The sequence below is a fragment of the Streptomyces zingiberis genome, from assembly GCF_012034935.1.
Lineage (GTDB): Bacteria > Actinomycetota > Actinomycetes > Streptomycetales > Streptomycetaceae > Streptomyces > Streptomyces zingiberis.
The window spans coordinates 173,015-229,998 of sequence record NZ_JAATEN010000007.1 but is presented as its reverse complement, the minus strand read 5'-3'; the positions used below and the strand labels follow the sequence as shown (position 1 = coordinate 229,998).

51 protein-coding genes (1 of these 51 cut by a window edge) are annotated in these 56,984 nt (G+C 74.9%); 25 read left to right on the top strand and 26 right to left on the bottom strand.

All coding sequences use genetic code 11. The features are described 5' to 3' along the window. Positions 1-835: the 5' portion of an LLM class F420-dependent oxidoreductase gene (locus HCK00_RS11845; protein ID WP_168101802.1), read on the bottom strand. Its footprint begins 89 nt before the window's first position; only the first 835 of its 924 coding nucleotides appear in the window; the start codon lies at positions 833-835; the stop codon falls past the left edge of the window. A 182-nt stretch (positions 836-1,017) separates the two neighbouring features. On the opposite strand from HCK00_RS11845, the gene mmuM reads away from it, so the two are divergent. The 3 genes from mmuM (at position 1,018) to argF (ending at position 4,732) form a co-directional block, all read left to right on the top strand. Beyond that, on the top strand, positions 1,018-2,046 hold the full coding sequence (gene mmuM / locus HCK00_RS11840) for a homocysteine S-methyltransferase (protein ID WP_168101801.1): 1,029 nt from the start codon (positions 1,018-1,020) through the stop codon (positions 2,044-2,046). A gap of 278 nt (positions 2,047-2,324) precedes the next feature. Continuing rightward, positions 2,325-3,569 carry an arginine deiminase gene (locus HCK00_RS11835; protein WP_168101800.1) on the top strand — a complete coding sequence of 415 codons (1,245 nt, stop codon included), beginning with the start codon at positions 2,325-2,327 and terminating at the stop codon, positions 3,567-3,569. 155 nt (positions 3,570-3,724) lie between these two features. Beyond that, positions 3,725-4,732: an ornithine carbamoyltransferase gene (argF, locus tag HCK00_RS11830; protein WP_168101799.1), complete on the top strand. Its 1,008-nt coding sequence runs from the start codon at positions 3,725-3,727 to the stop codon at positions 4,730-4,732. Between the two features lie 315 nt (positions 4,733-5,047). On the opposite strand, the gene HCK00_RS27570 is transcribed toward argF, so the two are convergent. Both HCK00_RS27570 and HCK00_RS11820 read right to left on the bottom strand, forming a co-directional pair. Continuing rightward, a complete protein-coding gene (locus tag HCK00_RS27570) occupies positions 5,048-5,953 on the bottom strand; it encodes an endonuclease/exonuclease/phosphatase family protein (RefSeq protein ID WP_311765283.1) in 906 nt (301 codons plus the stop codon). 642 nt (positions 5,954-6,595) lie between these two features. Beyond that, positions 6,596-8,188, bottom strand: coding sequence for a CoA transferase (locus HCK00_RS11820; RefSeq protein WP_311765274.1), 1,593 nt, complete (start codon positions 8,186-8,188; stop codon positions 6,596-6,598). Positions 8,189-8,394: 206 nt separating this feature from the next. On the opposite strand from HCK00_RS11820, the gene HCK00_RS11815 reads away from it, so the two are divergent. Then, positions 8,395-8,967 (top strand): hypothetical protein, encoded by a 573-nt coding sequence (locus HCK00_RS11815; protein ID WP_168101797.1) that lies wholly within the window; start codon positions 8,395-8,397, stop codon positions 8,965-8,967. Positions 8,968-9,104: 137 nt separating this feature from the next. Here the strand turns inward: HCK00_RS11815 and tgmC are convergent, their stop codons facing one another. From tgmC to HCK00_RS11795, 4 genes are all read right to left on the bottom strand, one after another. Continuing rightward, entirely contained in the window at positions 9,105-10,229 is a 1,125-nt protein-coding gene (gene tgmC, locus HCK00_RS11810; protein WP_311765273.1) for an ATP-grasp peptide maturase system methyltransferase, read from the bottom strand. Continuing rightward, positions 10,211-11,176 (bottom strand): ATP-grasp ribosomal peptide maturase, encoded by a 966-nt coding sequence (gene tgmB, locus HCK00_RS11805; RefSeq protein ID WP_168101795.1) that lies wholly within the window; start codon positions 11,174-11,176, stop codon positions 10,211-10,213. Before tgmB ends, tgmC begins: the two co-directional genes overlap by 19 nt. Further along, positions 11,173-11,484 carry a putative ATP-grasp-modified RiPP gene (tgmA, locus tag HCK00_RS11800; protein WP_168101794.1) on the bottom strand — a complete coding sequence of 104 codons (312 nt, stop codon included), beginning with the start codon at positions 11,482-11,484 and terminating at the stop codon, positions 11,173-11,175. Before tgmA ends, tgmB begins: the two co-directional genes overlap by 4 nt. Before the next feature lie 497 nt (positions 11,485-11,981). Then, positions 11,982-12,389 carry a recombinase family protein gene (locus HCK00_RS11795; RefSeq protein ID WP_168101793.1) on the bottom strand — a complete coding sequence of 136 codons (408 nt, stop codon included), beginning with the start codon at positions 12,387-12,389 and terminating at the stop codon, positions 11,982-11,984. 198 nt (positions 12,390-12,587) lie between these two features. Here HCK00_RS11795 and HCK00_RS11790 point away from each other — a divergent pair, with 198 nt between their 5' ends. The 5 genes from HCK00_RS11790 to HCK00_RS11770 all read left to right on the top strand — a co-directional run bounded on the left by HCK00_RS11790 (position 12,588) and on the right by HCK00_RS11770 (position 19,871). After that, entirely contained in the window at positions 12,588-13,919 is a 1,332-nt protein-coding gene (locus tag HCK00_RS11790) for an NsdA family TPR-like regulatory protein (protein WP_168101792.1), read from the top strand. 406 nt (positions 13,920-14,325) lie between these two features. Then, positions 14,326-15,504, top strand: a complete 1,179-nt coding sequence (locus HCK00_RS11785; protein WP_168101791.1) for a Cmx/CmrA family chloramphenicol efflux MFS transporter — start codon at positions 14,326-14,328, stop codon at positions 15,502-15,504. A gap of 337 nt (positions 15,505-15,841) precedes the next feature. Further along, the gene (locus HCK00_RS11780) at positions 15,842-16,669 is read left to right on the top strand and encodes a glucose 1-dehydrogenase (RefSeq protein ID WP_206320221.1); all 828 of its coding nucleotides are present in this window, start codon (positions 15,842-15,844) and stop codon (positions 16,667-16,669) included. A gap of 2 nt (positions 16,670-16,671) precedes the next feature. Continuing rightward, the gene (locus HCK00_RS11775) at positions 16,672-18,696 is read left to right on the top strand and encodes a glycoside hydrolase family 15 protein (RefSeq protein ID WP_311765272.1); all 2,025 of its coding nucleotides are present in this window, start codon (positions 16,672-16,674) and stop codon (positions 18,694-18,696) included. A gap of 296 nt (positions 18,697-18,992) precedes the next feature. Continuing rightward, positions 18,993-19,871, top strand: a complete 879-nt coding sequence (locus HCK00_RS11770) for an isocitrate lyase/PEP mutase family protein (protein ID WP_311765271.1) — start codon at positions 18,993-18,995, stop codon at positions 19,869-19,871. On the opposite strand, the gene HCK00_RS11765 is transcribed toward HCK00_RS11770, so the two are convergent. Continuing rightward, positions 19,837-20,598 (bottom strand): MerR family transcriptional regulator, encoded by a 762-nt coding sequence (locus HCK00_RS11765; RefSeq protein ID WP_168101790.1) that lies wholly within the window; start codon positions 20,596-20,598, stop codon positions 19,837-19,839. The genes HCK00_RS11770 and HCK00_RS11765 overlap by 35 nt on opposite strands. A 66-nt stretch (positions 20,599-20,664) precedes the next feature. Between HCK00_RS11765 and HCK00_RS11760 the strand changes: the two genes are divergently transcribed. After that, positions 20,665-21,141 carry a DUF6194 family protein gene (locus HCK00_RS11760; RefSeq protein ID WP_168101914.1) on the top strand — a complete coding sequence of 159 codons (477 nt, stop codon included), beginning with the start codon at positions 20,665-20,667 and terminating at the stop codon, positions 21,139-21,141. Positions 21,142-21,174: 33 nt separating this feature from the next. On the opposite strand, the gene HCK00_RS11755 is transcribed toward HCK00_RS11760, so the two are convergent. Beyond that, on the bottom strand, positions 21,175-21,399 hold the full coding sequence (locus tag HCK00_RS11755; RefSeq protein ID WP_168101789.1) for a hypothetical protein: 225 nt from the start codon (positions 21,397-21,399) through the stop codon (positions 21,175-21,177). Between the two features lie 271 nt (positions 21,400-21,670). Here HCK00_RS11755 and HCK00_RS27560 point away from each other — a divergent pair, with 271 nt between their 5' ends. The 9 genes from HCK00_RS27560 to HCK00_RS11710 all read left to right on the top strand — a co-directional run bounded on the left by HCK00_RS27560 (position 21,671) and on the right by HCK00_RS11710 (position 29,817). Further along, entirely contained in the window at positions 21,671-22,144 is a 474-nt protein-coding gene (locus HCK00_RS27560) for a hypothetical protein (protein WP_240965481.1), read from the top strand. A gap of 299 nt (positions 22,145-22,443) precedes the next feature. Further along, positions 22,444-23,796 carry a TrkH family potassium uptake protein gene (locus tag HCK00_RS11745; protein ID WP_311765270.1) on the top strand — a complete coding sequence of 451 codons (1,353 nt, stop codon included), beginning with the start codon at positions 22,444-22,446 and terminating at the stop codon, positions 23,794-23,796. After that, the gene (locus tag HCK00_RS11740) at positions 23,789-24,517 is read left to right on the top strand and encodes a potassium channel family protein (protein WP_206320220.1); all 729 of its coding nucleotides are present in this window, start codon (positions 23,789-23,791) and stop codon (positions 24,515-24,517) included. Before HCK00_RS11745 ends, HCK00_RS11740 begins: the two co-directional genes overlap by 8 nt. A 273-nt stretch (positions 24,518-24,790) precedes the next feature. After that, the gene (locus tag HCK00_RS11735; RefSeq protein WP_168101788.1) at positions 24,791-24,997 is read left to right on the top strand and encodes a hypothetical protein; all 207 of its coding nucleotides are present in this window, start codon (positions 24,791-24,793) and stop codon (positions 24,995-24,997) included. Next, entirely contained in the window at positions 24,997-27,273 is a 2,277-nt protein-coding gene (locus HCK00_RS11730; RefSeq protein WP_168101787.1) for a heavy metal translocating P-type ATPase, read from the top strand. The genes HCK00_RS11735 and HCK00_RS11730 overlap by 1 nt, the downstream gene beginning before the upstream one ends. Further along, on the top strand, positions 27,270-27,452 hold the full coding sequence (locus tag HCK00_RS11725) for a hypothetical protein (RefSeq protein ID WP_168101786.1): 183 nt from the start codon (positions 27,270-27,272) through the stop codon (positions 27,450-27,452). The genes HCK00_RS11730 and HCK00_RS11725 overlap by 4 nt, the downstream gene beginning before the upstream one ends. A gap of 63 nt (positions 27,453-27,515) precedes the next feature. Continuing rightward, on the top strand, positions 27,516-28,151 hold the full coding sequence (locus tag HCK00_RS11720; protein ID WP_168101785.1) for an ATP-binding cassette domain-containing protein: 636 nt from the start codon (positions 27,516-27,518) through the stop codon (positions 28,149-28,151). Then, entirely contained in the window at positions 28,148-29,017 is an 870-nt protein-coding gene (locus HCK00_RS11715; protein WP_168101784.1) for a metal ABC transporter permease, read from the top strand. Before HCK00_RS11720 ends, HCK00_RS11715 begins: the two co-directional genes overlap by 4 nt. Then, entirely contained in the window at positions 28,975-29,817 is an 843-nt protein-coding gene (locus tag HCK00_RS11710; RefSeq protein WP_168101783.1) for a metal ABC transporter solute-binding protein, Zn/Mn family, read from the top strand. Before HCK00_RS11715 ends, HCK00_RS11710 begins: the two co-directional genes overlap by 43 nt. 135 nt (positions 29,818-29,952) lie before the next feature. Here HCK00_RS11710 and HCK00_RS11705 read toward each other — a convergent pair whose 3' ends face one another. Continuing rightward, positions 29,953-31,647 carry a class I adenylate-forming enzyme family protein gene (locus tag HCK00_RS11705; RefSeq protein WP_168101782.1) on the bottom strand — a complete coding sequence of 565 codons (1,695 nt, stop codon included), beginning with the start codon at positions 31,645-31,647 and terminating at the stop codon, positions 29,953-29,955. Continuing rightward, positions 31,644-33,440, bottom strand: coding sequence for a CoA transferase (locus HCK00_RS11700; protein WP_168101781.1), 1,797 nt, complete (start codon positions 33,438-33,440; stop codon positions 31,644-31,646). Before HCK00_RS11700 ends, HCK00_RS11705 begins: the two co-directional genes overlap by 4 nt. Positions 33,441-33,517: 77 nt before the next feature. Here HCK00_RS11700 and HCK00_RS11695 point away from each other — a divergent pair, with 77 nt between their 5' ends. Continuing rightward, on the top strand, positions 33,518-34,732 hold the full coding sequence (locus HCK00_RS11695) for an acyl-CoA dehydrogenase family protein (protein WP_168101780.1): 1,215 nt from the start codon (positions 33,518-33,520) through the stop codon (positions 34,730-34,732). 127 nt (positions 34,733-34,859) lie between these two features. Here the strand turns inward: HCK00_RS11695 and HCK00_RS11690 are convergent, their stop codons facing one another. Both HCK00_RS11690 and HCK00_RS11685 read right to left on the bottom strand, forming a co-directional pair. Continuing rightward, positions 34,860-35,909 (bottom strand): sugar ABC transporter permease, encoded by a 1,050-nt coding sequence (locus tag HCK00_RS11690; RefSeq protein ID WP_311765268.1) that lies wholly within the window; start codon positions 35,907-35,909, stop codon positions 34,860-34,862. After that, entirely contained in the window at positions 35,906-37,063 is a 1,158-nt protein-coding gene (locus HCK00_RS11685) for an MFS transporter (protein WP_240965479.1), read from the bottom strand. Before HCK00_RS11685 ends, HCK00_RS11690 begins: the two co-directional genes overlap by 4 nt. Positions 37,064-37,305: 242 nt before the next feature. On the opposite strand from HCK00_RS11685, the gene HCK00_RS11680 reads away from it, so the two are divergent. Together HCK00_RS11680 and HCK00_RS11675 are read left to right on the top strand one after the other, a co-directional pair. Beyond that, entirely contained in the window at positions 37,306-38,106 is an 801-nt protein-coding gene (locus HCK00_RS11680; RefSeq protein WP_168101779.1) for a hypothetical protein, read from the top strand. Positions 38,107-38,270: 164 nt separating this feature from the next. Then, a complete protein-coding gene (locus HCK00_RS11675; protein ID WP_375781949.1) occupies positions 38,271-38,927 on the top strand; it encodes a sigma-70 family RNA polymerase sigma factor in 657 nt (218 codons plus the stop codon). A gap of 181 nt (positions 38,928-39,108) precedes the next feature. On the opposite strand, the gene HCK00_RS11670 is transcribed toward HCK00_RS11675, so the two are convergent. The 4 genes from HCK00_RS11670 to HCK00_RS11655 all read right to left on the bottom strand — a co-directional run bounded on the left by HCK00_RS11670 (position 39,109) and on the right by HCK00_RS11655 (position 43,526). Beyond that, on the bottom strand, positions 39,109-40,536 hold the full coding sequence (locus HCK00_RS11670; protein WP_168101778.1) for an Nramp family divalent metal transporter: 1,428 nt from the start codon (positions 40,534-40,536) through the stop codon (positions 39,109-39,111). An 88-nt stretch (positions 40,537-40,624) separates the two neighbouring features. Continuing rightward, entirely contained in the window at positions 40,625-41,575 is a 951-nt protein-coding gene (locus tag HCK00_RS11665) for a phosphoglycerate dehydrogenase (protein WP_168101777.1), read from the bottom strand. A 5-nt stretch (positions 41,576-41,580) separates the two neighbouring features. Then, positions 41,581-42,378, bottom strand: coding sequence for an HpcH/HpaI aldolase family protein (locus HCK00_RS11660; RefSeq protein WP_168101776.1), 798 nt, complete (start codon positions 42,376-42,378; stop codon positions 41,581-41,583). 167 nt (positions 42,379-42,545) lie between these two features. Next, entirely contained in the window at positions 42,546-43,526 is a 981-nt protein-coding gene (locus HCK00_RS11655; protein ID WP_311765267.1) for an aldo/keto reductase, read from the bottom strand. A gap of 370 nt (positions 43,527-43,896) precedes the next feature. On the opposite strand from HCK00_RS11655, the gene HCK00_RS26920 reads away from it, so the two are divergent. The 3 genes from HCK00_RS26920 (at position 43,897) to HCK00_RS11635 (ending at position 47,758) form a co-directional block, all read left to right on the top strand. Then, positions 43,897-45,504, top strand: a complete 1,608-nt coding sequence (locus HCK00_RS26920) for a four-carbon acid sugar kinase family protein (protein ID WP_206320219.1) — start codon at positions 43,897-43,899, stop codon at positions 45,502-45,504. A gap of 347 nt (positions 45,505-45,851) precedes the next feature. After that, the gene (gene pdxA / locus HCK00_RS11640; protein ID WP_311765266.1) at positions 45,852-46,910 is read left to right on the top strand and encodes a 4-hydroxythreonine-4-phosphate dehydrogenase PdxA; all 1,059 of its coding nucleotides are present in this window, start codon (positions 45,852-45,854) and stop codon (positions 46,908-46,910) included. A gap of 56 nt (positions 46,911-46,966) precedes the next feature. Next, positions 46,967-47,758: a DeoR/GlpR family DNA-binding transcription regulator gene (locus HCK00_RS11635; RefSeq protein WP_168101775.1), complete on the top strand. Its 792-nt coding sequence runs from the start codon at positions 46,967-46,969 to the stop codon at positions 47,756-47,758. A gap of 160 nt (positions 47,759-47,918) precedes the next feature. On the opposite strand, the gene HCK00_RS11630 is transcribed toward HCK00_RS11635, so the two are convergent. From HCK00_RS11630 to HCK00_RS11590, 9 genes are all read right to left on the bottom strand, one after another. Further along, positions 47,919-48,107 (bottom strand): DUF397 domain-containing protein, encoded by a 189-nt coding sequence (locus tag HCK00_RS11630; protein ID WP_168101774.1) that lies wholly within the window; start codon positions 48,105-48,107, stop codon positions 47,919-47,921. Further along, positions 48,104-48,889: a helix-turn-helix domain-containing protein gene (locus HCK00_RS11625; RefSeq protein WP_168101905.1), complete on the bottom strand. Its 786-nt coding sequence runs from the start codon at positions 48,887-48,889 to the stop codon at positions 48,104-48,106. Before HCK00_RS11625 ends, HCK00_RS11630 begins: the two co-directional genes overlap by 4 nt. Positions 48,890-49,380: 491 nt before the next feature. Further along, complete coding sequence (locus HCK00_RS11620; RefSeq protein ID WP_168101773.1) at positions 49,381-50,322, bottom strand: phosphotransferase; 942 nt, start codon at positions 50,320-50,322, stop codon at positions 49,381-49,383. 14 nt (positions 50,323-50,336) lie between these two features. Next, entirely contained in the window at positions 50,337-52,985 is a 2,649-nt protein-coding gene (locus HCK00_RS11615) for an ATP/GTP-binding protein (RefSeq protein WP_168101772.1), read from the bottom strand. 257 nt (positions 52,986-53,242) lie between these two features. Further along, the gene (locus HCK00_RS11610; RefSeq protein ID WP_168101771.1) at positions 53,243-53,869 is read right to left on the bottom strand and encodes a 2'-5' RNA ligase family protein; all 627 of its coding nucleotides are present in this window, start codon (positions 53,867-53,869) and stop codon (positions 53,243-53,245) included. Then, a complete protein-coding gene (locus HCK00_RS27555; RefSeq protein WP_311765265.1) occupies positions 53,866-54,006 on the bottom strand; it encodes a PfkB family carbohydrate kinase in 141 nt (46 codons plus the stop codon). Before HCK00_RS27555 ends, HCK00_RS11610 begins: the two co-directional genes overlap by 4 nt. 274 nt (positions 54,007-54,280) lie before the next feature. Then, a complete protein-coding gene (locus HCK00_RS11600) occupies positions 54,281-55,330 on the bottom strand; it encodes a hypothetical protein (protein WP_168101770.1) in 1,050 nt (349 codons plus the stop codon). A 181-nt stretch (positions 55,331-55,511) separates the two neighbouring features. Then, positions 55,512-56,045: a hypothetical protein gene (locus HCK00_RS11595; protein ID WP_168101769.1), complete on the bottom strand. Its 534-nt coding sequence runs from the start codon at positions 56,043-56,045 to the stop codon at positions 55,512-55,514. 528 nt (positions 56,046-56,573) lie between these two features. After that, a complete protein-coding gene (locus HCK00_RS11590; protein ID WP_168101768.1) occupies positions 56,574-56,789 on the bottom strand; it encodes a hypothetical protein in 216 nt (71 codons plus the stop codon). Positions 56,790-56,984: the final 195 nt, after the last annotated feature.

The window sequence follows — 56,984 nt, the reverse complement described above, 5'->3', positions numbered from 1 at the left end:
AACCGGCCTCCCGGTACCGGCCGATCCGTTCGGTGATCTCGGCCGGGGAGCCGCAGAGCCCGTTCTCCCGCAGCTCCGCCGCGTCGCGCCCGATGGCCTCGGCCCGCCGCGTGACCTCCGCCTCGGACCGCCCGGCGCAGATCACCAGGGCGTTGGAGTAGACGAGCGAGGACGGGTCCCGGCCCTCGGCCTCGACGGCGGCGCGGACCCGGCCGAACTGCTCCGCGGTCTCGTCGGGCAGGACGAACGGCAGATTGAACTCGTCCGCGAAGCGCGCGGCGATCGCGGGGGTCCGCCGGGGGCCGCGTCCGCCGACGATCACCGGCACCTTCTCCTGGGCCGGCTTCGGCAGCGCGGGGGAGTCGGCGAGCTGGTAGAAGCGGCCGTCGAAGGAGAAGCGCTCACCGACCGGGGTGGACCACAGCCCGGTGATGACCTCCAGCTGCTCCTCCAGCCGCCCGAACTTCTCCTTCGGGAACGGGATGCCGTAGGCGGTGTGCTCGTCGGCGTACCAGCCGGCGCCCAGCCCGAAGTCGACCCGGCCGCCGGACATCTGGTCCACCTGCGCGACCTGGATGGCGAGCACACCGGGGTGGCGGAAGGTGCCCGCGGTCATCAGGGTGCCCAGCCGGATGCGGCTGGTCTCCCGGGCCAGGCCGGCGAGGGTGGTCCAGGCGTCGGTCGGCCCGGGGAGGCCGTCGACGTCCCCCATGTGCAGATAGTGGTCGGAGCGGAAGAAGGCGCCGTAGCCCAGGTCCTCGGCGGCCCGGGCCACGCGCAGCAGGGTGTCGTAGGAGGCGCCTTGCTGCGGCTCGGTGAAAACTCGGAGATCCATGGTGGCCATCTTGCCGGGACGGCGCGGCGGTACGCGTGCGGGGCCGCACGGGACACGCGTGGGACCGTACGGGGCGTGGCGTGCGTCCCGGGGCCCGGTCTGCCTGCTCCGTCCCGTTCCCTGTGCCGTCCCGTTCCCGTTCCCGTTCCCCGTCCCGTCCCCGAGAAGTGAGGTGCCCGCCCATGTCCCTTCCCTCCGGCCGGCCGGCCGGCGGGCCGTTCGCGGCGGCGCTCGCCGGCGGGCCGCCGCTCGTCCTCGACGGTGGCCTCTCCAACCAGCTCGCCGCCCAGGGCTGCGACCTCTCCGGCGCGCTGTGGTCGGCCCGGCTGCTGGCCGACGCGCCGGAGCAGATCGAGGCCGCGCACGCCGCGTACCTCCGGGCCGGCGCCCAGGTCCTCATCACCGCGAGCTACCAGGCCACGTTCGAGGGGTTCGCCCGGCGCGGCACCGGGCGGGCGGAGACCGCCGCGCTGCTGCGCCGCAGCGTCCGGCTGGCGCGCCGGGCCGCCGAACGGCACACGGAGGACGGGGCCGGCGGCACCGGCGGGCCGGACGGGCCGGGCGGGCCGGACGGGTCCGCCGGCGGGCCGGAGCGCCGTGCCGCCGGGCCCGCGACCACCCCGCGCCAGGCCTTCGTCGCCGCGTCCGTCGGCCCGTACGGGGCGATGCTCGCGGACGGCGCCGAGTACCGCGGCCGTTACGGGCTGAGCGTGCGGGAGCTGGAGCGCTTCCACCGGCCGCGGATCGAGGCGCTCGCGGAGGCCGGCCCGGACGTGCTGGCCCTGGAGACGGTCCCCGACACCGATGAGGCGGAGGCGCTGCTCGCCGCCGCCGGGGGCACGGGGCTGCCGGTCTGGCTCTCGTACACCGTCGCCGGCGGGACCACCCGGGCCGGGCAGCCGCTCGCGGACGCCTTCCGGCTCGCGGCGGAGAGCGGGCAGGCCGTGGCGGTGGGCGTCAACTGCTGCGACCCCGCCGACGCGGACGCCGCCGTGGCCCTCGCGGCGGAGGTCACCGGCCTGCCCGTCGTCGTCTACCCCAACAGCGGGGAGGGCTGGGACGCCGCGGCCCGCGCCTGGCGCGGCGCGGCCACCTTCGCCCCGGAGCGGGCCCGGGCCTGGCGGGACGCGGGCGCGCGGCTGATCGGGGGCTGCTGCCGGGTCGGCCCGGAGGGGATCGCTTCGCTGGCCCGCGGCCTGGCCACGGGATGACCGCGCCCGGCCGCCGGCGGGAGTCCTCCCGGGCGGCGGTCACCCGCCCGGGCTCCGGCCCGGTGGCCCGGACGTGTGTGCCATGCCGCGCGGTCCCCCGGGCGGCGCCGCGTCGCCCCCCGGGCCGCTCCGGGGCCCGGGGCGGGGTTCCGGCCATCCGGGGGGCCGCTTCCGGCCGGTGATCGTGTTCCGCGCGTTCCCGCGCATGGCACGCCGCCGTGCGGGGAAGCGGGGGAAGGGTGACGGCACCGACGGCCCGCCTCGGCGAGGATGGGAGCATGGCGTTCCACGTGGATTCCGAGGCGGGACGGCTCCGCCGGGTCATCCTGCACCGCCCGGGCACGGAGCTGACGCGGCTCACCCCGGGCAACAAGGACACCCTTCTCTTCGACGAACTGCTCTGGGGGCGCCGCGCCCGCGAGGAGCACGACGGCTTCGCCGAGGTGCTGCGCGGGCGCGGCGTCGAGGTGCACCTCTTCGAGGATCTGCTCGGCGAGAGCCTGGACCTGCCGCCCGCCCGGGAGATGGTGCTCGACCGCACCTTCGACGAACGCGAGTACGGCCCGCTGGCGACGGGCCCGCTGCGCGCGCTCTTCGACGAGCTGCCCGGCCGTGAGCTGGCGGCGGTGCTGATCGGCGGCATGACCAAGCGGGAGTTCCTGCGGCGGTACCCCGAGCCCACCTCGGTCGCCTTCCATGTGATGCACCCGGACGACTTCCTGATCGCCCCGCTCCCCAACCACCTCTTCACCCGGGACGCCTCGGCGTGGATCTACGACGGGGTGGCGATCAACGCCATGCGCTGGCCCGCACGGCAGCGCGAGGCCGTGCACTTCGCCGCCGTCTACCGGCACCATCCGCTCTTCCACGGGGAACGGGCGGGCGGCTTCCGCGTCTGGTCCGCGGGGGAGGGGGGCCACCCCTCCACCATCGAGGGCGGTGACGTGCTGGTCCTGGGGAACGGCGCGGTGCTCGTGGGGATGAGCGAGCGGACCACCCCGCAGGCCGTGGAATCCCTCGCCCGGGGGCTGTTCGCGGCCGGTTCGGCCCGCACCATCGTCGCCCTCGACATGCCGAAGCGCCGGGCGTTCATGCATCTGGACACCGTGATGACCATGGTCGACGGGGACACCTTCACCCAGTACGCCGGTCTGGGCATGCTCCGCTCGTACACCATCGAGCCGGGCGCCGAGGACCGCGACCTCAAGGTCACCGACCATCCGCCGGAGCACATGCACCGCGCCGTGGCCGCCGCGCTCGGCCTGGACTCCCTGCGCGTGCTCACCCCCGTGCAGGACGGGCACGCGGCGGAGCGCGAGCAGTGGGACGACGGCTGCAACGTCCTCGCCGTCGAGCCGGGCGTCGTCGTGGCCTACGAGCGGAACTCCACGACCAACGCCTATCTGCGGGACCACGGGGTCGAGGTCATCGAGATCCCCGGCAGCGAGCTGGGGCGGGGGAGGGGCGGCCCGCGCTGCATGAGCTGCCCGGTGGAGCGGGACCCGGTGGCGCCCCGGGCGTGACCGGTACGGGGCAGGGGGCCGGAACCGCGGCCCGCGCTCCGCGGCTGCCCGAGCGCGTCGTATAGTGATGCGGCTTGCCGTATAGATTTCCGGATGCGGCCGTCCGGCGCGCCTCCGCGCCCCCTCCGTGACCGTAGCGACCGAGGAGCCCTCCCATGGCGACAGACCTCACGGGCCGCCACTTCCTCAAGGAACTGGACCTCACCGCCGAGGAGTTCCGCCATCTGCTGGCGCTGGCCGCGGAGCTGAAGGCCGCCAAGCGGGACCGCACCGAGACCCCCGCGCTGCGCGGGCGGAACATCGCCCTGGTCTTCGAGAAGACCTCCACCCGCACCCGCTGCGCCTTCGAGGTCGCCGCCGCCGACCAGGGCGCCTCGACCACCTACCTCGACCCCTCCGGCTCGCAGATCGGCCACAAGGAGTCCGTCAAGGACACCGCGCGGGTGCTCGGCCGCATGTTCGACGCCATCCAGTACCGGGGCCACGGCCAGGCCACCGTCGAGGAACTGGCCGCCCACGCCGGGGTCCCCGTCTACAACGGGCTCACCGACGAGTGGCACCCCACCCAGATGCTCGCCGACGTCCTGACCATGACCGAGCACTGCGCCAAGCCGCTGCCGGAGATCGCCTACGCCTACCTGGGCGACGCCCGCTGCAACATGGGCAACTCCTACCTCGTCACCGGGGCGCTCCTCGGCATGGACGTCCGCGTCGTCGCCCCCCGCGCGCTGTGGCCGGCCGAGGAGGTCGTCGCCGAGGCGGAGCGGCTGGCGGCCGGGAGCGGCGCCCGGATCACGCTCACCGAGGAGATCGCCGAGGGTGTCCGCGGCGCGGACTTCGTCGCCACCGACGTCTGGGTGTCGATGGGCGAGCCGAAGGAGGTGTGGGACGAGCGGATCGCGCTGCTCCGCCCCTACGCCGTCACGGCGGACGTCCTCACCGCGACGGGCAACCCGGACGTCAAGTTCCTGCACTGCCTGCCCGCCTTCCACGACCTGGGCACGGCCGTGGCCCGCGAGATCCACGACAGCTACGGCCTGACCTCGCTCGAAGTCACCGACGAGGTCTTCGAGTCGGAGCACTCCGTGGTCTTCGACGAGGCGGAGAACCGGATGCACACCATCAAGGCGGTGCTGGTCGCCACCCTGGCGGGGGCAGCGTAGGGCTCTTCCGGCCCGGCCCGGCCCGGGCCGGGGCCGGGGCAGGACCTGGGGACCACGGCCCCGGGCAGCGGCACGGTGCCGCCCGGCGGTGGTTTCCTCACCCGCCGGGGCGGAGGCGCGCGGCGGGAGGCCGGGATCCGGGGGCCGTCCCGCACGCGCTCCGCACGCCGGCACACCGCACGCCGGCACACCGCACGCCGGCACACCGCACGCCGGCACACCGCACGGGCACGGCCCCCGGGACGCGGGCAGAGCACCGGGCCGGGGGCCGGGGGCCGGCTTCCCAGGGCCGACCCGTCCACGCGGGCACGCCCCTCACCTCAGCACCACCTTGGCCGCCACCGGCAGATGGTCGCTGCCGGTGGCGGGCAGGGTGCGGACGCGGGCGACGGCCGCCGACCGGGCCATGACCTGATCGATCCGGACGACGGGGAACGTGGCGGGGAAACTCAGGGCGAAGCCCCGCTCCGCCACCTCCAGCCGCGAGGTCAGCGGGGCCAGGCCGCGGTCCTCGGCCGTGCCGTTGAGGTCGCCCAGCAGGATCACGCGCTCCACCTCCTCGGCGGCGAGCGCCTCGCCGAGCAGCCCGGCGCTCTCGTCCCGCCGGGCGGAGGCCAGGCCGCCCGCGCCGAGACGGATCGACGGGAGGTGGGCGACATACGCGGCGACCTCGCCGTGCGGGGTGGCGACCACGGCCCGCAGCCCGCGGTTCCACCCCTCCGTGATGCTCCGGGGCTTGATGTCCAGCGCCCGGACGCCGGTCAGCGGGTGTTTCGACCAGAGCCCGACCGTTCCCCGGACGGTGTGGTGGGGATAGTCCGCGGCCAGGGTGCGTGCGTAGACCTCCCGGGCCGGGTCGACCACCTCCTGAAGCGCGATGAGGTCGGGCGCGGCGGCGGCGAGGGCGCGGGCGGTGCCGGCCGGATCGGGGTTCTCGTCGCTCACGTTGTGCTGCACCACCAGCAGCTCACGGGCGCCGCCCCGCTCCCCGGGCAGCAGCAGCCCGCCGAAGAGGGACGCCCACGCCGCCACGGGAAGCACCAGGGCGGCCGCGGCGAGCGCCGAGCGCCGCAGCAGGGCCAGGCCGAACAGCGCCAGGATCACCACACCCAGCCACGGCAGGAACGCCTCCAGCACGCTGGCCAGCCGGCCGGGGGAGTTGGGCACGGCGCGGTGGAAGAGGAGCAGCCCGGCGGTGACCACCGCGCATGCCGCGAGCACCCGGCCGCGCCGCCGGGCGCGACGCGGTCCGGCGGACGCCGGTACGGGCTCCCCCGCGCCGGTGCCGGAGGCGGGCGCCCCCGCGCCGGGTGCCGTGCCGCCCGGAGCCGGGGCGGGCTCCGTGCCGGGGGCCGGGATGGGCTCTGTGCCGGGGTCCGGGGCGAGCTCCGCGCGCGGGCGGTGGGCGGGCTCCGTGCCGGGGTGGTCGGCGGATTCCGTGCCGGGGCCGGGGCCCGGGCCGGCTCCGGTGGCGGGTCCGGTGCCGGGTCCGGGGTCGGCGGCGGCGGGTTCCGGTTCGCGGGGCGCGTCCCGCCGCGCGGGCTCCCCCTCCCGGCCCGGCTCGTCCCGGCGCCACTCGGGGGACCGCCGTCCCGGACGGCCCGGGGGCCGGCGGGTGGGCGCGGCCTCCCCTGCCGCCGCGGGGGCCCCGTCGTCCGTCCGCTCCGTCATGAATCGCCCGCTCCCCATCCGTAGGTCGTCACCTGCGGGGACCGCACCTGGGGGCCCAGCGGTTCCGTCTCCTGGGCCCCGTGAGCCCCATGTGTTCCGTGGCGGGAGAGGGCGGACCGCTCCGGGGATACCGCCGGCCGTGCGGATGCCCGGTCCCGGCCGGTCTGCCCGCCGCCCGCCGGGCCCTCCCTGCTACGGCCCGGTGCGTGGGGCCCAGCGCGGCGGGTCCGCCCCCAGGGGGCCCGGCGGGTGGGGCCAGTTCACCGGCGCGCCCGCGTACCCGACCGGGGGCAGGGCGTGGCGCTGCGTGCCGTGGGGCGAGTCCGTCTCCGTCAGCCAGGGGGCCGGGTCGTACGGTGCGGTGGTCGGCGGAGGCGGGTCGCCGGGCCGGATGCCGTGCAGCAGCCAGGAGGCCGTGCCCGCCAGGGAGAGCCGTAGGGTGCGCCCGCGGCCGGTCAGCTCGCGTTCGGTGAGCGCCCGCAGGACGGCCGCCGCGAGCAGGTAGCCGGTGCCGTGGTCCAGGGCCTGTGCGGGCAGCACGCCCGGGCGGACGTCACCTCCGGCCGCAGCGGCGGCTGTCCCGGTCCCGGGGGCTGACGTGCCGGTCCCGGGGGCTGACGCGCCGGTCCCGGCGGCGGACCCGGATTCCGCCGCGGCGATTCCGGTCGCGGCCTGGACGAGGCTGTCGAAGCCGCGACGCCCGGCCCACGGCCCGTGCCGCCCCCAGGCGCTGAGCTGGGCCACGATCAGGCGGGGGTGGCGGGACCGCAGGGCGGCGGGGGAGAGGCCGAAGCGGTCCAGCGCGCCGGGCCGGTAACCGGTCACCAGGATGTCGGCCGAGGCGAGCAGCGCCCCGAAGGTCTCCCGGTCGGCCGGGACGGCGAGGCCCAGCAGGGTGGAGCGTTTGCCCAGGCCCGTGTCGGCGTGGGCGCCCGGGTCCTCGGGCAGCCGGGGGGAGTCCACGCGGAGCACGTCCGCGCCGAGCAGCGCGAGGGTGCGGGTGGCGACCGGACCGGCGATCACCCGGGTGAGGTCCAGCACCCGGACACCGTCGGCGGGCAGCTCGGCCGGGGGCAGCGGCCGCGCCGGACCGTCGCGCCCGTCCCGCCCGCCGGTCCCGGAGAGTGTCCCGGCCCGGGCCCCTGCCCGGGGCGCGGCCCAAGCCCCGGTCCCGGTCCTGGTTCCGGGCGTCTCGTCGCCGTCCGTCTCCACCAGCGGCAGCGGTTCGCGCGCCGCCCGGGCCGGCCGTTCCGGGGCCGTGGCCACCGCCAGCCCGCCGGCCGCGTAGACCCTCTCCTGCACCGTGCGGGCCGGGAGCGCGGCCACCGCCGCCGCCAGCCGTGCGGCGTCCGCCGCCTCGTCCCCGGTGTCCGGGAGGCCGAGCGCGCGGAGCAGGCGGGCGCGGTGGTGCGGGTAGTTGGCGTGGGTGCGCACCCAGCCGTCGTCCGCGCGCCAGAAGCCGGAGAGGGGAGCGAAGGAGACGGGGGCGCGCCCGTCGATCCGCAGGTGCCGTTCACTGGTGAAGGCCGTCGCCACGGCGCCCTCGTGGATCCGGACCGCGGGCAGCGGGGAGCCGTTGCGCCGGGCGAGCAGCTCGGCGGCGGCGAGTGAGCACACGCCCACGGCCGCTCGCGCCAGCTCACGCACCGGGAGCCGCGCGGGCAGGGCGTCCGGGACGGTCGCGCAGCGGACCTCTCCGGCCAACTCCGGCGGGCCGCCGAGCGCGGCCCAGGCCTGGCCGGTGGCCGTGTCGTCCGCGTCTCCGGCGGCGTCTTCCCTCGTCACCAGGCCATTGTGCCGGGGGTCCGGCCCCGCGCCGGACGCCGGTGAACTCGTGGCGCAGCCTTGACCCCGGTCATATCCGGCCACGATCCTCCTCCCAGTGCACCGTTGCCCCATAGCGGCGGCGGACGGGGGCAGACGAATCCGTACAAGCCGCCTCCCGGCACCGAGAGGACGTCCGGGTTTCGAGCAGGGAAGGGCGCGCGGTCATGCGGAAGCTGGCACGACGACTCGAACGGCACCTGGGCGCGCAGGCGCTCCTCATCCTGCTGGTGGCCTGGCCGGCGGTCGCCCTCGCGGGCGGCGGCTCCTGGGCCGGTTCGCTGGGGCGGACCCTGGCCTTCACCGCAGTCGGCACGGCCGTGCTGGCGTTCGACCGGCGGCGCGACGGCCGGGCCGTGGGGATCAGCGACGAGGCCGTGGCCGACCTCGACCGGCAGCTCCGTCACGGGGAACTCCCCCGGCGCCGGCGGGAGAGGGTGGCCATGTACCGGCTCCTGGTCCACCGCCGCCACCGGATGCGCCACGCCTGGCTCGCCCTCCCCCTCCTCGCGCTGGGCATCGCCACGGCGCTCGCCGTGATCGTCAAGGGGGCCGTCGGGGCCGGCCTGTTCCTGCTGGCCACGCTGCTGGTCATCGCCGCGCTCGGCGCCTGGGGCAGTCACCGGCAGCTCACCCGCCTCCGCCGCCTGGAGGAATCCCTGGTCCGCGCCCGTGAGCGGGAACGCGACCGGGACCGCTCCCGCCGCCCGTCCGGCCCGGCCCTCCCGTCGCCGGCCTGAACAACCCCGCCGGGCCCGGCACACGCCGGTACGCCCCGTGCTCGTGCGCCCCGGAGAACCGGCGCGACCGGTGCGATCCCCCGCCCCCCGTGGCGCCGGGCCGTCCCGCCCCTGCCGTCCCGGTGCCGCGCCGGGCGTCAGCCCTCCGGCCAGCTGACCGACGTCCCACCGGGGCCGACGGCGATCCGGAACCGGTCCAGAGACGGTGCCCCGCAGGAGCGCCAGCGAGAGACGTGTGCCTCGACGCGGTCCCAGATCCGGCCCGGCCCGCCCTGCCGGACCCGCCACGTTCCGCCGTCCTTCCACAGAACTGCCCAGGCCCCGGCCTCCACGTCGAGCAACAGGTGTTCCGTGCGCCCGTCACGGGTGAGCTCCACCCGCTGGGCCCGCGGAGCGGCGAGCTGGGCGACGAACCGGGTGTCCCAGTCGTGCAGCGCCTCGGCTCCGACGGCGGCCGGACGGTCGTCGCCGGAATCCAGGTCCGGAAGCGAGCCGAGAGGCGGCGGCAGATGAGGCCGGGCGAGCATGAAGGAGATCTGGCCGCCGAGGAATCGGCCGGACGCCGTACCGTCACCCCGAACGGTGAGCCTGGCCAGTTCCGAGGAGTACAGCCAGCCGCAGAGCGTGACGAGGACGATCCCGCCGGGCCGGGTCTGCTCGATCAACTCGTGAGGCACGGTGTGGAGTCCGCACGTCGCGATCACCCGGTCGTAGGGAGCCCCGTCGGGGTGCCCCGCCAGGCCGTCACCCACGACCAGGTCCGGTGCGAACCCGCAGGATCCCAGGGCGGTCCGGGCGCGGACGGCCACGTCCGCGTCCACCTCGACGGAGGTCACGAAGGCGTCGCCGAGCCGGTGGCAGAGCAGAGCCGTCGAATAACCGCTGCCGGTGCCGATCTCCAGCACCCGGCGGCCGTCCTCGACCTGGAGTTCTTCCAGCATCCGGACGACCAGCCGGGGCATGGTGCTCGACGAGGTGGGAGCGCGCAGGATCTGCCCGCGGATGTCACCCGGCACGATCGTCCCGGCGATCTGCGTCACGAGGGAGATATCCTCGTAACAGCGCTCCAGCCACCGGGGATCGCCGGGCCCGACCGGAGCCCAGGCCGTGGGCGCGGAGCCCGGGACCTCCTCGAAGAAGCCGCCGCGCAGGAACGCGTGACGCGGGACGGCCGTCACGGCATCGCGCCATGTCTCGCTCCGCAGCTGCCCTGCGTCGATCAGACGCTTGACGAGTTGTGCCCTCAGCTCCTCGCCCGCCACGCTGCCTTCCTCTCCAGCAGATCCGCCATCGCCGCCACCATCGGCAGCCCGGTCTCCGGCTCCAGCCATGCCCACTGCCCGGATGGGTTGCACTCCAGGAACCACCATCGCCCCTGACGGTCCACGGCGAAGTCGAAAGCTCCGAAGACAAGCCGGAAGTGGTCGAGATAGGCGTGGAGGGACTCGTGCAGGCCCGGCGGCGTTCTCACCACGCTGTACCGGAGCTGTGTGTAATCGGTGCGCCAGTCGAGCAGGTCGGATTCGATGCGGACGCCGAAGACCTGGTGTCCCATCACCGTGACGCGCACGTCGGCGCTCTTGTCGACGCGTTGCTGGAAGAGGTGGGCTGTGCCCGCCACTGTATCGTCGATCTCCTCCGCGGTGACTTCTCGTAATTCGACCGTGCAGGAGACTCCGTCGATCCGGAACAGCGGCGTCGAGAGTGGTTTGTAGATCACCTGTCCGTGCGTCTCGATGAAATCGCGTGCCGCAGTCGGTGACGAAGTGATCAAGGTGGGGGGCGTGCGGAATCCGACGGCCGCAGCCGTGATGAGGCCCGAGGGCTTGAACTCCGCGTCGCCGATGCGATGAGGGTGATTGACGTAGAGGCAGCCGGGGAGCGAGGCCACGACACCTCCAAGACCGTAACGCGCCTGTGTGACCGAGAATCGCGCTGTCTGCTCGTCGAGATGCGGGAAGGTGAACCCGGAGGGCCTGCGGTAGTAGAGGGAGCGGATGCATGACAGGTCCGCGCTGCGGGTCGGGGTGCTCAGATCCCCGCGGAGGCCGCTGGAGGTGATGCGGGCGGCGATGGACAACGTGGTGGGGAAGTCGCCCGAATCGAACCGCACGACCGGAACGCCCCGGCCGTGCAGTTCATCGATCACCAGGTCCGTCGTCGGGTCGTCCAGGTTGGTGACGACCAGTACCGGTCCCTGACGGCTCATTGGTCGCTGTCGTTCCCAGTGTCCTGGTCTCCGCCGCCTGCGCCACCGGGACCCGCGCCGTCCGAGGGATTACCGGTGTTGGTAGCCGGATTGGTGCCCGTGCTCGTACCGTGTCCCGGCATCTCCACGGGCCGTCCGGAGGCGTCGAAATACCGCGCCGTCTGTGTTACGGGCTCCAGCTCGACGCGCGCGTAAGAGGGCGCCGTGTTCGGGTACGGCGCCATGCGTCGCAATCCCCAGGGAATCGGTGTGCCGACCCCGTTCGGGAGAGGAGTCCCGGTCGGAAGGCGGTCGGAATGGGCGAACATGAATGTCTCCTCGGTAGTTGCTGATTTTCCTGGATCCCGGAGGTCGATGCTCTCCGGGCCTGCGAGGGCGAACGGTGCCGTCCCCCGTGGCGCGGAAGACGTGCGCGCGCTGTTGTCGTTCGGCCCGTCCCGGGGAAACGGAAACGGTACGGGGACAAGGGGACTGGTGCTGCGAATTTCGGACCTGTCCACTGCATCGCTGTCACCACCGGCGCCAGGGCTCAAGAGCGGTGCTCGACCGAATACCCACCAGGCGGCCATTCATGGAAGGCACCGGTGCTCCGTGCTCAACCGCCACATTCCCATGGGCAGGTCTCTGGACGTACGTGGCGCATGGGTGCATGAGGGTGTCCTTTCCTATGCGCTCGCGCCCGGTCCCACCACCCCGGGCGCGCGGGGGCGCACGCGCCCGGACTTCCTGCCGCCACCTCACGGTGCGGGCCGTGGTGCCGAGCCGGTTTCGGCGGATGGGCCACGGAGCCGTGCCACCTGTGCCGTCACCGGTCCGCACCGCACTGGAGGAGCGGCGGCCAGGAGTAGCGCACCCGCACGCCGTGCTCGCGAAGCCAACGGAGTTCGTGGTACCGGAGTTCGTGCGCGGACTCGGGAGCGATCACCGCCGGCCACCGCACGACGACGACACCCACCGCGCCGGTCTCCGCCATGGCCCGAATCCGCCTCCAGCCCTCACGCTGCCGGGGATCCGGCTCGCCGTAAGGATCGCCGACCACCTCCACGATCCGGAGTCCGTGCGTGGCGGCGAAGGCATGACCTTCCTCTTCCGCCCGCCCGGCTGCCAGTCCGGGACTGACCGTTCCCCGCTCCGCGCAGACGTACAGGACGGCGGCGGCCGGGTCGGTCCCGGTGCCGGCGGCCTTCTCGTGCTCGGTTTCCGCTGAGCTCACCGATGGTCCTCTCTTCTTCTCGGAGCCCGTTCGCCCGCCGCCCGCGCGGGGCGCGCGCTCGCCGGACCTTCGTCGCCGGCCGCCGGAAGACGGTGAGCCCCCGGGCGGCTGATATCCACCCAACGGGGACGCGGGCGCGCGGAGAACGGGTCATGCTGGCGGAGCCGTTGAACGCGTTGAACGATCCGGGGAGCCCGCATGGGAGGCACGGAGAACACCGCACTGGCCGCACTGATGACGGAGGCCCGCTGGGGGAACGGTCAGTTCGCCCGTGCCGTGAACCGAACCGCGGCCGAGTCCGGGCTCACCCTGAGCTACGACGCGAGCAGCGTGAGCCACTGGCTGAACGGCAGCGTCCCCAGGGCGGAGGCACGCCCGGCGGTCGCCGAGGCGCTCTCGCGCCGGGTCGGCCGCGTCGTGACGTACGCCGAGATCGGCTTCCCGGGCGCGGACACGAACAGGGCCGCCGCCCTGGCCGATCTGGTGCGGCACGACATGGATCCGACCCGGCGCGGGGTGCTCGCCGGAGGGCTGTACTCGGCGGCGCTCGCCGTCCCGGCCTTCTCCGAACTGGGGGACCGACTCGGCACGGCCCACGATGCCGGGAAGGCCGGGCGAACCGTGCGGGTCGGGTCCGGCGAAGTGACCACCGTACGCCGCATGACCGACCACATCGCGACGGCCCTCGACGACCTCGGCGGCGGCCACGCGAGGCCCATGGCCGCGGCGTTCCTTGCCAACACCGTCCTGCCGTGGCTGGAGGCCGGTTGCACTCCGAAGGTGCGCGGGGAACTGCTGGCCGCCGCGAGCGACTTCGTGTATCTGACCGGGTGGATGGCCATGTACGAGAGGTCGCACGGGCTCGGGCAGCGGTACTTCCTCCAGGCGTTGAGGCTCGCGGAGGAAGGGGGAGATCAGGTGACGTACTGCCGGACGCTGCGCGGTATGGCGTTGCAGGCCGCCAGTCTGCGGCACGGCGCCAAGGCGCTGGAACTGGCGGATTCCGCGGCGGAGGCAGCTCCCGCTGCGGGCCCCCGCCTCGTCGCGTTCCTCCGTGGCCAGCAGGCGCACGGGGCCGCGCTCGTCGGAGACCGGCGGCAGGCGTTCGGCCGCCTCCGTGAGACGGAGGAGGCGTTGTCGAGGGCCGACGGGCGCAACGACGCGGTCGGTGGTTACGACGAGGCGGCCTACCAGTTCCACGTCAGCGGCGTGCTGTACGCGCTGGGCGACCTCCCCGGGTCCATCCGGGCCATGCGGCGGTCCAACCGCGCCCGTCCCGCGCACGAGCGCCAAGGCCGTCTTCACGCCCACGGTGTGCTCGCCGCCCGGCAGTGGGAGCACGGCCACATCGACGGCGCCTGCGAGACCTGGGACCGGTTCCTCACCGACTACGCCGCGCTGTCGACCTCCCGGGGGGACGAGCACTTCGCGAGGTTGCGGCGACTCGTGGCCCGGCGGGCCGAGAACCGGGCCGTGCGGCAGCTCCGTGAACGCGCCGAGGATGTCGCCCGGCGGAAGGCGGCGGCGTAGGCGGTGGGAGAGGCAGCGGGCCCTGACGGGCGCGAGTGCCGTGCCGAGGGGGCCGGTGGCAGGAGGGGAACGGCACGGGGCGCGAGAGGGCTGACCCGGAACGACGGTGTGGCCCGGGCGGTGGAACCGGGATGCCTGCCGGGTGGGCGGCGCGGTAGCGTGCGGGGCATGTCGAGTCCTGAGTCGGACACGGTGGGGGCTTTCGGTCACGCCGTCAGCCCCCTGAACCGCCGCCCCTGAACCACCACCACTGAGCAGCCACCGGGCAGCCGGGCAGCCGGTGGGCGACCGGTGCGTTCATGGCTCCGCCGTCGCGCCGCGTTCCGCGGTGGGGCGCGGGTGTTCGTCAGGGCCGGCCGCGGTGACGAGATGACCTTCTCGCCTCTCCTCACCTCGGAGCCACTCGATGCCTCTTCCGCTGTACCTGCTCGCCCTGGCGGTCTTCGCCATGGGCACCTCGGAGTTCATGCTCGCCGGCCTGGTGCCGGACATCGCCTCGGATCTCGGCGTCACCGCCGGGACGGCGGGCGCGCTCACCTCGGCGTTCGCGATCGGCATGGTCGTCGGCGCCCCCCTGGCGGCGGTGCTCGCCCGCGGCCGGTCCCGGCGCGCCGCCCTTCTCGTGTTCGTCCTCGTCTTCGCGGCGGCGCATGTCGTGGGGGCCGTCACCACCAGTTTCCCGGTGCTGTTCGCCACCCGGGTCCTCGCCGCCCTCGCCAACGCGGGGTTCCTCGCCGTCGCTCTGACGGCCGCCACCGCGCTGGTCCCGCCCGGCCGGAAGGGGCGCGCGCCGGCCGTGCTGCTGGCGGGCACGACGGTGGCCATGGTCGCGGGCGTGCCCGGCGGGTCGCTCCTGAGCACGCTGTCCGGCTGGCGTGTCACCTTCTGGGCCGTCGCCGTCCTCTGCCTGCCGGCGGCCCTGGGCATCCTCACAGGGATCCCGGCGGGACGCGCGGCAGAGCGGACGAGGGGCGTTCCCGTCCTGCGGGCGGAGTTCGCGCAGCTCACCAGGGGGCCATTGCTCCTGGTGATGCTGCTCGGCGCGCTGGTGAACGCGGCGACCTTCGGGAGCCTCACCTTCCTCGCCCCCGTGGTGACCGGCACGGCCGGGCTGGGCGCGTCGTGGGTCTCCGTGGTTCTGGTGCTCTTCGGCGCGGGCTCCTTCACCGGGGTCGGCGTCGCCGGACGGCTGGCCGACCGGCGCCCCGGGCAGGTGGTCGCGGTCGCCGGCCCGCTTCTGCTCCTCGGCTGGCCGGCCCTGGCGGTACTGGCCCACGAGCCGGCCGCTCTGTTCGCCCTGGTGTTCGTCCAGGGCGCGCTGTCGTTCGCGGTGGGGGCGACGCTGATCACGCGGGTTCTCCACGAGGCGGCGGGCGCACCCACGATGGCCGGTGCCTACGCGACCGCGGCGCTCAACACCGGCGCCGTGGCCGGCCCCCTCCTCGCCGCCGCCGCCCTCTCCACCACGGCGGGGAACCTCGGGCCGCTGTGGGCGAGCGGCCTGCTCGTCGCGATCGCCCTGCTCCTCGCGTTCCCCTTCCGGGCCGTGATCCCGGCCCGCGGGGGCGCCGAAGCGCTCGGGTGACGCGTCCGCCCGGCCGGGGCGGGCCCGGCCTTCGGGCGGCTGAAACGGGCCCTGCCGTGCGGGCCGGGGCGCGGGACCGGCGCGGACGGGCCGTGAGGCCAGGGGCGCTCGCCGGGGAGTGGCTCGCCGGCGGAGGCGCGGCGGCATCGTGGCCGGTCGGACCAGGACGGCGGCCGACGGGAAAGCACCGGTCAGCGGGTCGGCCGGCGGGGCGGTGCCCGGCGTGGTGATCGTCTCCGGCCGTGGCGCGCTGGTGTAGACAGGCTCTCGTCACCGCCCGGACCGGGACGCGGCCGCCGGGCCGGCCCTGGCCGTCGAGAGCACCGGGAGACCGCCCGTGAGCAGCGAGCCCGCGACCCGCGCCGAGGGCGCGTTCCTGATGGAGCCGCCCGGGCGGCGGCTGCTGGACGGGCGCAAGGCGCTGGTCACCGGCGCGGACTCCGGGATCGGCCAGGCCATCGCGTACCACCTCGCCGCGCACGGCGCCGCCGTCGCGATCACCCACCTGGGCGGCCCGGGGACGGCCGACCGGATGGCCCGGGAGATCCGGGACGGCGGTGGCGAGGCGCTCACCGTCCCGCTGGACGTCACCGACGAGGAACAGGTGCGGCGGGCGTTCGCCCGGGCGGCGGACGTGTTCGGCGGGCTCGACCTGCTGGTCAACAACGCGGGCCTGGAACGCCCGTTCCGGCTCGTCGACATGGAGCTGGAGTGGTGGCGGAAGGTCCTCGACGTCAACCTCACCGGGACGTTCCTCTGCTCGCGGGAGGCCGCGCGGATCATGCTGGACCGGGAGGCGCGCGGCGCGATCGTCAACATCACCAGCGTCCACGAGACGATCCCCTGGAAGCAGTACTCCCACTACTGCGCCTCCAAGGGCGGGCAGCGGCTGTTCGCCCGGACCATCGCCCACGAACTCGCGCCGCACGGCATCCGGGTGGTGTCCGTGGCGCCCGGGGCGATCGCGACCCCGATCAACGAGGAGGTGCTCGCCGACCCGGAGCGGCGCGGGGCGGTCGAGGCGCAGATCCCCTGGGGGCGGTGGGGCGAGGCGGCGGAGATCGCCCGGGTGGTGACCTTCCTCGCCTCCGAACAGGCCGAGTACATCGTCGGCTCGACGGTCTACGTCGACGGCGGGATGACCCTCTACCCGCGGTTCGAGTAGCCGTGCCCCCGCCGCCGCCCATGGCCCGGCCCGGGGGAGAGCCCGGGGACGCGGACGGGCCCGCGCCCGCCGCGGCGGCCCCGTCGGCGTCCGCGCCCGCGCCGGGGCACGAGCCGGCCGCCCGAGCCCCGGCCGCCGGAGCCCTTTCCGCGTCCCGCTCCCCGGCCCCGCCCCTCGCCGACTACGGGATGCTCGCGGACGGCAACTCGGCCGCCCTGGTCGACCGGCGGGGATCGGTCGACTGGCTGTGCCTGCCGCGTTTCGACAGCCCGGCGCTCTTCGCCCGCCTGCTCGACCCGGACGCCGGCCACTGGTCGATCACCCCGCGCGGCCCGTTCGAGGCGGCGCGCCGCTATCTGCCGGGCTCCCTGGTCCTCGAAACCACGTTCACCACCGCCACCGGGGTGGCCCGGCTGCGCGACGCGCTCGCCGTCCCGCAGGGGCAGCGCGGGCACGACCTGGGGCTGCGTCCCCCGCACGAACTGCTGCGCGAGGTCGAGGGGGTGAGCGGCGAGGTGCTGTTCGACGTCGACCTGGTGCCCCGCCCCGAGTACGGGCTGGTGCGCCCGCTGCTGCGGCTCACCGGCAGCGGGGTCCGCACCTTCGGCGGCCCGAACCAGATCGCCGCGCGCTTCCCCGTCCCGCCGGAGGCCGGGGACGCCGCGGTCCACGCCCGGCTGCGCGTGACGCCGGGACAGCGGCTGGGCTTCTCGCTGGTCTGGGCGCCCCCGGAGACCGCCCCACCGGAGCCGACCGCCCCCGGGCGGGTGCCGGAACGGATCGCCGACACCGCCGAGGCGTGGCGCTCCTGGGAGGCCGAGCACGACATCTACCGGGGCCCGCACCGCGACCTGGTCCGTTTCTCCGCCCGCGTCCTGAAGGGGCTCAGCTACCGCCCGACGGGCGCCGTCGTCGCCGCGCCGACGACCTCCCTCCCGGAGACGGCGGGCGGCGAGCGGAACTGGGACTACCGCTACGCCTGGATCCGCGACGCCAGCCTCACCCTGGAGGCGCTCCACCTCGGTACCTGCCCCGACGAGGCTTCCGACTTCGTCTCCTTCATGACGAGCGCCGCGGGCATGCCGGGTGCCGCGGGCGGTGACGCGCGGACGGGCTCGTCGCTCCAGATCATGTACGGGGTCGGCGGCGAGCACGACCTGTCCGAGCGCGAACTGCCCCATCTGCGGGGCCGGTGGGACTCCCGCCCGGCGCGGGCCGGCAACGGGGCCTGGACGCAGACCCAGCTCGACGTCCACGGCGAACTGCTCAACGCGCTGCACCTGTACCGGGAGCGGCTGGGCGACCTCCACCCGGAGATCCAGCGCTTCGCCGCCGGGCTGGCGGACACGGCGGCGGAACGCTGGACGGAGCCGGACGCCGGTATGTGGGAGATGCGCGGCCCGCCCCGCCACCACCTTTCCTCGAAGGTGCTGTGCTGGGTGGCGCTCGACCGGGCGGTGGAACTGGCCCCGCGTCTCGGCCGCCACGCGCGGACCGCGGCCTGGGCGGCGGAACGGGACCGGGTCCGCGCGGCCGTGCTGCGGCGCGGCTGGAGCGAACGGCGCGGCGCCTACGCCCAGGCGTTCGACTCCGACGCCCTCGACGCCGCTGCCCTGCTCATGCCGCTCTACGGCTTCCTGCCCGCCACCGACCCCCGCATGGCGGCCACGATCGAGGCGATCGCCCGCGATCTGACCGAGGACGGGCTCGTGCTGCGCTACCGGGTGAACGACGACCGGGGCACAGGCGGTGACGGGGCGGCGGACGGGCTCGCGGGCGACGAGGGCACCTTCGTCCTCTGCTCCTTCTGGCTCGCCTCGGCCCTGGCCCTGGCCGGCCACCCCGGCCGCGCCGAGGTCCTGTTCGACCGTGTCACCGGCTTCGCCAACGACCTGGGGCTGCTCGCCGAGGAGATCGACCCGCGCGGCGGCGGACTGCTCGGCAACTTCCCGCAGGCGTTCAGCCACGTCGGGCTGATCAACGCGGCGGCCGCCATCGACCGGGCGCACGGGGACGGGCGGGTGTGAGGAGACGGACGGGCACCCGCCGGGGAGCGGGACGAGGACCCGGCGGGGTCCCGGGCCCCAAGTCCCAAGTCCCAAGCCCCAAGCCCCAAGTCCCAAGCCCGGAGCCGGAGCAGGGAGCCCCGGAGCCGGGGACCCCAAGCCCCCGGAGCCCGGAGCCCGGATCCCGGACCCCGGAGCCCGGATCCCGGCCCCGGGACCCGACGCCGGAGCCGGAGGAACGAGGCTGTCGGCGGGCCCCGCTACGGTGTGCCGGAGATCCCCCGCACACCGCCACCGCACCGGAGGAGAGGCCCGCCGTGCGCCACGACGCCACCGACGACCAGCGCCGCGAGGGGGACGACCAGCGCCGCAAGGGCATCGCGTTCCGCGAACTGCACGAGGCGGGGCGGCCGTTCGTCGTCCCGAACCCCTGGGACGCCGGCACCGCCCGCCTCCTCGCCGGCCTCGGCTTCGCCGCGCTGGCCACCACCGGCGCCGGCCTCGCCTACACCCTCGGCCTCCCGGACGGCGCGGAGGGCGTCGGCCGTGAGGAGATCCTCGCCAACGCCCGCGCGATCACGGGGGCGACGGATCTGCCCGTCACCGCCGACCTGGAGAGTGGTTTCGGGGCCACCCCCCAGGAGGTCGCGGAGACGGTCCGGCTCGCGGCCGCCGCCGGCCTGGTCGGCGGCTCCGTGGAGGACGCCACGGGGCGGGCCGGCGCACCGCTGCGTCCGGTGGAGGAAGCGGCGGAGCGGGTGGCCGCGGCCGTCGCCGCCGCGCGGGAACTGCCCTTCCCGTTCACGGTGACGGCCCGCGCGGAGAACTTCTTCCGGGGCCGCCCCGACCTGCCCGACACGATCCGCCGCCTCCGGGCGTACGAGGAGGCGGGCGCCGACGTGCTCTACGCGCCCGCGCTGCCGGACGCCGACGCGATCCGCGCCGTCCGCTCCGCCGTGGACCGCCCGCTCAACGTCCTGACGGGCGGCGCGCTACGGCTGTCCGTCGTGGATCTGGGCGCGCTGGGCGTGCAGCGGATCAGCGTCGGATCGTCGATGGCCAGGGCCGCGCTCGGCGCGCTCCTCGGCGCCGCCCGGGAGATCCGCGAGGAGGGCACCTTCACCTTCGGCACGGCCCCGGGGGTCCCGGCCTACGCGGAACTCAACGCCCTGCTGGGGGCGGCTCCGACGCCGTGACGGAGCTGATCACCACCGCCAGGTCCGTACCCGCGCGGAGGAGGGCCACGGTCCGGACGGCGATCCCGTCGAGGCGCCGGCGCAGCACGCGGTGAGTCCCGGCCAGGCCGTCGAGCCGGTGGAGGGAGCCCATGGCCTCTCGCACGGCGGGGATGCCGTACCCGGCGCCCCGGAGGGCCACGACGACGCGCGCGGCCCTGATGGCGGCGAGACCGTAGCGGCGCGCCCGCAGGGACGTCACACGCTCCGGGCGGAGCAGCCTCTCCCGCTCCCAGAACCGCAGGGTGGACGGGCGCACCCCCAGGGCTCCCGCGAGTTCCGTGATCGTCATGACGTCACCCTCCCGCTCGGGCGCGCCCGTTCCCGCCTCCGCCCGGATCGCGAGCAGCGCCTCCTCGGCGCGCAGGGTCTCCTCCCGTTCGCGCGCCAGGCGGACGTGCACCGCGCCGATCGCCGCAGCTGCCACCGCGAGGCTCTCCGTGCGCAGCTCCGTCAGCATCCGCCGTGCCTCGACCGGCCCGGCCGCGGCCGCGAGCCCACGGTAGGCGCGCAGGGCGTGTACGTGGACCGGCGCGTAGGCGCGGTAGCCGTTGGGCGACCGGGCGGCCGGGGGGATGACGCCTTGCCGTTCGAGGTCCCGCACCTGCTGCACCGAGTAACCCGACTCCCGCGCCACGTCGACTGTGCGGAGCGGTGTCCAACACACCTCGCTGACCTGCTCTTCCATCGCGTCAACCCCACAGAAGCACGTCAAGCGGACCCTTGAACCATGAGTACGGGTACGAGTATGAACATGGAACGCGTCATCGAGACGGTGCGCGGCTTCGACGGTGCGCTGGTCGTCCGGCCGGGCCCGGGGGACGGCTCTCCGGAGCTCGCCTGGGGGGATGTGTTCTTCTACGTCGCCCCTGACGGCCGGATTCCGGCGAACGCCCAGCCGTACGCGACGGTCACCACCAAGGACTACCCGGACGACACCGAGTCCGGCCTCTGCCCGGCCGGCCGCTGGCGGGTGAACGTCCACGTGGACCGGGCGGTCTTCCGCGAGCTCGTCGGGGAGGAACCGCGCGGTCTCAGCCGCCCCTACGATCACGCGGCCACCGACCGTGTGATGCCACACCCCGTGTACGGCGCGCTGGGCTGGGTCGCGATCGTCAACCCCGGCGAGCGGACGGCGGGCACGGTGGAGCGGCTGCTGCGCGAGGCGCATGACGCCGCCCGCGCCCGGTTCGAGCGGCGCGACGGGACGAGAGGAGAACGGCGGGGCTGACGCCCATCCGGGCGGGTCGGCCGGGCGGCGGGCTCAGAAGAGAGCCTGCTCCCCGTCGGCCTCCCGCGCGTCCTCCTCGAAAGGGAGGAACAGGACGCCGTTCATCTCCACCTGCCGCTCGGAGCCGTGGCAGAGCACGAGGTCCAGTGCCCGGTCGCGGGGGCGCGGGTACTTGTGGTCGACGATCTTGCGCTTGTCGGGGTTGACGGCGACGGAGCGGCGGCAGACAGGACAGACGGTGCGCGGCCAGGCGGACATACCTCCAGCATGCCGCACCCCACCGACAGCGGCCCTCCGCTTTCGGACCCGAGGGGGAGTCCATGGTTCCTCTCCGGCCCCGGACGGTCCGGACGGCCCGGACCCCCCGGACGAAGCACCCTCCGGCGACATCGGTCCGGGAGGCAGGGGGCGGGGGACCGGCGCGGAACGGCCGGTGCGCCATGGAGTTTCCCGGCAGCGGGCATGGCGCGGGTGGGCGAGACGTACAGGTCCCCGGCGGCCGGGTGAACAGCGGGCTACAGTCGCGTCCATGCAGGAACAACAGCCGTACCAGGCACCCCTCCCTCCGCCTCCGCCTCCGCCCCCGCCCGCGCCGGCCGTTCCCCCGCCCTCCGCGCCGGCCCGCGGCCGGGGCCCGCTGGTGGCCGCTCTCCTGGCCGGGCTGCTGGTGGGTGGCGGAGCCGTGGGCGCGGCCTGGGCGCTGAACGGAGACACCCCGGACGCGGGCGGCGGCACCGCGAGCGACGCCCGTGGGGCGTGCGGCGCGCTGGCCGGCCTGGACGAGTCCCGGCTGTCGACGGAGGGCGCGGCGGGTGAGCGGGCGATGTACCGCTTCGCGGGCGCCTTCGACCTGGCCAACGCGGCCGCCGCGGGCGACGCCGCGTATGAGCCGCTCGCCGAGGCCGTCGGCCGTGCGCGCAACCGCCACGCCCAGGTCTTCGAGGTCGACGCCGAGGTGAAGAAGGAGCTGGCCAAGGCCCGCGACATCTGCGCCGGTCTCTGACCCTCCCGGGCAGTTCCGGCGTGGTGTGAGCCCCGGCGGGCCCCAGGAGTGGCCCGGTTCGCCGGCCCGCGTCCGTCCCGCCGGGACGAGAGCCCGCGACCGAAACCCCGGCGGTGCCGCCGGGCACGCCCCTGCCGGACGGGTACCGACCCTCCCGTCCCCCGCCCCCCGTCCCGCGGGCAGGCGTACGAGCTGCCGCCGGGCTTGCCGGAGGGCCGGGTGGGAGCCGTGAGGGAGCGCGGCTATGGTCGTGCGGTGCGTTCGATCGACATCCTCTCGCGCGGCCGGAAGGTGCCGTCGTGAGCCCCCGTCCCCTGGGGCGGCGGCTGCGGTTCCGGCACCCGGCGCAGGCCGTCGTGGCGGGCTTCGCCGCCGCCGTCGTGGTGGGCACGGTGCTGCTGATGCTGCCGGCCGCCCGGCATGGCCCCGGGGGCGCGGGCCTGCTGGAGGCGCTGTTCACCGCCACCTCCGCGGTGTGCGTGACCGGGCTCGTCGTGGTCGACACCCCGGCCTACTGGACCGGGTTCGGCGAGGCCGTCGTCCTGGGACTGATCCAGGTCGGCGGCTTCGGGATCATGACCTTCGCCTCCCTGCTGGTGGTGCTGATCTCCCGGCGTATGGGCCTGCGGGCGCGGCTGACCGCCGCCGCGGAGACGAAGACCCTCGGCCTGGGGGAGGTGCGCTCGGTCATCGCCGGGGTCGTCAAGGTCAGTCTGGTGCTCGAGGCGGTCACCGCGCTGGTGCTGACGCTGCGCTTCGGCCTCGGGTACGGCGAGTCCTGGCCCAGGGCGCTCTGGCTGGGGGTCTTCCACGCCGTCTCCGCGTTCAACAACGCCGGGTTCGCCCTCTACAGCGACAGCCTGATGGGGTTCGTGACGGACCCGTGGGTGTGTCTGCCCATCGCCTTCGCCGTGATCGCAGGCGGGCTGGGGTTCCCGGTCCTCTTCGAGGTGCGCCGGCGTTTCCGCACGCCACGCCGTTGGTCGCTGCACACCAAGATCGTGTTGTGGGCCACCGCCGTCTTCCTGGCCGGCGGCGGCGTCTTCGTCACGGCCGTGGAGTGGTCCAACCCGGCCACCCTCGGGCCGCTCGACGTCCCGGGCAAACTCCTGGCCGGGTTCTTCCAGGGCGTGATGCCGCGCACCGCGGGGTTCAACAGCGTCGACACCGGCGGGCTCAACCCGGCGACCTGGCTGGGCATGGACGTCCTGATGTTCGTCGGCGGTGCCAGCGCCGGAACGGCCGGCGGCATCAAGGTCACCACGTTCGCCGTGCTGTTCTTCGTGATCTACGCGGAGGTACGGGGCGAGAGCGCGGTCACCATCTTCCACCGCCGTCTCCCCGGTGACGTCCAGCGGCAGGCGCTGACCGTGGTGCTGCTGTCGGTGGCCGCGGTGGCCGTGTCCACGGTCGTCTTCATGGTCTTCACCGACATCAGCCTCGACCGCTCCCTGTTCGAGGTCGTCTCCGCCTTCGCCACCGTGGGGCTGTCCACCGGGATCACCGCGGACCTCCCGGCGGGGCAGCAGCTGCTGTTGATCTTCCTGATGTTCGTCGGCCGCCTCGGTCCCATCACGGTGGCCTCCGCGCTCGCCCTGCGCTCGCGCGTCCGCATGTACGACCTGCCCGAGGAGCGACCTGTCATTGGCTGAGAACACCGCGCCCAGGAAGAAGCCCCGCGCCCCCAGGGGCCGCACCCCCGCCGCCCGCCGCCGCGCCTCCCGGGACCAGGCCGTCGTCGTCATCGGCCTGGGCCGCTTCGGCCGCGCCCTGGCCCTGGAACTGGTCGGCGAGGAGACCGAGGTCCTCGGCATCGACGAGCGGGCCGAGGTCGTCCAGGAGCTCTCCGGCTCCCTCACCCACGTGGTCCGCGCCGACGCCACCAAGGAGGAGGTGCTGCGCCAGCTCGCCGTCCACGAGTTCGACCGCGCGGTGGTCGCCATCGGCAGCGACCTGGAGGCCAGCATCCTGACCGCCTCCCTGCTGATCTCCTTCGGCATCCGGGACGTGTGGGCCAAGGCCACCAGCGAGGCCCACGGCCGCATCCTCGCCCAGCTCGGCGTCCACCACGTCGTCCACCCGGAACACGACATGGGCCAGCGCGTCGCCCATCTGGTGCGGGGCCGGATGCTGGACTACGTGGAGTTCGAGGACGACTTCGCCCTGGTCAAGACCAGTCCACCGGAGGGTGTGGTCGGTCTGGCGCTGGGCGACAGCGGGGTCCGCACCCGCCACGGGGTCACCGTCGTCGCCGTCAAGCGCCCCGGTGAGGGGTTCACCTACGCCACGGCCGACACCGTGCTGGAGGCGGGGGACACCATCATCGTCGCCGGCGGCACCCGCCAGGCCGAGCGCTTCAGCGAACTCGCCTGACGGTGGCCGGGCGGGGGGCCGGCCGGGTGGCAGGCGCCGCCGCCCTGCCGGTCCCGGCGGCCGTGACGTAGGTCACGGAGCGGCGTGGGAACGTGCCGCCCGGCCCGCACGACCACATGGGGAGCGGGAGCCGGGCGACGGCTCCGTACCGACAGGGCGGCAGCCTCCGGGCCGGGGCCCCCACCGACGCGCGCGAGGAGACCTCTGATGGAAGTGGCCGAGGAAACCGGCCGGCCCGGCCGGGGAGGGCGGCCGTCACCGGGGAGGGGCCCCGTGCCGTGGCTCCCGGTGCCGCCGCCCGCGCTCTGCGGATTCCTGCTCCTGCTCGTCCTGGCCTTCACGGTGTCCTATGCCGTGGGCAGCGCCTCCGGCCCGGTCGCGCCGGGCATGCACCGGCCCGGGACGGGCGGCGGCGCGGAGAACGGCGGCACGGAAAACGGCGGCATGGAGGAGCACACGCGCCACGGGGGCGGTGGCTGATGGCCGTCGAACCGGCGCCCCCGCGGGTCACCACCGACCTGGCCGTGGGCGGCATGACCTGCGCGGCCTGTGTGCGGCGGGTGGAGAAGAAGCTCGCGCGGCTGGCGGACGTGACCGCGACGGTCAACCTCGCCACCGGGCGGGCCCGGGTCGAGCATCCCCCGCACGTCCGCCCGGAGGACCTGGTCGCGGCCGTGGAGGGGGCCGGTTACACGGCCGCCCTGCCCGAGCCGCCGAGGGGACGGCGGCGCGGGCCGGCGGTGGACGCGGCACCCGGGGCGGACCGGCCGGAGCGGGGCCGGGAGGGGGAGCGGCTGTGGGTCACCGCGCTGCTCGCGGTGCCGGTGCTCGTGCTGTCCATGGTGCCCGCCTGGCAGTTCCGGAACTGGCAGTGGCTCTGCTTCGTCCTGGCGGCCCCGGTCGCGGTGTGGGGCGCGTGGCCGTTCCACGTGCGGGCGGTCCGCGGGCTGCGGCACGCGGCGGCGACCATGGACACCCTGGTCTCGCTGGGCGTCGTGGCGTCCTTCGGCTGGTCCGCGTACGCCCTGTTCCTCGGTGGCGCGGGCGATCCCGGGGTGCGGATGCACTTCTCCCTGCTGCCCATGGCGGCGGACGGGCCCGCGCACGTCTATCTCGAAGCGGCCGTCGCCGTCCCGCTGTTCGTGCTCGCCGGCCGGTTCCTGGAGGCCCGGGCACGGCGCGGGACGGGGGCGGCGCTCGGTGCGCTGGCCCGGCTCGCGGCCAGGGAGGTCGCGGTACGGGAGGACGGGACCGAACGCCTGGTGCCCATCGAGGAGCTGACCGCCGGCCGGCTCTTCGTGGTGCGGCCGGGCGAGCGGGTGGCCACCGACGGGCGGGTGGCGGAGGGCACCTCCGCCGTGGACCTTTCCCTGGTCACCGGCGAGAGCGAACCGGCCGAGGTCGGGCCGGGCTCGGCGGTGGTGGGCGGCGCGGTCAACGCCGGAGGCCTGCTGCTGGTACGGGCCACGGCCGTCGGCGCGGACACCCAGCTCGCCCGGATCACCCGGCTGGTGACGGAGGCGCAGGCCGGCAAGGCGAAGGCGCAGCGGATCGCCGACGTGGTGGCCGGGGTGTTCGTTCCGGTGGTGCTGGTCCTGGCCGCGACGGTGCTGGGGTTCTGGCTGGGCGCCGGGGCGGACCCGCAGGCGGCCGTCACGGCCTGTGTGGCGGTGCTGGTCGTGGCCTGCCCCTGCGCGCTGGGCCTCGCGACGCCCACCGCCCTGATGGCCGCAACCGGGCGGGGCGCGCAACTCGGTGTCCTGGTGCGGGACGCGCGGGCGCTGGAGGGGCTCCGCCACGTCGACACGGTCGTCCTCGACAAGACCGGCACGCTCACCACCGGGCACATGACCGTCACCCGGGTCACGGCCGTGCCGGGCGGTCTCGGGCGGGACGCGGTGCTGCGGCTGGCCGGCGCGGTGGAGCAGGGCTCCGAACACCCGCTGGGCCGCGCGGTCCTCACGTACGCCCGCCGGGACCCGTCAGTGCGGGGTCCGCTGCCGCAGGTGCGGGACTTCGCCGCGACGGCCGGCCTGGGCGTGCGCGGGCGGGTGGAGGGCCGCCTCGTCGAACTGCTCGCCCCGGACGGCGTGTTGCCCGACGCCCTGGCCGAGGCGCTGGCCGCGTCGGAGACCGCCGCGCGTACCCCCGTGCTGGTGCGGGTCGACGGCGCGCCGGAGGCCTTGATCGAGATCGGGGACGTGGTCCGGCCCGGCAGCTACCGGGCCGTGGACCGGCTGCGGCGGCTCGGTGTGCGCGCCGTGCTCGCCACCGGCGACCGGGAGGCGCCCGCCCGCGCGGTCGCGTCCGCGCTCGGCATCGACGAGGTGCACGCGCGCCGCACCCCGGAGGACAAGGCCGCGCTCGTCCGGGAACTGCGGGCGGAGGGCCACCGGGTCGCGGTCGTCGGCGACGGCGTCAACGACGCCGCCGCGCTGGCCGGGGCCGATCTGGGGATCGCCGTCGGCAGCGGAACGGACGCCGCGATCGGCGCGGCCGACGTGACGCTGGTCCGCGACGGTGTGGAGGGCCTCGCCGACGCCGTCCGGCTCGCCCGGCGCGCCCTGGGCACCATCCGCGCCAACCTGATCTGGGCCTTCGGCTACAACCTCGTGACCCTGCCGCTCGCCGCCGCCGGCCTGCTCACCCCGATGCTCGCCGCGGCGGCGATGTCGGTGAGCTCCGTGCTGGTGGTCGGCAACAGTCTCCGGCTGCGCACCTGGCAGCCCTCTCCCGGAAGGCGGGCGCCCCGATGACCGGTCCCCACCCCTGGCGCCCGACCCGGCGCCGGCTCACCGGCACGCTGCCCGCCGTGCTCGCCCCCGTGGCCGCCTGCTGTGTCGCCCTGGCCGGCCTCACCACCCGGGTCGCGGGCGGCAACGCGGGCACACGGCCCGCGGCCCGGCCACCGGACCCGGCCGCCGGAGTTCCGTGACCCCACCCGGGAACCAGCCCCCTTCTCCTCCCGACTGCTGTGGGGAAGCGAGGAGGAGGTGGCATGGGAGGGCTGGACGTCCGGATGTCCGGGGTCGTCTGCCGGCACGGCCGGGTCGATGCCGTGCGCGACGTCGATCTACAGGTCGCGGCGGGGCAGCGGGTGGCGCTGACCGGCACCAACGGTTCGGGCAAGACGACGCTGCTGCGCGCCGTGCTCGGCCTGCACCGGCCGGCGGGCGGGGAGATCCTGGTGGACGGCCGGGCCCCCCGGGGCGCGGCCGGGTGGGCGGAACGGCGCCGGGTGTGTGCGTGGATTCCCCAGAAACCCGCCACCGGACGGTTCCCGTTGCCCGCCGGTGAGTTGCTGGCGAGCGGCGGCGACCGCGCCGCCGCGGGTAGGGCGGCGGCACGGCTCGGGGTCGGGGACCTGGCGGACCGGCCTCTGCACACGCTCTCCGGGGGCCAGCTCCAGCGGATGTACCTGGCGCGGGCGGTCGGCTGTGTGGCCGCCGGGGCCGGGGTGCTGCTCGCGGACGAGCCCACCGCCGCCCTCGACTTCTCCGGTCAGGAGGAGGCGGCCGGCGTGCTGCTGGCCCTGCCGGTGACCGTGGTGGTCGTCACACACGACCGGGCGCTGGCGGACCGCTGCGACCGGGTGCTGGAGATGGCCGCCGGACGGCTGCGGGAGGTCCGGTGAACGCCCTGGCCGCCGCCGACGTCGGCGCGCTGCTGGAGCTGGTGCCCGTCCAGCGGGCCGGTCTCGCGCTGCTGGTGGCGGCCGTCGGACTGCCCGTGATCGGTGTCGTCATCGTCGGGCTGGACATCATGCCGGTGCGGTTCGCGATGATGCACGTCGCGCTGCTCGGCATCGCGCTCGGTCTGCTGACCGGGCTCGACCCGATGCTGTGCGCCCTGGTGGCCTGCGCGCTCGCCGGGGCGGGGGTCGCACCGCTGGCCCGCACCCCGAGCGGTCTGTCGGGCGCCATGGGCCTGCTGATGAGCCTGGCCATCGCCGCGGCGCTGCTCGTGCTCGCGGTCTCGGGGGTCAACGCGGCGGGCGCCTTCGCCCTGCTCTGGGGCTCGATCCTCTCGGTGGGCACCGCCGATCTGTGGGTGCTGACCGCCCTGGCCGTCGCCGTGCCGGGGCTCTTCTGGTGGCGGCGGCGGGACATCGCCCTGCTGCTCCACGACCGCGAACTCGCCCAGTCCTCGGGGGTCCGGGTGGAACGGCTCACCCTCCTGCTGCTCGTCCTCGTCGCGGTGGCGGTGGCCGGGGCCATCAAGCTCACCGGCGCGCTGCTCGTCGACGCGCTCACCCTGCTGCCCGCACTCGCCGCCCGGCGGCTGGGCCGTTCGCTGCTGTCCATCACCGCCTGGGCGGTCGGGATCGGTGTCGTCGTGAACCTCACCGGGTTCTTCGTCGCGCTCCGCCACGACCTGCCTCCCGGGCCCGTGCTCGTCCTCATCGCCGGCGTGGTCGTCCTCGCCGTGCACCTCATACCCGAACGGAGAATCCGCTCATGGCGCGTACCGGCGTCCGCATCACTCCCCTCCTCGCACTGACCCTCGGCGCGGGGCTCGTGCTGACCGCCACCGGCTGCGGTGGGGAGAGCTCCCCGGCCGGATCGTCTGCCGCGTCCTCGGCCTCGGGTGACGGCGCGAAGCAGGGCGATTCCCCCGGCGGCCCCGTCGTCGTGACCACCACCACCTGGGAGGGCGCCTTCGCCAAGGCCGCGGGCGCCGAGGACGTCGAGGTGATCGTCGACCAGTCGGTGCAGCACGCCCCCGACTACGATCCCAAGCCCTCGGACCTGGCGGCGGTCGCGGAGGCGGACTTCGTGCTCTACGCGGAGTTCGAGCCGTACGCGGGCAAGTTCAAGGAGGCGGCCGGCTCCGACGCCGAGCTGGTCGAGGTCGCCCTGGACAACGACGCCGGGAAGGTGAAGGCCGAAGTGGCCCGCCTGGGCAAGCTGTTCGGGACGGAGGACGCGGCCGCGCGGTGGACCGAGTCCTTCGACACCGAGTACGGCGAACTGCGCAAGGGGCTCAAGGACGCCTGGCCGGACGGGAAGGCGCCGACCGCCGTGGCCCAGGTGTTCACCGCGTGGACGGCGAAGATGGCGGGCGCGGAGCTGGCCGGCACCTACGGCCCCGAGGCGGTGACCGCCGAGCAGCTCTCCGCGCTGTCGAGGAAGAAGCCGCAGCTGGTGCTGGACAACGTGCACATGAGCACCGGGGAGGTGCTGCCGGACTCCGGCGCGCAGCAGGTGGCGATCGTCAACTACCCGGACGGCAAGCTCGATCTGCTGAGCGTGTACCGGAACGCGGCGGCGGAGGTGGAGAAGGTCATGAGGGCCCTCTGAGGCGCCCGGAGGACCGGCCCGCCCGCCGGCAGGTGGCCGGGGGGGAGGGGGGCCGCGTCAGGTGGCCCGGGAGAGGGGGGCCGCCCGGATCGTCCGGGCGGCCCCCTCCCCTGTCGCCCCCGGCGCGCCCACCGGTCAGCTCGCCGGGGCCGGTGCCACCTCTCCCGGCGCGGGCCCGGCCTCCGCACACCGGTCCCGTAGCGCGGCGCGGTCCGGCTTGCCGGCCGGGGTGAGCGGCAGCGCGTCGAGGAGGAGCAGCCGCTCAGGGTGTTTGCGCCGTTCCAGGCCGCGGGCGCCGAGGTGGGCGCGGAGCTCGTCGAGCGTGGGCGCCGTCGCGCCGTCGCGCGGTACCAGGCAGGCCGCGAGCCGCTCGCCCATCAGCGCGTCGGGAATCCCGACGCACACCACGTCCCGCACCCCCGGATGTGTGGCGAGTTCGAGCTCGACTTCCGCGGGGCTGATGTTGGCCCCACCCCGGATCACGACGTCCTTGAGCCGGCCGACGATCCACAGGGTTCCGTCCTCCTCCATCACGCCGAGATCCCCGGTCCGCACCCAGCCGTCCGGCGTGCGGTACCGGGAGTCCAGGTCGGGGGCGGCGACATAGCACAGCGGGGTCATCGGCCCCCGTGCGACGATCTCCCCGACCGTTCCCCGGGGGGCCTCGCGGAGTTCCCGGGTGCCGGGGACGGCGATGCGGATGTCGGCCACCCGGTGGTCCGGACGGCCGGCGAGCACGCCGGGGCCGCCGGGGCGGCCGCCCCGGCGCGGATCTCCTTCGGCGGGGCCGGTGTGGCAGTTGACGCCGTCGGCCGAGCCGTAGAGGTTCACGACCGGGCATCCGAAGGATCGGCGGGCCTCGGCCGCCGTGGCCTCGTCCAGCTGGGAGCCGCCCAGGACCAGGGCCGTGGGGGGTGGGAACACGCGGTGTCCGCCCTCCGCCAGCCGGTCCAGCATCATCCGCAGCATGGTCGGGACGGCCAGGACGTGGGTCGGCTCGTGTGCCGCGACCGCCTCCAGCGCGGCCTCGGGGGTGAAGTGGTCCAGCAGGACCAGCGTGCCGCCGTGCCGGGCGAGGGTGACGGCGGTCCCGTTGCTGCCGAACGCGGACGCCAGCGGCACCAGGAACAGACAGCGCGGCGGACGCCCGTCCATGAGTGAGGCGAGGAAGTTGCCGCGTCCGCCCGCCAGGGCGTTGTGCGAGTACGCCACCATCTTCGGCTCGGCCTCGGAACCGGAGGAGACGAGGATGCGGGCCGCCGCGTCGGGGTCGGGGCGTGCGGGGGTGAACCCCTTCGGATCGGTACGCAGCAACTCCCCGAAGGCGACGGCCCCTTCGGGCACGGCACCGGAGCCCGCCGCGACCACCGCGCGCAGGGCGGGGAGCTGCCCGGCCAGGACCAGCAGGTCCGCCGCGGGCGCAGTGCCCCGGTGCCCGGTCGCCGCGATCACCGCGACCGCCTCCGACCTGCGCAGCAAGGAGGCGGCCTCGCGCCCGCCGCGGCCCACCGGGAACGGGAGCGCCACCGCGCCCAGCGCGGCCAGCGCCAGATCGGCGGTCACGGCGTCGCGGCCGTTGGGCAGCTGGACGCCGACGACGTCACCGGGGCGGATGCCGAGCCCGGCGAGCCCGGCGGCCAGACATCGCGCTCTGCGGTCGAGGGCGGCGTAACAGAGTTCCCCCTCGGCGTCGAGAACCGCCGTACGGTGCGGGCCGGCGATCCGGTGGGCGCGGTAGAGGCTGTACAGGTCCAGGTCGGGGCAGGTGCCGTCGGCGGCCCAGGAGCGGCGGAGTCCGGCGGGCAGCAGGTCGTGGAGGGCGACGGTCATGTGAAGCTCCAGGGGGCGGGGACGGCGGGGGCACCGTGGGCGTCCCGGGTGACGGGGCCGGCGGTGATCAGATCGGTGAGGTCGGTGACGACGGGGACGGCCGTCAGGCCGTGTCCGCGCAACCGTTCCAGGGCCGGTGCGGTGGGCACGGCGGACAGGTTCCGCGCGCCCACCGGGACGTGGCAGTGGTCGGCGGGCGTGATCCAGCCGTCCGCGGTGCGCAGCGGCCGGCGGAACCCGGCGGGCCGGCGGGGGGCCCGGCCCGCGGCGGCCCGCGCCCGGGCGGGCGCGGTGAGGAGGTCGGCGGCGCCGAGCAGGGAGGAGTCCACCCGCGCGCCCGTGCCGGTCCGCTGCCGCAGCAGCAGCCCCGCCAGCACGGCCTCGGCGCCGAGGAGACCGCCGAGCACGTCGAGCAGGGTCATCAGGGAGGGCGCGGGTGGTTCGTCCGCGGGCCGCACGGCCTCCCCGACCCCGGTCCGGGCCTGCACCATGAAGTCGGTGCCCATCGGCGCCCCGGGCAGCCGGCCCGCCCATCCACTGGTGTACGCGTAGACGAGCGCGGGGTTGGCGGCGGCCAGGTCCTCGTGGTCGAGGCCGAGGGCGGCGGCCTTGCCCGGCGCCCAGTTGTGCAGGAAGACATCGGCCCCGGCTGCCAGCTCCCGCAGCCGTACCCGGCCGGCCGCGGACTTGATGTCCACCTCGACGGCCCGCTTACCCCGGTTGAGCGCGAGCCAGCGCGCCGAGATCCCCCCGCAGGCGGGTGGCATCCCCCGCAGTGGGTCACCGCCGGGCGGCTCGATCCGGATGACCTCCGCGCCGAGCAGCCCGAGCAGGTGCGCGGCCAGCGGGGCCTGGATGCGGCGGCCCGCCTCCAGAACGGTCAGCCCGGCCAGTGGTGCCCCGGCGGGCGGGGCGGGGGCCGGTCTCCCGGCGGGCGCCGTTCCCCCGGGGGTGAGCTTCCACGGCGGGGCTCCGTCGTACTCCGCCGCCCGTTCGCCGAGCGGGCGCAGCGCGCACACCTCGGCCCCGGAGGACCCCGCGGCCTCCTGGACGCTCCGCCAGGAGCGGGCCCGCACGGCGGCGTGCAGCGCCTCCGGAACGGGGGCGCAGGCTGTGGCGTAGCGGAACTGGAAGGGGCGCCAGCCGCGCCGTATCGGCTCCTCGGGAGCGGCGAGCTCCCGCCAGAAAGCCGCCCACGCCCCGGGGTCGAGTGTCTCCAGTTCGAAGACGACACCGTCGGCGGAGGTGAAGGGCGGCCCGCCCGGCGCGATGCCGGCGGCCTCCCCCTCCTCCGCGCCCGCCGCGGCCAGGTACTGGGAGACGGCGAGCAGTCCGGCCCGCTCCGCGGTGATCTCGGCGCCCCGGGGGCCGCCGCCGCGTGCCTGGGCGAGCAGCCCCGCCAGCAGGGCCTGTACGGCGAGGACGCCGGCGGCGGCCGCCGTGTAGTCGGCGGCGAGGCCGCGCGGGGAGCCGTCGCGGCGGCCGTGGACCGCCATGATCCCGGTGGCCGCCTGCGCGGTCGCCTCGTCGGTCACGCCGGGATCCGCCGGCCGGCCCGTTGCGGAGCCCCAGGCGGTGGCGGCGGTGAACCCGGGGAATCCCGGGCCGGACACGGTGATCCTCCCTCCCGGGTCCCCGCCGCCCTCGGCGCCGAGGAGCCGCAGATGCTCCGTGACGAGCCGGTCGGCCGGTCCCGGCGGCCCGGCGGTCTCCAGACGCAGTCCGTCCAGCGGCCGGGTGGCCCGCGCGGCGGCCGGTGTGGCCGGTGTGGCCGGTGTGGCTGGTGTACCCATGCCTGTCCTTTCCTGACGAGCGGGAACCCGGGGATCCCGGGCCCCGACCAGTTCCACGGATGAGCAGTCGGAGCCGCATGCGCGGGAGTTCCCGAAGGGCTGGGGAAGAAGTGACGGAAGTGACGTTCGGTGATCCGCAGTGCCCCGCGGACATCAGGGAGGTGCGCGACCGGGTGGCGGAGTTCGTCCGGGACCGGGTACTGCCCTGCGAGCCGGTCCTGGACGGCGGGGGACCGGACGCGGCGGCGGCCCTCGCCCGGCTGCGGCGGGAGGCCCGGCGGGAAGGGCTGTGGGCGCTGCCCCTCCCCACCGAACTCGGCGGCCAGGGAATGCCGTTGAAGGCGTACGCCCATGTCGCCGAGGCCGAGGGGGAGAGCGACCACGGTCCGGCGGCGCTCGGCTCCCACGCGCTGCTGGACGCCCTGATGCTGTGGCGGCACGGCTCCCCGGAGGTCCGCGAGCGGTACCTCGCGCCACTGGTCTCCGGGGAGCTGATGGCGAGTTACGCGATGACCGAGCCGGACGTCCCCGGCACCGACCCCTTCCTCACCAGGACCCGCGCCGTCCCGGACGGGGCGGGCGGCTGGCGGGTCACCGGCCGCAAGTGGTTCGCCAGCGGGGCCGGCGGCGCCGATCTGGTCACGGTCCTCGCCCGCACCGACGGGGAGGCGCCCGACCGGGAAGGGCTGTCCCTGCTGCTCGTCCCGGCCGCCGCGGCGGGCTTCCGGGTGGTGCGCGAACTGCCCGTGCTCGGCGCGGCGGGGCAGGCGGAGATCGCGCTCGACGGGGTACGCCTGCCACCCGGGCACCTGATCGGCGAGCGCGGCCGGGCCCTGGCGGTCGCCGCCGAACGGCTTCAGCTCGGCCGTACCCTGCGGTGCCTGCGCTGGCTCGGCCAGGCCCGCCGCGCCTTCGGGCTGATGCGGGAGCGCGCCGCCACCCGTGCCCGCTCCGGCGGCGTCCTGGGCGACTTGCAGCTCGTCCAGCGACACGTCTTCGAGTCCCTGCTGGCGCTGCGCACCACCCGGCCCCTCGTCCACGAGGCCGCGACCCGGCTCGGCGCCGGGCTGGACGCCCACATCGAGGTGGGCCTGGCCAAGGTCGCCGCCGCCCGGACCCTGGAACAGGTGGCCGACGCGGCGATCCAGGTCCACGGGGCGGCCGGCCTCGGTCCGGACACCGCGCTGCCCGCCCTCTTCCGCACGGGCCGGGCCGCGCGCCTCCTCGACGGCCCGGACGAACTGCACATCGTGTCGGTCGCCCGCAGGGTGCTGCGGCCGGCGCGGACGTGAGCGCCGCCGGGGGCCGGCGGGTGCGGCCGGGGCGGCCCGGGGGCCGGCGCGAGGGGATCCGGGCCGGGAGCGCACGGACGCACCGGGGCGGGCGCGGGGGCGCGGGGGCGGCCGGTGCCGCGGACGCTCAGGGTGCCGGGCGGTGGCCCCCGGCGTCCGCGCCCGGCGAGTCCTGCGGGGCGGGGCACCGGACGGCGTCGAGGGGCGCGAGTCCGGTGAGGACCGCGAGGGAGTACGCCAGGAAGAAGTCCCCCCAGATCAGCTCGTGCCGGACGGCGGTGCCGGCCGCCAGGTCGTAACAGCCGTCCAGGAGGCGGCCGTCGGCGGTCAAGTGACGGGAGACCAGTGCGTGGAGGATCTCGGTGGCGTGGTCCGTGCGGCCCAGCCCCAGCAGGGCCAGCGCGGTGACGGCGGCGGCCGAGGTGTCCACCGGGCCCTCGGGGCGGGCGGTGTCGGCGGGTGGGACGACGCGGTCCGGCAGCAGCCCGCCGACGCGGTGCGCGGCCCACTCGCCGGCCCCGGGCAGGCGCGCCGCCTCCGCGAGTGCGAGGAGCAGCCAGGCCGGTCCGCGGCTCCAGCCCGGCGCCGGGCCGGGGCAGGCCGTCCAGCCCGTCGCCGGGTCGTGCCGCCACGCCCAGCCGGGCGGCTTCCGCGCGGCCCACAGGCCGAGATGGCGTTCCAGATGTGAGCGCGCCGCCCCGGTGTCCACCAGGGCGAGCAGCGGCACCGTGCCCGGTACGCCGTCCACGCGGGCCAGCAGCCGCGGCCCGCCGAACGCCGACCCCCAGGGCACCACGCCCAGTCCGGGATCCACGGCCTCCAGGCAGGCGCGGCCGGCCCGCTCCCGCAGGCCGGGTCCGAGGTCCTCGTCGGCGAGGGCGGTGCCGTACCAGAGGATCAGCCCGCGGGTTGCGGTGTCCGCCCCGATCCAGCCCGCCAGGCGGGCGGTGCAGCTCCGCGCCGCCGCGCGGTCCGCAGCGGCACCGGTGTACCGGGCGCGCAACCAGAGCAGCCCCGCCCAGAACCCACCGGTCCACGAACCGCGCCCGGTCGTCCGCCACACGCCGGTCTCCGGGTCCGCGTAGAGCGGGAAGCGCTCGCCGGCCGCGGCGCGGGTGACCCCCACCCGGTGGATCACGGCGGCCAGCGCCCCGGCCGCCCAGTCGGGGGCGGTCACCGGCCCGGTGCCGGTGGCCGTGCGCCCGTCCGGCGTTCGCGGACGGCCCACAGCAGTGCCAGCGTGGCGGCCCCGGCGAACTCCGCGGCCACCAGCAGCCAGCCCGCTCCGTACCGACCCGCCTGCGCGAGTGTCCCGAACAGCGGCGGGCCCAGGGCGAATCCGGCGAAGAACCCCGCGGAGACCAGTGCCGACTCCTGGCCCGCCCGGCCCGGCGCGGCCCGGCGCAGCACCAGCACCATGGACACCGCGTTCGCCGCCACGGCGAAGACCCCCACGGCCACCGCGCCCGCCCACACCAGCGGGCGGGCCGACGGCGAAACGGCCAGCAGCAACGCCGCGGCCACCGCCCCGGCGGCCAGAGCGCCCGGCAGCCGGTCCGCCAGGCCCGGCCGCCCCGCGGCCTTCGACCAGCCCACCCGGCCGGCGATCCCCGCCACGCCCACGACGCCCACGAGAGCGCCCGCGGTGGCCGGTCCGAGGCCGAGCCGTTCGGTGCCGAACAGTGCCAGATAGGTGTTGACGGAGGCGACGCCGCAGCCGAGCAGCAGCGAGAACGCCGTCAGCCAGGCGATCGCGCCCCGCGGCACCCAGTGGGCCGGTGTGGGGACGGCCGGTGGATCCGGGGGCAGGGCCCGCGCCGCCCACACGGTGGCCAGCACCGCGAGACCCGCCGCCGTCCACACGGCGGCCCGCCAGCCGGCCAGGCCGGCGAGTGCCGTGAGCGGCACCCCGGCCGCGAACGCCCCGAGCTGCACCCCCGACTGCTTCCATCCGGTCACCGAGGGGCGCCGGGCGGGTGGGACGGCGGCGAGGATCGCCTTGTTCGTAGCGGGGTTGGCCAGTGCCTGGGGCAGCCCGCCCAGGGCGACGGCGGCCGGCAGGAACGCGGCGCCGGGGGCCGCCCCGATGAGGGCGAGGGCCGACGCCGTCAGCCCCAGGAGCGCCACGAGGCACCGCCGCGGCCCGACCCGGTCCACCACCCGGCCGCCGGCCGGGGACAGGACGGCGGCCGTGCCGAAGCCGACGGTGGTCGTCAGCCCCAGCACCGCCGGGGAGACCCCCAGCTCCGCCACGAGCCGCGGGCCCAGCGCCCCGATCAGGAAGAGCTGAAGCATCGAGAAGGCCATGACGCAGGTCAGCAGCGCGGTCAACGCACCCGTCCCCGCCGCTCTCCCGCTCTCCGGCCCTGTCCCGGCGGCCACCGTGCCGGGCGTGTTCCGCCCTGGCTGTTCCTTCGTCACGGACACCTCCGGGCACAGAAGTCGGACCGGGCGGTTCCCGGGTTCCCGCCTCGTGATGTGCCCTGGATCACGGTGCCGACGGTGAGTCCCGGGGCGGGGAGTGGCTCGTACCTCACCACGATCGGGTGAACCGCAAGTGCGAGGATGACGCCATGACAGTCGGGTGGTGCGCGCGCGCCGCACGGGCCGTGGTGTTCGCCGCCGTCTGCGCGCTGCTCGCCGCCCTGGGGCATGTGCTGATGTCCGGCGTCGCCCTGCCCTGGTGGGCGCCTGCCGCCGCGTTCGCGGGGACCGCCGCGGCGGCAGGCTGCCTGGCAGGCCGGGAGCGTGGGCCACTCCTCGTCACGGTCTTCACGGTGGGCGTCCAGACGGCGCTGCACCTGTGGTTCTCCTTCGCGCAGTCGGTGGCGGGCTCCGCCCCGTCCTGCGGGGAGCCCGCCACGGGAGGACGCCTCCCGTGCCCGCCGGGCGGCGCGGCACCGGCGGGGGGCGCCGTGCCGACCGCGTCGACCGCCGCCCACGTCCTCGGGCACCACCCGGGACACGGCGCGGAACCGCCGGCCCCGGCGGAGTCCCTGGCTCAGGGGGCACACTCCCTGACCGGCGCCGCGGGCCCGGCGGACGGGGTCCTGTCCGCCGGGCACCTGACGCACGCCGCGGACGGCATGTCCCTCGGCATGCTTGCCGCCCATCTGCTGGCCGCTCTGGTGTGCGGCGTGTGGCTGGCCCACGGCGAACGCGCCGTCTTCCGGATCCGGCGGGTCCTGCGGACTCTCGCCGGCCGGCTGACCGTGCCGCTGTGGCTGCCGTTGCTGCTGCTCAGCCCGCCCGGCCCGCCGCACCGTCCGCGTGTGCGCGCCCGGCGGGGCCACGTGGCCCCCGCACCGCGCCGGCTGCTCCTCGTCTCTGCGATCACCTTCCGGGGGCCGCCGGTGGGGGCCGCTGTCCGCTGAGGACAGCCGGTTCCCCCGATCCCGCTCCGGGCCTGTGCGCCCGGACGGCTCGGGTGACGGCCGTACGCCGCCCTGCCCGCGTACGGCCCGCTTCCCCCTTCACCGGACCGGGCCCGCCGCGTCGCGCGCCGTCTCCGGTCCGGGCACCCCGAGAAGGAGATCGAGTGATCAGCCCTGCCCTGCCCACCGCGCACGACACGACGCCCCTCGCCGGGAGAACCGCCGACCCGGCGGCAGCTGAGCGGGAGGCGTGCGCCGACGCCTCCATCACGGCGTGGGCCCTGGCGGCCCGCGGCGGCGACAGCGAGGCCGTCGAGCATTTCGTCCGCGCCCTGCACCGCGACGTCCGTCGCTACGTCACCTATCTCGGCGCGGACCCGCAGCACGCGGACGACCTCGCCCAGGACACCTTCCTGCGGGCCCTCGGCAGCCTGCACCGCTTCGAGGGCCGCTCCTCCGCCCGTACCTGGCTGCTGTCCATCGCCCGCCGGGCGGTGATCGACAACTACCGGTACTCGGCCGCCCGTCCCCGGCTCTCCGACACCGACGACTGGCAGGGCGCCGTCGAGCGCGCCCAGCCGCGGGGGCTGCCCGGATTCGAGGAGGGCATCGCCCTCGCCGAACTCCTGGACGCGCTGCCCGAGGAACGGCGGGAGGCGTTCGTCCTCACCCAGCTCCTCGGGCTGCCCTACGCGCAGGCGGCCGAGGTGAGCCACTGCCCGGTCGGCACGGTCCGTTCCCGGGTCGCCCGGGCGCGTACCGCGCTGATCACGTCGTTGCGCGCCGCCGACGGGAGCGGGCCCGTGACCTCGGTGGCGTGACCGGTTCCGGATCGGCCGGCCGATCCGGGAGCCCGCCACCCGGGCACGCAGGCCCGGGTGGCGGGAACGGGCCCGTGCCCGCGGTCACGGCCCTGCCCCTGTTCCGCCGGTACGCGGGCGGAACAGGGGCAGGGCGGGGGCCGGTGCGCGGAGCGCGCCCGCGGCGGTGCGGGGCGGCGGGTCAGCCGGCGTCGATCACCCCGAGGGTGTTGAGGACGCCGTAGACCCCGAGGAAGGCGATCGCGGCGCTGCTCAGCACCAGGGCGACGGTGAGCCGCGTGCTGCTGCGGAAGCGGGCCGGGACGCCGGTGGAGCGCAGCCGCCAGACGGCGACGACCACGGCGAGCAGGAAGATGCCGCCGCCGATGCCGCCGATCTGCACCATGAGGACCGGTGACTGCACGTAGAGGAAGAAGCAGAGCCACAGGGCCGGCAGGCACACCGTCAGGATGCGGATGGTCCGCAGGCGCTGCGCCGTGTTCCGCCAGTCGATCACCCCGAGCAGGCCGAGGGTGTTGGTCCACAGCCGGGGCACGCTGGCGCAGGAGCCGATCAGGGTGGAGAGCAGCACGGCGATGGCACCGGCGAGGAACAGGTACTCGGCCCAGGGGCCCATGGTGTCGGTGTAGAGCCGGGAGAGCGTGGTGATCATCGAGTTGCCCTCGGGCACCAGGTTCTGCGGGTGGAGCACGGAGGCGCCGATGACGTAGAACGCGAGCGTGCACAGGGTGCAGATGATCCAGCCGGCGAGCACGTCGAGGTGCATCACCTTCAGCCAGCCCTCGGCGCGCCGGGCGCGCTCCTCGCTGCCGTCGTCCGGCCCGGTCCAGCGGGCGTAGCCCTTCTCCAGGCACCAGTAGCTGTAGGTGGTCATCTCGTCGGCGCCGATGCCGGTGATGCCGAACATGGCCAGCGCGATGCCGGCGGTGCCCAGCGGGATCGTCAGCGCGAGACCGCCCGCCAGGTCCGAGGCGCCGTAGCCGAACTCGGTCAGCGGCAGGCCGAGCGCCAGCACCACGGTGATCACGGTGAAGACGACCACCGCGGCGACGCACAGCCGCTCCACCACCCCGTACCGGCCGGTGCTGAGCAGGGCCACGGTGCCGGCGGTGATGACGACGGCCCAGGTGGCCAGGGACGGGAAGCTGAGCGCCTCGCCCGTGATGGGCCAGAGCACGGAGCAGGCGGCGGCGGTGCCGCCGATGATGCCCCCGCGCTGGAACATCTTGGCGAAGTCCATGCCGATCCAGAGCCAGTTGATCCAGCCCAGCCGGCCGATCCGGGGACCCACCTCGCGGTAGCCGTCCAGCGCCGTGCGGCCGTTGAGGATGGTCCAGCGGGCCAGCTCGACCTGGATCCACACCTTGACGGCGGTGGACACGATCACGAGCCAGAGCAGGGCGAACCCGGCGCGGGCGCCCAGGGAGGTGGTGACGATCAGCTCGCCCGAGCCGACGACCGCGGCGGAGATCACGAAGCTGGGGCCGAGGTGGCGGAGGCGGCCGGTGAAGGAACGCGGCGGTTCCTTCACGGCGTCGGGTGTCAGGGCGTAGGGGTCGGGGGGAGCCACCGGCGCCGCGGTGGGCTCCGGGGTCGTCGTCTGGGACATGGGCCGTCCTCGGGGAGCGGCCGGGCGGCGTCGGAGCCGTCCGGGGAGGGGCAGGGAGGTGGGGCGGGGAGCCGCGGGCGGGGGAGGGTCAGGGGACGGGCCGCAGGGGCGGGGCGCCGGCGAGGACGCGGAGCACGTCCTCGGCGACCATCCGGCCCATCTCCTGGTTGGCCTCGTGGCTGCACGCGGCGGTGTGGGAGGTGAGGAGGACGTTGGGGGCGTCCCGGAGCGGGCTGTCGCCGAGGGGTTCGGTGGCGAAGGCGTCCAGGGCGGCGCCGGCCAGCCTCCCCTCGTGCAGCAGCTCCGCGAGCGCGGTCTCGTCGACGAGTCCGCCGCGCGCCGCGTTGACCAGGTAGGCGCCGGGTTTCGTCGCGGCGAGAGCGCGCCGGTCGAGGAGCGGGCCCCGGGCGGGGTCCGCGGGCAGGTGGAGACTGAGGACATCGGCCTGCGCGAGGGCGCCGGCCAGGCTCACGGGGCGGGCGCCGGTGGCGGCGATCTCCGCCTCGGGGACGTACGGGTCGTGGGCGAGGACGGTCATGCCGAACGCGGCACCGTAGCCCGCGAGCAGCCGGCCGATCCGGCCGAAGCCGATCACGCCGAGGGTCCGCCCGGCCAGTTCGGGACCGAACCGCTTCGGCCACTCCCCGCGCGTGACCGCCCGGTGGGTCTCGGTGATGCCCCGGGTCAGGTCCAGGATCAGGCCGAAGGTGTACTCCGCCACGGCGCGGGAGTTGCTGCCCGGGGCGCAGACCACGGCGACGCCCCGGTCCCGGGCCGCGTCCAGCGCGATCGTGTCGACGCCCACGCCGTGCTTGGCGACGACCTTCAGCCGGGGAGCCGCGGCGATCACCTCGGCGGTGACCGTGTCCATCCCCACGATCAGGGCGTCCGCCTCCGCGACGGCGCCGAGGAGCTGTTCCGGGGTGGGCGCGGCGGCGCCGAAGGGGCGCACGGGGCCGGCCCCGCCCGCCTCCAGCAGGGTCCACGGCTCGGCGGAGTGGCGCGCGAAGGTGGGGGTGGTGATGACGGTGGTGGGCATGCCGGTCACCCCTCCGATCCGGCGGGACGGGCGGCGGACAGGTGGTGGCGGGCGATCTGTTCGAGGTGGGTCAGGTCGCTGGCGACGCTGGCGAAGGTGAACCCCTCGGCCAGACGCCGTGCCGCGCTCGCGCCGTCCGCGGTGTGGATGCCGGCGGCGATCCCCGCCGCGGCGGCGGTCTCCCGCACCCTCACCAGGGCCGCTTCGAACTCCGCGTCGACGGCCGGGTCGGTGGAGGTGGCCCCGCCGAGCGCGATCCGCAGGTCGGACGGGCCGACGTAGACGCCGTCGAGACCGGGGGTCGCGCAGATCTCCTCGACGTGGGCCAGACCGCTCTCCGTCTCGATCATCGCGAGGACGGCGGTCTGCTCGTGGGCGTCCGCAGGGTTCGGCCCGATGCGCAGACCGGAGCGCATCGGTCCGTAGGAGCGCCGGCCCAGCGGCGGGTAGCGGACGGCGGCGACGGCGCCGGCCGCGTCCCGGGCGGTGTCGATCAGCGGCACGATCACGGCGGTGGCGCCCGCGTCCAGGGCCTGGCCGATGGGCGCGGGGTCGTTGGCGATGACGCGCACCACGCCCACCGCGGTGCTGCCCCTGGTGTCGATCGCGGTGAGCGAGGAGAGCAGCCCCTGGTACTCCAGCAGCCCGTGCTGCGCGTCGAGCGCGACGTAGTCGTACCCGAGGCGGGCCACCCGCTCCGTGGACACCGGGGAGTCCAGCACCGACCAGTAGCCGAGGAGCGGGCGGCGGGCGCGGAGCGCGGAGACGAAGGCGGCCGGGGCGGAGGGCGAGGGCTCGGGCATGGAGTGCTCTTTCTGCGGGTGCGGGTGCGGGTGCGGGTGCGGGTGCGGGGCGGATGCCGGTGTACGGGTGGGCGCGGGCTCCGCGCGGGGAGTGGGGCGGCCGGGGCGGCCGGGGTGCGGCTCCGGGCTCCGGGAGCGGCGGGGGAAGCGGCGGCCCGGGGCCGGGGTCAGCGGTTGTAGGCGGGCATGGGGCCGCGCAGCTCCGCGCCCACCTCGTCGCAGGCGGCGGTCACCGCCTCCGGCAGCGGGCCGCGTCCCACGGCGGCGATGTTGGCCAGCAGGTGTGCGGTGCGGGAGCCGCCGAGCAGCAGGGCGTCGGTGGAGTCGCGCCCGGCCAGCCAGCGCAGGGCCAGCTCGGCGGGTTCGAGACCGGCGTCCGCGGCGATCCGGGCGAGCCGTCCGGCGGCGTCGAACAGCCGCTCGTCCCAGTACCGCTTGCGGTACATCGCGGAGAGGGCCGAGTCGCCGAAGCGGCCCGTGCTCGGCGTCGCGGAGAAGGTGTGGCGGCCGGTGAGGAGCCCGCCGCCGAGCGGGTTGTAGACCATGGTGCGCAGGCCGGAGACCGCCGCGTACTCGGTGTACTCCTCCTCGATCCGCCGGGCCAGCAGATTGTGCAGCTGCTGGGCGACCACCGCGCGGGGTGCCCCGGCCGCGTCCGCGGCCCGCGCCAGCTCGGCGATCTGCCACGCCGCGTAGTTGGACACCCCGAGCGCCCGCACCTTGCCCTCCGCCACGAACTCCGCGACGGCGCCCAGGGTCTCCTCCACCGGGGTGGCCCGGTCCGGCTGGTGCAGGTAGAAGAGGTCGACGTAATCGGTCTCCAGCCGCCGGAGGCTGCCTTCGAGCGCCGCGCGCAGCCCGGCCGCGGAGAGCGGGGCGTGGCCCTCCTGGTCGGGGTGGGGGATGCCCGCCTTGGTGGCCAGGACGACCTGCTCGCGCCGGCCGCGGAGCAGCCGGCCGACGATCCGCTCGCTCTCGCCGCCCGCGTAGCCGTTGGCGGTGTCGACGCCCGTGACGCCGGCGTCCAGCGCGGCGTGCAGCATGTGCGCGGCGCCCTCGGCGTCCACGGTGTCGCCGAAGGTCATCGTGCCGAGCACGAGCCGGGACAGGGGAACGCCGCCGCCGGGCAGCGTGATGCCGGTGCTCACTGGGAGGTCCTTCCGAAGGTGCTGGTGGTGCGGGGAGCGGAACCGTCGTCCCGGGGAGGGGGCGGGCGGTCCGCCCGGCGGGCGCCGGCCGGGTGGGCCGGCCTGCCCGCGGGGGGTGGGGCCGGAAACGGGGCGCCTCCCTCCGCGGCCCCGGTTTCCGGTGGCCCGGGGGAGGGGCGCGCCCGCCTCCCGCGCTCCGCGCCGTCCGGTCCGGTGACCTCGGAGGTCACCGGGCGGTGAACGGCGGGTTGCGTGTGACAGCAAGGTGGCACGCTTGCGCACTTCGCGCAAGAAGTAGTCGCGTATTTCGCGCAAGCTGTGTCATCATCGGGACGCGGTCACCGATCCACGCCGCTCCCGAGGAGGTCCCGTGACGAGCCCCAGCCGCCCCAGCCCCGCGGCGCGTGGCGTCGTGGCGCTCGCGGACGACCTGTCGGGCGCCGCCGAGACCGCGGCGGCGCTCCGGCTGCCCGCCCGCGTCCTGCTGCGGCCGGAGCGGGCCCGGCCCGCCGCGCCGGGCCGCGCGCTCGTCCTCGACCTGGACAGCCGGCGCCGGAGTCCCGCCGAGGCGGGCGCCGCCGTCGCCGCCGTCCTCGCCCGCGTCACCGCGCCCGTTGCCGCGCTCGCCGCCGGGGCCGTCACCGCGCTCGCCGCCGGGGCCGTCACCGCGCCCGCCGCCGGGGCCGTCACCGCGCCCGCCGCCGGGGCCGTCACCGTGCCCGCCGGGGCCGTCACCGCGCCCGTCGCCGGGGCCGTCGGCCCGGCCGGCGCCGGCGCCGCTTCCCTGCTGCTGATGAAGGCGGACTCGCTGCTGCGCGGGAACCTCGCCGAGGAGGCCGCCGCGTTCGCCGCCGGTGCCGCCGCCCTCGTCGTCGCCCCCGCGCTGCCGTCCGCCGGGCGCACCGTGCTGGGCGGCGTCGTCCACCTGGACGGCGTGCCGCTGCACCACACCGGCGCCTGGCGCATGGAGCCGGGTCCCGCACCCCGGTCCGCCGCCGGGGCCTTCGGCCCGCTCCCGCTCCGTCCCGTCGGCCTGGACGCCGTACGGTCCGGGCCGGACGCGCTGGCCGCCGTGTTCCGCGCGCTGGCCGCCGCCGGGCACCACCCGCTCTGTGACGCGGAGACGGACGAGGACCTGGACGCCGTCGCCGGGGCCGCGCTGCGCTGCGGTCCCGGGGTACGGCTGCTGGGCTCGGGCGGACTGGCCGCGGCCGCCGGCCGCCTGCTCGCCCCCGGCCCGCCGTCCCCGCGCCGCGCGGGCGTCCCCGCGCCCGGGAGCGGTCATGCGGACGGGCGGGGGGACGGGCCGGGGGACCGGCGGTCACCGGAGGCCGGGGCCCGGCGGCAGATGACGCCGGGCGATCAGAGGCCGGGCGATCCGGCGCCGGAAAACCTGACGTCACGACACCTGGCGCCCGGACACCCGGCGCGGGAAGTGCGGGAGTCCGGGGACGGCGGGTCGCCCGGGGACCGCCCGCTGCTCGTCGTCGTCGGCACGGCCGAGCTCACCGCCCCTGCGCAGATCGCGCAACTCGCCGCGCTGGGGGCCGAACACCGTCCGCTGCCCGCCGCCGTCCTCACCTCCGCCGGAGGGCCACCCCCGACGGCGCCGCCCGGCCCGGGCGTCACCGTCGTGAGCGTCGACGCCTCGGACGGGGTGGACCCGGGCCGGGCCCACCAGGTGTCCGAAGGGCTCGCGGCGGCCGTACGCGGTGCCGCGGCCGGCGCGGACCTCGTCCTCACCGGCGGGGAGACCGCCCGCCGCGTCCTGGACGCCCTCGGCGTCACCGCCCTCACCCCGGAACACGTCATCCACCCGGGCGCGGTCCACTGCCGCACGGACGACGGGCGCTCGGTGGTCACCCGGCCCGGCAGCCACGGCGGTACCGACTCGCTGCTGCGGATCACCCGCGCGCTGCGCCCCGGCTTCGGGCAGTCCCACGAGCCCCGGGCGCCGCGCGGCGCCCGCCGGGGGTGAGCCGCCCGAGCACCGCCACCGGCCCCCTCCTCCCGGCCCGGATTCCGTCCCTGTCCCGCTTCATCCCGTCCGCGGACCCGCCCCAGGTCACCGGCCTGGCCCCGCTCCACCGCCGCCCTGTGTCCCTCCAACCGTCATCCGCACCGAGCGCACCGACCCGGCCCGCCGCTCCCGGACTTCCGTCCCGGTTTCCGGATCGGCCCCGTCGGCGGCCCCGTCCGCGGCCCGTTCCGACCGGACGCCCCGGGCCGCCCGGCCCGCCCCGGGGGCGGTCACCACGCCGTCCTCACTCCCACCCGCGCCGACCCGCCCCACCTCAACCCCACCCCTCAGCAAGGAGATCCACCGTGAACGCAGCCCCCGCCGTGACTCCCGCCGCCGGTCCCGGTCCCGGTGCCGCCGCCCCGCAACCGCGTCCGATCATCGCGGTCACCATGGGGGACGGCGCGGGCATCGGCCCGGAGGTGATCGTCCCGGCCCTGCTCCACCCGGACACGCTCGCCGCGGGCCGGCCCGTCGTCGTCGGTGACGCCGAACGCCTCCGCCAGGCCGCCCGCATCCTCGGAGCCGACTGCGCGATCGTCTCCGTCGCCTCGGTCGCGGAGGCGGAGTTCACCCCCGGGCGGATCAACGTCATCGACCTCGGGCTCCTCCCGGCGGACCTGCCCTGGGGCGAGCTGTCGCCGGCCGCCGGTGCCGCCGCGTACGAGTACATCCGGGTGGCGGCCGAGCTCGCCGTGTCCGGCGAGGTCCACGCGATCTGCACCGCGCCCCTCAACAAGGAGGCGCTGCACGCCGCCGGGCACGTCTACCCCGGCCACACCGAGCTGCTCGCCCACCTCACGGGCGTGGACGAGGTGTCGATGATGCTGTCCACGCCCACCGTCAAGGTCATCCACGTCACCACCCACATCGGCCTTCTCGACGCCGTCGCGCGCATCGAGCCGGGACTGGTCGAGCGGACCGTGCGGCGCGGGCACGAGGCGATGATCCGGGCCGGGGTCCCCGAGCCCGTCATCGGGGTGTGCGGCATCAACCCGCACGCCGGTGAGAACGGCCTGTTCGGCTACGGCGAGGAGGAGGAGAAGATCGTGCCCGCCGTGGAACGGCTGCGCGCCGACGGCATCGACGCCCGCGGGCCCCTCCCCGCGGACACCGCGTTCTTCCTCGCCTCCCGCGGCGACTACGACCTGATCGTCGCCATGTACCACGACCAGGGGCACGGCCCGGTGAAGGTCATGGGCATCGAGGCCGGCGTCAACCTCACCGTCGGACTGCCCGTCATCCGCACCTCCGTGGACCACGGCACCGCCTTCGACATCGCCGGAACCGGCCGCGCCGAAGCCGGTAGCATGGTCGCCGCGCTGCTCCAGGCGGCGGAGATGTCGGCCGCCGCGGCGAGCTGACCGCCCGGCCCGGCCCGCCCCGTACCGCCGCCCGAGACCGGAGGACCCCACAACCGATGGCAGCGAACGGATCAGCCGCCCGCCGCGACCGGATCGTCCGCCTCGCGACGACCTCGGGGCTGGCGAGCGTCGAGGAACTCTCCCGGCAGTTCGGCGTCACCGCGTCCACCATCCGGCGCGACCTCGCCAAGCTCACCGCCGAGGGGCGGCTCGCCCGCACCTACGGGGGCGTGATGGCGCTGACGGCGCACCCGGAGGCGTCGCTCCGGCAGCGCACCGGGGAGGCGTTCGAGGAGAAACAGGCCATCGCCCGCTGGGCGGCGGCGCGCGTGCAGCCGGGCGAGACGGTGCTGCTGGACGCCGGGTCCACCGTCGGCGCCCTCGCCCACGAACTGCGCGGGTCGCGCCATCTGACGGTGGCCACGAGTGGCCTGACGGCCCTCCAGGAACTGGCCGACGTTGAATCGGTGCACGTCGAGTGTTTGGGCGGCACGCTCCGCCCGCTCAGCCAGGGCTTCGTCGGCCCGCTGGCGGAGGCCGCCCTCGAACGCCTCACGTTCGACCGGGCGTTCCTCGGCACCGACGGCGTGTCGGTGACGGAGGGCATCTGCGAGGCGGACCTGCGCCAGACCCGCCTCAAGGAGCTGATGGCGGCGCGCAGCGACCACGTCTACGTCCTCGCGCACGCCGGCAAGCTGGGCCGCCGCCCCTTCCACACCTGGGCCAAACTACCGCCCGGCTGGACCCTGGTGACCGACGCGGGCGCCTCGCCGGACTTCGTCCACCGCCTGCGCGACAACGGCGTCCGCGTCGAACTGGTCGAGGTCCCGGCCGCGCCGGAGGACTGAGCGGCACTTCCGCCGCCGGAACGGCGGTTCCCTCCAGCGCCGGCCGCCACGGCGACGCGCACGCGTGCCGGCCGTGACGCGCGCGCGTGCCGGCCGTCCGGGGGCGTGGCGGCCCCCGCCGGTCGTGTGCGGCAGGAGACCGGGCGCGGGGTCGCGGGATTCAGCTCCGGGCGGTGTGCGAGACGAAGTCCTGCCAGGCGGTGGGGGAGAGGGCGAGTTCCGGGCCGCGGGGGTCCTTGGAGTCCCGGACGTGTATCGCCGCCGGGGCCTTCGCCACCTCGACACAGTCGTCGCCGTCGGAACCGCTGTAGCTGCTCTTGAACCAGGTCCGTGCGTCACTGCTGCTCATAGCGCTCCTCGAAGTCGCTTCAGCAGGCCCCTGGAATCCGCGGGGGTGAGAGCCTGTGAGCGCAGTTTCGCATACCGCTGGAGGGTGATGCCGACCTCCTTCGGGTCCGAGATCAGCATGCCGCCACGCTGTCCCTCCGCATACCCGAACCACCTGTTGTCGTGCTCTGCGAGGAGCCTCAACGGGCCGTCGAACCCCGCGTGATCCGGCTGGTGGCGGGGCATGATCTGCAACTCGACGTTGAACTGGGACGAGCGCTCCAGCAGATGATCGAGCAGCTCCCGCGTCACGTCGGGGCCGCCCGTTCCGCGCTCGAGCAGCGCCTGCTCCACGATGAAGCTGAACGCGATCGGTGGCCGCCGGTCGAACAGGGTCTGGCGCGCCAGCCGGGCCGCCACCTGCTTGGCCACCTGCTCCTCGTCCTTCACCGGAGGCACGCTCTCCGTCACGGCGCGGGCGTAGCGCTCGGTCTGCAACAACCCGGGGATCACACGGCATTCGTACGTCCAGAGCGTCACGGCCTGTGCCTCCAGCCGCGCCCACTGCCGGAACCAGCTCGCCAGCCCCGCCTGCCGGGAGAGGTGGGGCGCCGCTCGGCGCAGGGCGCCGGTGTTGCCGAGGGCGGTCTCCGCACGTTCGACGAAGTCGCGGTCGGGCATCCGGCGGCCCTGTTCGACGGAGGCGACGGTGTGCTTGGAGAAGCGGACCACGTCGCCGAACTCCTCGCGGCTCAGGCCCGCGTGCTCGCGCAGGGCCTGGACGACGGCGCCGAAGGTGCGCAGGCTGTCCGACGCCCCGGGCTCACCCCGGAAAGCCCCGCCCGCCGTCGCCTCGGCGTCCCCGGAGCCGGGGCCCGCGTCCGTACAGCCCTGCCCGAAGCCGCCCGCTGAGACGCCCGCGAAGGTGCCCGTCTCGTCCCCGTACGCACCTTCACCGCCCGTGTTCTCCCGGGCCGTCGTCCCCTGGGCATCCCCGCGCCCGTACCCCTGATCGTTCCCCTCGGCCACCGCCGCCCACCTCCCGCGCACCCGCCCCACACACCGCTTCCGACGATCCCCCATCGTCACGCCTGGTGACAGGCGCCGTCCACTCTGGGTGTGCGTACGATGACACGGCGTACGCGAGTGCCGCGGGCGAACGACGCGATTCCCGCGCGATCGGATGAAAGACCCGTCACCGTATGTGAGTTCGCCCGGCGTTGAGTCCCGCCCCGTGCGGCACTCTGCTGGATTCCGATGATTGGGCGTTCTCCGTGAGGGGAGAGCGCGCTCCTTTACCGGACTCGCTGCCCGTCGTCGCCGGTGAAGGACAGAAGGTGGAGGTCTTCGACGAAACCGATCAGTTCCTGGTGGATCCGTGCCTTCGCCGGGTTGGGGAAGCGGACGTTGTGCCGGTAGTAGCGGTGAAAGGCAAGGATCAGTGCGGCGTGTTCGACAGCCGTGGGAAGCTGCCGGAGATCGGTCTCCGTGAGGCCCCGGACCTTGCAGTAGCCGTCCACGAACTGCATGGCACGTCCCGGGGCCAACGCGCCGTCGACGCGTGCGTGGCCGGCGAGGGCCATGCCGATGTCGAGCAGCGGATCGTCGATCGTGGCGGTTTCCCAATCGAGGACCGACAACTGATTGTCGGGATGCACGACGAGGTTGTCGGCATGGAAGTCTCCATGGACCAGAACGGGGCGCCTGCCCTCGGTGGGAGTGGCGAGCACGCCCTGGAGGCGCCCGTTGAGCCAGTGGGCGAAATCGCGGTCGGCGAAGCTGTCGACGGCCGCGCGGTGTTCGTCCGACAACCGGCGGGCCCCGACCGGCAGTCCCAGGTCCCCGGTGGGGACCGCGTGGACCTCGGCGAGCAGCATGCCTGCGGCGGGCAGCAGTTCCGAGGGGAGCTGGTCGAGTGCCTGCCCCTCGATCCAGCGTTTGAGGATCACGGGGCGGCCGTGCATGTCGGCGACGAGTCCGCCGTCCACAGTGGGCATGGGGGCAGGGGTGCGGACGTCCCGCCGGAAGAGCTTCAGGGTGAGCGCGGCCAGGTGCTCGGCACTGCCGTGGTCATGGTTGTCCAGAACGGTGAGAACGAAGTCCCCCTGGTCCGCTTCGGCCCGGAAGCTGGAGTTGGCCATGCCGCCCCTCAGCGGAGTGAGGCGGAGCCGGTCCAGTCCGTACCGTGCGGCGATCAGGGGGACGTCGATGTCGTCGAGGAGGGTGTAGGAGGCCACGAGCGCATTATGGATTACGGTTGCGTGACGGCGATCTGCCGGCGGCGGTCGGAGACGAGGCTCGTCCAGCGCCGGGCCGTCCGGTCGGGACCGTCGATCCACTGGGCGCGCGGGAGCTGCGCCGGGGGCTGGGTGCCCGTCATGAAGTGGGCGATCTCCTGAAGGTAGGCGAACTCCGCTCCCCGGACGCAGGCGCTGAGGGCCTCGCAGGCGGCGTCGATGACAACGGGGTCGTCGAGGACCGCGCCGTGGAAGCAGACGGCGAGGCGAGCGTAGGCGACGGACGAGGTCAACCCGCTGGCACGGGCCTCTTCGATGACCCGCTCCGCGCGTTCGGGAAGGGCGGGGTCGGAACCGGCGTCGCGCAGGAGCTGGGCGATGTCTACCTGGATGGCGGCCCAGCGGATGTCTGCGCGCTGGAGCATGGTGTGGGCGCGGTCGATCTGGCCCTGTGCGCGTTCGCGGTCCTGGAAGGCGGCGGCGAAGGCGAGGCAGGCCTGGCTGAGCGCGGCCTCCCCATGATGTCCCTCCCCGGTGGCCTCCTCGCGTGCCCGGGCGTACGAGGTGCAGGCGTTGGCGATGTCACCTTGCGTCCACCAGAGGTCGCCCAGAACTCGCTGCTTCCTGCCGTCGGGGCCGAGTCCGTCGGCTGCCTGGAGGACCTGCGGGAACTCTCCGAGGCGGCGGCTGAGGTGGATCAGGCCCCGCGCGGCGCGAGGCGCGAGACGTCCACCGGCCCCGGCGACCCGCCGCATGCCGTCCATGGATTCCGGCAGGTGGCCGAGATCGCGCTGCGCTTCCGCGAGGTGGTAGAGGGCGAGCTTCTCGGCGTGGGAGGGCAGCAGTCCCGTGCCGAGGATCTCTTCGAGGAGGTCGGTGACATGCCCGCGGTGGGTGCGCTGCCGGCTGGTGATGGCGTGCAGCGTGGCGGTGAGGACTGCGGCCGGGGAGTCGAGCCGGCCGGGGTCGGTGTTGAGGGGTTCCCAGACGGAGTCCTCGACGTAGGAGAACGCCGCTTCCACGAGCCAGCCGAGTTCGAGCTGGAAATCGCGGGCCAGTCGGAGCCCCTGGCGCAGGCAGGCGATCAGCAGACGCCGGTCGTGGGCGCGCCTGGACCTCTCGTGTTCGAGTCCGATCGCGTTGAAGGCCCGCTGCGCGGCGCGACGCCAGTCGGCGTCGCTCCACCGGTCCTCACTGGTCTCGTCGGCACCCCGGATGGCCTCGCGGAGCAGGTCGTGCAGGTGGTACGGCCACGGAGCGCCGGGGTCGGTGTCGATGAACGGGCGGTCGATGAGCTGGAGGGCGGGCGCGTCACGCTCATACCCGGCCGCTGCGGTGGCCAGTTCCACGGAGAAGGCGTCGAGGAGGGTCACGGCGCGCAGGATCTGGCGTTCTTCGCCGGTGAGGTCGCGGAACGTACGGGCCACCAGGGCGGGGAAGTCATAGTTGAACTCCTCGGCGTCCGGCTGACGGCCGTGCTGCTGGTAGAGGTCGAGAAAGCGCATGACAGCCAGATCCAGGTAGAGCGGGAGTCCGTGCGAGTGGGCGATGACCAGTTGCCGCGTGCGCTCGGCCATCAGGGGACGGTCTTCCCGGCGGAGCCTGCGGCAGAGGTAGCTCTCGCAGTCCTGCGCGGACAGGTAACCCACCCGGTGCTGGCGAGGGTCCTCGGAGGCCCCGGGGGCGAGGAGGGGCCAGGCGCGGGGGCCGGCCCAGTCGAGCTGGCCTTCGAGACCGGCGTCGTCCCACTGGAGACGGTTGCGCCCGGTGACGACGAACAGGGCGTTCGGCATCAGCCACACCACGCGCTGGATGAGCTTCTCCAGCTCCCGGTGGGTGCGGTCACCGACATCCTCGAAGGTGTCGAGGAGGATCACCGGCATGGCGGCCTTGCCGGCCGGCAGCTGCGCCAGATCCCACGCGAGGAGGTGGGCGTAGTAGCTGAGGGTCTCCAGATCCGGCTCGGCTTCGAGGAGGTCGGCGAGCCGGGCGCAACCGGCCAGAGCCCGCACCTCCCGGCGGTGTTCTCGCAGCGCCGCGACGACGCCGCGAAGTCCCTGGCCGACAAGGCTGCCGATCGTACCGGGCAGCATGACGGCCTGAGCGACGTCCGAGAGCGCGGACTGCATCTGGGCGGACAGCGAGCCCGATTCGGCGAATCGGCTCAGGAACCGGCTTCCTCGCAGATGGTCGTTCAGGGACTGGCCGGGATGATTCTTTTCCCACCAACGCCGCAATGCCAGATCGAACGCAGGCATGGGCCGGCCCAGTTGGGCGGCGGTCAGCCGGATGGCCAGCATCAGGTCCTCGAAATCCACACCGGCCTGGCGGGAGAGGTCGATCCGCACCGGAAGCAGACGTAACGGAAGCTCCGGCAGGGATCGCCACTGAGTCGGACCGTCGTCGGCCCCCGCCAGCTTGGCCGCGGAATGGCGTGACAGGGCCGACTTGCCGATGCCGCCGACGCCGTAGAAGACGAGCGTGTTGCGCCGGGGTGCCTCGAAATCCTCCACGTCGAAGCCCGGATCGCAGACCGCTTCTGCGTGCTCTACCATGCTGCGGACGATCGCGTCCCACTCGTCCTCCCGGTCGGCGAAAACCTCTTCCGCTGTCAGGTCCCGGTTGTTGGACCGGAACAGCGCACGTAGATCGGACTGCGTCACCGACGTCCCCTTGTCTCCGGCAATCCCCTGGCCCGGCCGGTGGCTGCCCGTTCCGCTGCGCGTCAGGCCCCTCCGGTGGCACAGGCGTGAGTACACGACGCATCTTCTCGCGTCATTGGCGCAGGGGCGAGTTGGCGTGCCGCCGTCCCGGTTCTCCTACCGTTGATGTCGTCGGGACCGGGAACGGAACCGTACGACTGTTCCGCGAGGCGGCGGACCCGGTCGGCCCGCTACCGCTCCCGGAGCTGCCAAGAATCTCAGAAACGGCGTTCCAGCAGCGTCTTCGCATGGGCGCCCTGCTCGCCCATCACGTAGAAGCTCAGCCGGTCGAAGACCAGCTCTTTGGGCAGACCGGCCCGGTCCCGGGCGGTGCGGGCCAGTTCCAGGACGGTGTGCTCCGCGGCGCGCCCCAGTGTTACGTGCGGGGCGTAGGCGGTGCCGGTGTACCGGTAACCGTAGCGCTCGTAGCTCGCCCGTTCCTCGTCGCTGAACCGGGAGGTGTCCCTGGCACGGCGGAAGGAGGCGCGGTCGAGGTGCCGTTCGAGCACGGTGAGCGCCGCCTCCTGAAGCGCTTCGAGCAGCGGCGGTCGCTCCAGGGAGAGGAAGAGCCAGCCGACGGGCTGGTGGATCACATCCGTGGTCGCCAGGGACACCTCACCGCGCAGGCCGCTCCCGGCAACCGCCGTGGCGATGGAACCGAGCGCTTCCGCCGGGTCGAGGGAGTCGGCGAACGGACCCTGGAACACCGTGACATGGGGAAGGTTGCCGTCCGGTGCCAGCCGGGGCCGCAGCGGCACCTCGCCGCCGATGTCCTGCTGCAGGCGCACGGCGGCCCGCAGGTGGTCCGCTCGCGGAAGCAGGGCGACACCGAGCCATCTCGTCATGGGTGAGCTCCAATTTTCGTGATCACATGACGTGCCGCGTCGAGGCCACGCCGCATACAGACGGCCGGCGGCTCGCCGCGCAGCCAGCCGGCGATGACGCCCGCGTCGAACGCGTCGCCGCCGCCCGTCCGGTCCACATGACGGCCAACGACTGCCGGGCGCCGATGACGGTGCTGAGGTCCGTGGCCAAGGGGGCGTCTCCGAAACGGAAGAGGTGGTCATGGGCCGGGCGGGCGGACCTCAGGATACGGACGATCCGGCGGAGTGAGCAGCGGCGGAGCGGCTCCCGTCCCGCCGCCAGCTGCGGCGGGAATCTCGTCGAGGCGCGGGGCGGGGGAGTCGCCGCTGCTGCCGGTCGTGTCCGGTGCCCTCATCCGTTGCTCTGTTGCGTGAGCAGTTGTGGTTTCGCTGTCAGGTGGTGCAGTTCAGGGCCTTCTTGGCCGCGGCTTCGAAGGGGCCGGAGATTCCCGTGCGGGGAAGCCCTGTCGCTTCGTACTCCTCCGGCTCCAGGAGGTAGGAGAGGTCGTCGAACGCGAGGACGGTCGTCCGGCCTCCGCACTCGGCGCTCTCGAAGCCACGGTTCTCCAGGGCCGCCACGAGTCGTGGGTTCCGCACCACGGCGAGCCGGGTGAGGGGTTCGCCGCTCTCCCCGTCCTTGAGAGATGTGAAGGAGAGGTCGCAGACCCAGTCCGCCTCAGGTGAATTCAACACTCCGGAGGTCTGTTCCTGTATTTCTTCCCCGCGAGGGCCTGCCGGCCTACCGAGCTCGAAGCCGGGAATCCCGCACACCTCGCTGAAGTCGGTCCGTGCCACCGCTGACGGCTCGTGCAGACGTGTCCCACCTCCGGCCTGCCCGTCCACGCTCCCGGCATCCGCGTCGACCGTGCCGCAGCGTGAACCGTCGGCGATGGCGCGGGCAGCCGAGTCGAGCAGGTGAGCCGTGTCGGAGGGAGCCGCCTTCCCGGGCACCGACACCCATAGCTTCGGTGTCGGTTTCCCGTCCGACCTCCGTGGGTCGATCGCCGACGCACAGGAGGAAGGCAGCAACGTCCACCCGCCCCTGGTGCTGTAGGCCCCGGGGCCGCCTTCGGCGCTGAGGTGCCGGTCTCCCGTGAACTCCCAGGAGGAACGGTGGAAGGGGAAGTCTTCCGCCTCAAGCCAGGCCGTCACCGTGAGCCGGTCGTCTCCCGCCCCGGTGAACCAGCCGGTCCGTTCCACGGTGCACGACCATGGGGAGGACTCGTGGGCGGTGAGCCGACCGAACGGGCCGCCGAGTACCTGTCGTGCTTCGTCGGCGGAGAACCAGCCGTGGCACAGGCGGTCTTCAGCGAACGCGTTCGTGTTGAAGTAGGTGAACGAACCGGCCAGGACGGCGAGGACTGCGGCGATACCACCGGTCCACTTCCAACGGCGGGAGAGGAAACGGGACGGCGGAACCGTCGTGCTGCTGTTCGTGTCCACGCGCTCACTCCCAGCCGAGGTGGACCGCGGCGTCGCCGCGCGCCTTCGCGTAGGAATGTTCTGCTTCACGTCGCATGGCCTGCCACGCTTCCCCGTCCGGGTCGTTCGCCGGTTGTTTGAGTGATGTCCGTCCGTGCCCCTCTGCCCAGTAGTCGTTGCGTGAGCAGTTGTGGTTTCGCTGTCAGGTGGCGCAGTTCAGGGCCTTCTTGGCTGCGGTCGCGAAGAGCTTCGACATCTCCCGCAGGTCCGGCATGCCCGTGGCGGCGCGCTCTTTCGGATCCCAGGGGTAGGAGAGGTCGTCGTGGGCGAAGACGACCTCGCGGTCGTTGCACTGCGTGCCCTCGAAGCCGCGGCTCTTCAGTGCTGCCACCAGTCGTGGGCTCTGGACCACTGCGAGGTGTGTGAACGGTCCGTTCTTCCTGTCATTTTTGAAGGAGAGGTCGCAGAACCAGTCCGTGCCGGTGGAGTTCAGCGTTCCGGATGTCTGTTCCTGGACCGGCTGTCCGCCGGGACCGGTTACTTCGCCGAACGCGAGCGAGGCCATCCCGCAGACCTTGTCGAGGTCCGTCGGGGTCACGGCCGACGGGGTGTGGACCTGGGCGTCCCGTCCGGTCTCATGGTCACCTGGTGTGCCGCACAATGCGCTGCCGGCGATGACGTCGGCGGCGGAGTTGAGCAGGCGGGCCATGGCCAGGGGGCTGGTTTTCTCCGTCACGCTCCCGAAGACGACGGGAGTCTTTCCTCCGGCCCATGCGGGTGATTGGAGTTCCGACGCGCAAGCGTCGGGTAGCAGGGTCCATCCGCGTCCGGCTTCGTAGGCGCCTGGTCTGCCGGCGCCGTTGATGTGCATGTCCCCGGCCACATCCCAGCTCGAGCGGACAAAGGGGAAATCTTCGGACTCCATCGAGGCCCGTATGGTGAGGGACGTGTCGCCCGAGCCGGGGAACCAGCCGGTCCGCGTCACCGTGCACCACAGCGGTGAATTGTCGTCAGCACTGACCCGTCCGATGTTCCCGCCGAGGACTTCCCGTGCTTGCGCGGTGGAGATCCACCCGTGGCAGAGGCGGTCGTCCGTGAACACGTTGGTGTTGAAGTACGTGAATGCCCCTGCCAGGAGCGCCAGTACGGACGTCAGCGCTGCGGCCCACCGCAGTCGGCGAGTGCGATGCGCGACGGGCTGGGCGCCGAGGTCTGTGGTCCTCCCGACCGCGGTTCCAACGGGGGCGTCACCGGTTTCCATTGTTCACTCCCATCCCAGGCTGACGGCCGCGTCACCGCGTGATGCCGAGTAGGACTGCTTGGCCTCGCGCTTCATGGCCTGCCAGGCCACCCAGTTGGAATCGCTCTTCACGTTGTCCCCGTCCTCGATGTCCACACCGCGCCTTGCCGCCCACTGATCGATGAGGGCGTGCGTGCCGCCGACTCCGAGTGAGTAGTGCTCGGAATTCTTCTCCTGCACGTCTGACTCGATGATCGAGAGGAGGTCCTGGGGCCACTTGTACGTCTCGACGTCGACCAGCCGTTGAAGTGTGTCGCCGATGATGGGGAAGCCGGTGAGGGGGACGCCGGCGACGTGATAAGCGTACTTGGCCTGGTCATTGACGTTTCTCCGCGGTGATCACTTCCAGATTGCCGATGGCGTGAACCCCGGACT

Bases quoted from the DNA above. Each gene is read 5' to 3' on its own strand.
- mmuM (WP_168101801.1), top strand. From the start codon at position 1,018: ATGTCCCTTCCCTCCGGCCGGCCGGCCGGCGGGCCGTTCGCGGCGGCG.
- HCK00_RS11835 (WP_168101800.1), top strand. From the start codon at position 2,325: ATGGCGTTCCACGTGGATTCCGAGGCGGGACGGCTCCGCCGGGTCATC.
- argF (WP_168101799.1), top strand. From the start codon at position 3,725: ATGGCGACAGACCTCACGGGCCGCCACTTCCTCAAGGAACTGGACCTC.
- HCK00_RS11815 (WP_168101797.1), top strand. From the start codon at position 8,395: ATGCGGAAGCTGGCACGACGACTCGAACGGCACCTGGGCGCGCAGGCG.
- tgmB (WP_168101795.1), bottom strand. From the start codon at position 11,176: ATGAGCCGTCAGGGACCGGTACTGGTCGTCACCAACCTGGACGACCCG.
- tgmA (WP_168101794.1), bottom strand. From the start codon at position 11,484: ATGTTCGCCCATTCCGACCGCCTTCCGACCGGGACTCCTCTCCCGAAC.
- HCK00_RS11790 (WP_168101792.1), top strand. From the start codon at position 12,588: ATGGGAGGCACGGAGAACACCGCACTGGCCGCACTGATGACGGAGGCC.
- HCK00_RS11785 (WP_168101791.1), top strand. From the start codon at position 14,326: ATGCCTCTTCCGCTGTACCTGCTCGCCCTGGCGGTCTTCGCCATGGGC.
- HCK00_RS11765 (WP_168101790.1), bottom strand. From the start codon at position 20,598: ATGGAAGAGCAGGTCAGCGAGGTGTGTTGGACACCGCTCCGCACAGTC.
- HCK00_RS11760 (WP_168101914.1), top strand. From the start codon at position 20,665: ATGGAACGCGTCATCGAGACGGTGCGCGGCTTCGACGGTGCGCTGGTC.
- HCK00_RS11755 (WP_168101789.1), bottom strand. From the start codon at position 21,399: ATGTCCGCCTGGCCGCGCACCGTCTGTCCTGTCTGCCGCCGCTCCGTC.
- HCK00_RS27560 (WP_240965481.1), top strand. From the start codon at position 21,671: ATGCAGGAACAACAGCCGTACCAGGCACCCCTCCCTCCGCCTCCGCCT.
- HCK00_RS11730 (WP_168101787.1), top strand. From the start codon at position 24,997: ATGGCCGTCGAACCGGCGCCCCCGCGGGTCACCACCGACCTGGCCGTG.
- HCK00_RS11725 (WP_168101786.1), top strand. From the start codon at position 27,270: ATGACCGGTCCCCACCCCTGGCGCCCGACCCGGCGCCGGCTCACCGGC.
- HCK00_RS11720 (WP_168101785.1), top strand. From the start codon at position 27,516: ATGGGAGGGCTGGACGTCCGGATGTCCGGGGTCGTCTGCCGGCACGGC.
- HCK00_RS11710 (WP_168101783.1), top strand. From the start codon at position 28,975: ATGGCGCGTACCGGCGTCCGCATCACTCCCCTCCTCGCACTGACCCTC.
- HCK00_RS11705 (WP_168101782.1), bottom strand. From the start codon at position 31,647: ATGACCGTCGCCCTCCACGACCTGCTGCCCGCCGGACTCCGCCGCTCC.
- HCK00_RS11700 (WP_168101781.1), bottom strand. From the start codon at position 33,440: ATGGGTACACCAGCCACACCGGCCACACCGGCCACACCGGCCGCCGCG.
- HCK00_RS11695 (WP_168101780.1), top strand. From the start codon at position 33,518: ATGCGCGGGAGTTCCCGAAGGGCTGGGGAAGAAGTGACGGAAGTGACG.
- HCK00_RS11680 (WP_168101779.1), top strand. From the start codon at position 37,306: ATGACAGTCGGGTGGTGCGCGCGCGCCGCACGGGCCGTGGTGTTCGCC.
- HCK00_RS11670 (WP_168101778.1), bottom strand. From the start codon at position 40,536: ATGTCCCAGACGACGACCCCGGAGCCCACCGCGGCGCCGGTGGCTCCC.
- HCK00_RS11665 (WP_168101777.1), bottom strand. From the start codon at position 41,575: ATGCCCACCACCGTCATCACCACCCCCACCTTCGCGCGCCACTCCGCC.
- HCK00_RS11660 (WP_168101776.1), bottom strand. From the start codon at position 42,378: ATGCCCGAGCCCTCGCCCTCCGCCCCGGCCGCCTTCGTCTCCGCGCTC.
- HCK00_RS11635 (WP_168101775.1), top strand. From the start codon at position 46,967: ATGGCAGCGAACGGATCAGCCGCCCGCCGCGACCGGATCGTCCGCCTC.
- HCK00_RS11630 (WP_168101774.1), bottom strand. From the start codon at position 48,107: ATGAGCAGCAGTGACGCACGGACCTGGTTCAAGAGCAGCTACAGCGGT.
- HCK00_RS11610 (WP_168101771.1), bottom strand. From the start codon at position 53,869: ATGACGAGATGGCTCGGTGTCGCCCTGCTTCCGCGAGCGGACCACCTG.